The following is a 55,307-nucleotide window of genomic DNA, read 5'->3' on the forward strand; positions in this document are numbered from 1 at the left end:
TTAGTGCGAAACGGAGTCGTTTCTCGGTTCGACCGTAGAACGGCCCCTCCGTAGAGAAACGAAGTAGAACCGACAGAAGACCGCCGATAGAAACCGACTCAGATACGGGGACTGACGTAGATTCGTCCGTCGCTATGGACGGAGACGGTGTACTGCTCGACGGTCAGTTCCAGATGCCAGTCCTGGTCGGGCGAGGCGTTCTGGAAAAGCGCGTCGACGGCGTCGACGTCGATCTGCTCGTAGAGGTTCACGTCGAGTTCGGTGATGTCGACGCCCTCAACGTCGGCGAGGGCCTCGCAGATCTTGACGCTCACTTCGTCGGTCTGGGCGGGGTCGTAGCGCGAGCGGTGCTCGGCCGAGATCGAGGAGTGTTTTGCAGTGGTGGGCACAGTTACAAGTAGTCGGTGGCGTGCATTAAACTCCCATCAGACGACCGTCTGACGTCCGTCTCATCGAGAGTCACTCGGAGCTTTCGAGGTGGTCGCGCGCGAACTCCGACAGCGACTCCCAGCCGAGTTCGTCGCCGAGTCGCTCGACGGCCGCGCCAAACGATTCGCCCGCTGAAACCGTGCGTTCCTCGCCGGAAGGAGTTAACCGTCGGTTCGCGTGGTCGACGTCGGTTTCGAACAGCGCGTCGTCGTCCTCGTTGTAGAACCACGCGCCGCCGCCCTTGACCTGCGAGACGCCGACGAACTGCGCTTCGTCGTGGCGGTCGCCCTCCATGGGCCAGTCCTCGTACTTCCGGTTCGCGGCCGCGTCGTCTTCGGACATGGGCCCGAACGTAGGACCGCGAGACGGTTAATCCCGGTGGCGCACGCGGGGCGTTCCGGCTCCCGGTCCTGAACTGGCATGCGAGTCAATCACCCTCGGTCCTCGCGTCCTCGCTCGGCGCGACCGTCCGGCGCAGTCCCGCGAGGACCCGCCGTCGTTCGGTCAGCGCGAAGCCGACCGCGACGATCGCGAAGCCGACGACGGTTCGCAGCGTCACAGCCTCGTCGACGAGCAACCAGCCAAGCAGCGCCGCGACGACCGGCACGACGTAGGAAACCAGCGCAGTACGGACCGCGCCGACGCGGTCGATGAGGTCGAAGTACGCCGAGTACGCGCCGGCGGTCGAGACAACGCCGAGGTACGCGAGCGCGACGACCACTGCGAACGGCACCGCTCCGGACGCCGACTCGCCGAGGCCGAGGCTGACGAGGTGGAGGAGCAGTGCGCCGACGAGCAGTCCCCACCCGGTCGTCGCCAGCGTCGGAATCCGAGGGGAGAACCGCCGGGAGAGGACGCTCCCGAGCGCGAGCGACGCCGCGCCGCAGAGGACGATCCACGTCCCGGCGTTCGCGGGGTCGAACAGATGCCGGGGGTCGGGACTGGCCACGATACCGACGCCGACGATGCCCAACAGAACACCCAGGAGCTCGAGCAGGCCGAGTCGCTCGTCGGTGACCAGCACCCAGGCGAACGCGGTCGCGAGCACGGGGTTGAGCGCGAACACGACCGCGGCGGCCGCGCTCGTCGTGAACTGCTGGCCGACGAAGAGGAAGCCGTTCGCCGCGGCGATGGCGAACACCCCCGAGGCGAGGACGGCCAGCCAGTCGTCGCGGGTCTTCGGCAGCCACTCGTCGTACCGGAGCGCGACGACCGGGAGGACGACCGCGGCGGCGGTGTCGAGTCGGCCGGCCGCGAACAGCACCGGCGGGACGTGACGGAGGCCGACGGTGATGGCGACGTACGACCCGCCCCACGCGAGCGCGACGAAGGCGAACAGGCCGACCGCAATTCCCCGGGGTCCGACCCGCTCGCGAGCGGTGAAGTCCACGTCCGAGGAAAGCGCGCGAGCGTGAAAGCCCTTGGTCCTGCGGCAGTTGTCTGGGGGTTCGTGGCCGGGACTCATCAACTCGCTATCCAATATCAGAAAACTCATAACTGTGAACCGAACGCTTCCGAACGATGCAACGAACCTCCGTGCAGGAAATGTCCGAGGACCTCCTCGGCGTACTCGTCGGCGACGAGTGTCGATGGTGCGCGACGGGAACGCTGGCCCGCGAGGAGTTCAAGAGCGACGACGCGGTCGTCTGCGAGAACTGCGGGACGCCCGCGGTTCGCGTCTGGTAACCTCAACACCTCTTTCTCACTTCGCGTCGCGCACGAACGGAGCGTAGCGGACGCCGCGCTCAACGACGAACCAGGGAACGACCAGACACGCCCCCAGAAGATTCGCCAGCACGTCCGCCAGACCGAAGTACCGCGCCGGAAGCGCTCCTTGGACGAGTTCTATCGAGACGCCGAACGCGAAGGCGGCGAGGAGTACGAAGCCGTCTCGTTTCGTTCGTGTCCATCCCCGGTCGGCGGTCGCATACGCCAGGACGTAGGCGAATCCGGCGTACGCGGTGAAGTGGAGTTTCTTGTCCCAAATCGAAACCCGGCCGTCGGGCGGTTGCGGAACTGCGTCGAATAGCGAGAAGTACGCGATAACGCCCGTAACCAGTGCGACCGCACTCCACCGAACCAACCGCGGAGCCAACGGAACACGAATTCGAGACACGTCCAGAGACGGTCGGCACCGCAACATAAATTCAGCCGGAACCGCCGAACGAGTCGTTCGCGTCGGAGTGGCTACGAGACGCCGCGCTCCTCGTCTGCCGCAAACTCTCGTCGTACGCCCGAACCACAAGGAGTACGCACTCCGCCGTTCAGGTCGTCAGGCGCACGCCCGACGGATACGCTCGTCGACTATCTCCATCGGTTCGCGCCGGCCGTCGGCGGTGATCCGGCCGCCGACGAAGTCGAGCAGGTCGAGGTCCCGGAGGAGGCCTCTGGCCTTCGAGCGGTCGATGCGTAACTCGCGCTGTACCTCGTAGAGGGTCGTCGACTTCACCACCGCCGACTTGAGCTCGTCGAGCGTCACGTGCGTCGGAAGGTCGACGCCCGGCGGGAGGTCGGTTTCGTCGACCGCGTCTGCGAGTCGGTCGTCCGACGGGGACGACCGACTCGCGTCCGCCGCTGCCGGTTCGGTCGAACCGGTGTCGGCGGTAGCGTCGGATTCAGAACGGGGACCGCCGGCCGAGTCCGACGTCTCGACTTCGGCTCGCCCCGATTCCGACTCCGTCTCGGGATCGGCGACCTCGGTTTCCGCGCCGGACTCCGAATCGATGCGCGCGTTCGGCCGGTGGATACCGTGTTTGATCATGTGGTGGCGGACGGTCTGGGGCGTCACGCTCGCGCCGAGCGCCTCGGTCATCTCGGCGAACGTCTCGTGGGCCTCGTAGGCCTCGCGGAGGCGCTCGGGGTCGCGGTAGGACGGCGACGCCGATTCAGAAGTCGGTTCGTCGTCCGCAGTCCGGTCGACGTCGGAAGCGTCCACCTCTCGCTCTTCGGTTTCCCCGTCCTGCGCGACCGTCACCGTCTCCGATTCGGCGGTACCCGCGTTCGCCTCGCTCGACTCGGGCGGGAGCGCGACCCCGCCGTCGGTCACCTGCGGTTTCGCGATGTCGGGCGACGGGTCGGCTTCCGGCGTCGCGTCGGCCGTCGGGGACTCGTCGGTGGCGGTCCCCGGTTCCTCGGCGAGAGTCTCCGGGGACGGCCCATCCTCGACGGTTTCTCCGGTGGCACCGATTTCGACCTGCAACGGAATCTCCAGCGTCGCCGCGTCGCCGTCGATGGGAAGTTTGGTTCCGTCCGGGAGCGTGACCGACACGTCTCCGGCAAGTGCGTCGAGGGACGCGCACTCGATTCGGGCCGGAAGCGTGACGGTGACGGTTTCGCCGTCAACCAGGGTTCGTCCGGGCGTCTGTACGTCGCCGACGGAGACGCCGGCACCGTCGACGCCCTCAATGAGCGTCGCGAGGTCGCGGAGTGCGTGAGGAGCAGTCATAGGTTCGGGGAGTTACCCGAGGCAGGTCACGCATCTAACAAAAAGATATTGTAAGGGTTCAAATCTATGCGCCATTATTTATACCGCGTTTCCGGGGACGCGAAGCTCGGAACGTCGGGGTGGATAACTCGGAACGTACAAGTAGGGCGTTCGACGGTGAGCATCGACTCCCGGCGATAAGTATGTCGGTGACATCCTCCCCGCCGTAAACGGCGAGGCTTCCCACAAGGACAGCCCTTGCTGAGTTGGGAACCTCGGGTTTGCATCCCGTCGTGATACTGGGAGTGCCACGCACCCGTTATCCCTATCCTCGGTGGATTCGGGAGTACCTTGCTTGTTTTCTGACGGTATCCACAGCAGGCGACTCGACGGGGATACCGTCGAACGACCGAGTGGAACTCCCGATACTGTCTCATTCCATCGGGCGGATGGACCGCCTCGGTTGGCATCAAAAACAGGTTATACCCCCGTAAATCTCCCGATAACGGCGCTGTATCCGCGTGCTAAAGCACGGAGTGTTAGCTGAAAGTAGCGCTAAGCCCCCACCCTCAACGGAGCGACCGAAGGGAGCGGAGTAGGGTGGGGATACAGCGCCGTCATCACCTGTTCGTATAGCAATACGGTTGCAGGCCCACAGACCCACGTAGTCGCAACGTTTTTGCATTGAGGTACCGTACAAATTTGCGAACCCAATGGAATACGACCTCGATTCGGGAGCGCATTCGACGTATTCCCTGCACTACCACCTGATACTCACCACGAAGTATCGGCGCGGAGTGTTAACCGAGGAGCGAACCCAATTCATTCGCGGGGTCATCAGCGGGTTCACGGACAAGTACGGCGTCGAACTGACGAACCTTGACGGAGAGGACGACCACGTTCACATCCTGTTCCGAGCGAAACCCACCACGGACCTCGTGAAGTTCATCAACACGGTCAAGGGCGCGACCGCCCGCCGTATCCGAAACGAGTACGCGGACGAACTGAAGACTGAACTGTGGGGCGACTCGTTCTGGAACGACTCGTACTGTCTCATCTCGACGGGGCAGGTGTCGCTGGACGTGCTGAAGAAATACGTCGAGAATCAGCGGGAGAGTTGATGTACTACGCCTACAAGTACCGTCTCAAGCCGTCCGACGCCCACCGCGAGGAGTTGGACCGCCACCGCGACATTTGTAGGCAACTGTACAACCACACGCTCTACCGCCTCAACGAGTACCAAGACGAACACGGCGAACTACCGTCCATGACCACCCTGCGGTCGGAACTACCCAACCTCAAGAAGTGGTGGGACGGCCTCTCGGACGTGTACTCGAAGGTTCTCCAGACCGTCGTGGAACGGCTGTTCGACAACCTCAAAGGACTCTCCGCGCTCAAGGAGAACGGCTACGGCGTCGGTCAACTCAAGTGGAAGCCACTACGCGAGTTCCGAAGTTTCACATACAGCCAGTCTGGCTTCAAGCTCGACAAGAAGGGCGGTCAGACCGTGCTGTCCCTCTCGAAACTCGCGGATGTGCCGATACGGCTCCACCGCGCCATCCCCGACGACGCCGACGTGAAACAGGTCACGGTGAAGAAGGAACCGACGGGCAAGTGGTTCGCCACGTTCGGTATCGAAGTTAACCGCGAACCGCCCGAACCGCCTGCGAATCCCGAGCGGTGCGTCGGTATCGACGTGGGAATACTCAAGTACGCCCACGACACCGACGGTACGGCGGTCGGGTCGCTCGACCTCTCCGCCGAACGGGAGCGGCTGGAACGCGAACAGCGGTCACTCTCGCAGAAGGAACACGGGTCGAACAACTGGGAGGCGCAACGGCGTCGGGTTGCGGAGTGTCACGCCGACCTCCGACGGAAGCGCCGTGACTTCCTCCACAAACTCTCTGCCTACTACGCGCGGGAGTACGACCTTGTGGCGGTCGAAGACCTGAACGTGAAGGGGATGATGGAATCACCGTCGAACAGTCGCAACACGGCGTCAGCGGCGTGGCGGACGTTCCTCTCGTTGCTCGAATACAAATGCGACCGCGAAGGGACGCACTTCGTGGCGGTCAACCCGAGAGGGACGACGAAAGAGTGCGCGACGTGCGTCGTCTCGACGGAGAAGCCGCTATGGGTCCGTGAACATTCCTGTCCTGCCTGCGGGTTTGAGGCGGACAGGGATGCGAACGCGGCGTGGAACATCCTTTCTCGCGGTCTACAAGATGTAGGAGTGGGACACTCCGAAGGAACGCCTGTGGAGACTGCGCTCCCTGTAGATACGCCTGTATCTGCAAAGCGCGTCGTTGAATCAGGAAGCCCTACCCTCAAGGATCGAACGGCGAAGCCGTGAGCGAGTAGGGTAGGGTAGTTCACACGCCGATTTTATCTAATTGATAGGCGCTAACGCGCCGCCGGACCCGGCCGAGTCGGCCCCAACCAAACCATGAAAGCAAAGCCGACCCGGCCGACCGAATCCGACCGAAACTCGCAAATATCGAGGTTTAGAACAGCGCCTCCAACTCGCCCGCGTCGTCCTTCACGAGGTTGTTCAGGTTCTGCTGGCTCTCCTCGCGGATGTCCTCGATGTTGTCCTGGGTTTCGATGGCGATGCCCTGGAGCTGTTTGATGCGCGGGACGTCGGTGACGCCCGAGAGCAGGGTCACCGCCGCGACGTGTTCCGAGTCCTCGACGGGGTAGTCGCCGCCCCGGACCTCCATGCTCGCGGTCTCGTTCTCCAGCCACTTGCGCCCGCGCTCGATGCCTTTGCGGTTGAGGTAGTCGGAGGGACCGCTCATCACGACCAGCGAGCGGTCGGTGCTCCTGACCTCGCAGGGGAGGGTGAGACGGCCGAGCGCCGCCTTCCGGACGAGGCTGGTCAGGCGGTTCGTGGTTTCGGTGGCGTCGAGTTCGCTGTCGCGGAAGCGCCCGAGGAGCCCGCCGTTGGGGTTCTCGACCTGCTCGGTCGCGTAGCCGATGGTCGAGACGCCGCCGCACGAGAGCGTGTTGATGATTTCGCTGGAGTCGACGACGCTCTCGCCGACCTTCTGGCCGGGCTGGACCTCGCCCGCGGCGAAGAGCACGCCGAACCGCCGAACGATCTCCTCGTTGATGCGGTCGTAGCCCCCGCGCATCGACTCGCCGGTTTCGCGCCAGGCGTCGTTGTCGAACACCAGCAGGTTGTCCACCTGGTCGACGAACGTCTTGAACGACCGCGCGGCGTTCAGCGTGTAGATGCCGCCCTCGTCCTGGGCGGGGAGCACGCCCAGACCGTACACCGGCTCGGTGTAGATGCGCTTCAGGTGCCCCGAGAGGACGGGCGCGCCGCCGGAGCCGGTGCCGCCGCCCATCCCCGCGACCACGAGGAAGGCGTCGATTTCGTGGACCGGCACCTGGTCGACGGCGCCCTGAATCTCGTCTAAGTCCTCCTCGGCGATGTCGGCGCCGAGTTCGTTGTCGGCCCCGACGCCGTGGCCCTTCACGCGGGCCTGACCGATGAGCACGCGGTTGCGCTCGGGGACGTTTTGGAGTCCGGCGAGGTCGGCCTTCGCGGTGTTGACCGCGATGGCAGACCGGACGACGTCCGCGCCGATGCGCCGGTCGTACTCGACGAACTTGTCAACTATCTTGCCGCCAGCTTGACCGAAGCCGATCATTGCGAGCTTCATGTTTTGTGCCTCCTAACGCCGACGAGAGGGAGTTACCCCGCCGCTTACCGAAGTTAGCGTCCCTCTTATCGGCCTTCAGGACTACAGGTCGCCGGATAATCACATAGTTATACGCGAGCAAACGGCGTTTCAGGCCGTTCCACACGACGATTCCACGTCGGCGGAGTTGTTTTCGAACGCTGATAATCTCGGCCTGAAACGGAACCGAGGTTCCTCGCCGAACCGTCGTGGTCACGACCGATTTCTGATGCGTCAGTAGTGAGTAAATTTGACCAAATCGTATCATCTTCCGGCGATTTCCCGGCGCGACGAGCGGGATTCGTTCGGCGGCAAGCGACGCGTAACGGACGACGCGAACACCGTTTCGTCCTCCTCGAAGCGACATATTTTCCGTTTCGTCGTCCGAAGGAGGACACGATTCCGGCCTTCGACCTCGGACGGGCGACGAATTGCATCGGTGGCTTCGACGGGGCTATCAGGCTCCCGGCGGAACGGGGCATATGCGACAGTTCATCGTCCTCGGCCACGACGCGCCGACGACTCCGGAGTTCTCGCTCGACGACCTCGCGGGCGGCGCGGGCCGACTCGACGTGCTGTGTCGGTGCGTCAACTCGGCGTTCTTCCTCTCGCACGCGATTCGGGAGGACGTCCGGACCAACCTCGTGCTCGGCGACGAACTGACGATTCGCTTCGAGGGGTCGGAACTGCGGCGGCTCAACCCCGACGAGCGCAGCACCGCGGCGCTGATTCGCAACGCCCTGGGGAAGAAAGACGAGGCCATCGGTCACATGGAGGCCGAGAGTTCGCCGGGCGTCTACCTCTCGAAGCGCGGATTCGAACCGGTGCTGGAGGCGGCCGCCAGCGACGGCACCGTCGTGCAACTCCACGAGGACGGCGACCCGGTGGTGGACGTCGAACCGCCGGAGAATCCCGTGTTCGTCCTCTCGGACCACAACGACTTCGAGGAGAGCGAGGAGGCCTCGCTGGCTGACGCGGCCGACCAGCGCGTGCGCCTCGGCCCGGAATTGCTCCACGCCGACCACGCCATCACGGTTGCCCACAACTACCTCGACACCGAAGGGTACGAGGTGTACTGAGATGCCCGGGACGAATCGATGCGCGTGAGCGTGGTCGGCGGCGGAACCGTCACCGAAGAGCAGGCGGCGGCCGCCGAAGCGGTCGGACGCCACCTCGCCGAGCGCGGCCACACCATCGTCTGCGGGGGCCTCGGCGGCGTCATGGAGGCCGCCTGTCGCGGCGCGAGCGAGGCCGGCGGGACGACCATCGGCATCCTCCCCGGCGAGGATCGCGCGGCCGCGAATCCCTACGTGGACGTGGCGGTCGCCACGGGACTCGGCCACGCCAGGAATCCGCTGGTGGTGATGAACGGCGACGCCGTAATCGCCGTCGACGGCGGACCGGGGACCCTCTCGGAGATCGGCTTCGCGGGAGTGTTCGAGAGGCCAATTGCGGGCCTCGGGACCCACGACGCGCCGGGGGTCGAACCGGTCGAGACGCCCGAGGCGGCGGTGAGGTTCGTCGAGAGCGCGGTCGGCGAGACGACGGACCGCGAGGAGTGACCGCCGCGGCGGTCACTCCTCGCGCCGAGCGCACGCTGGAGCGGCGCCCTCGCGAGTGCGCTAGCGCGGCGACCAGACTGAAGGGGGTCCGTCTGCTAGTTGGTCGGATGCCACTCGACGATTCCCAGTGGAATCAGGCCGACCCCGACGAGAGCGTCGTCTCGCTAGTCCGGGGATTCCTCGAATCGGAGCGCCCGACCGCCTACTCCATCGAGGAGATATTCCAGCAGGCCGAGTCGAACGTCCATGCCGAGTCGTCGTCGACGTGGGAGGACGTCGGCGCGCTCCTCGGCGAGCAGTCGGCGGAAGACCGGTACCGGTGGGCGTTCGAGTACCTCGTCTACGAGGGCGTCCTCGAGAAGCGAGTCGCGGTGAGCGGCGGCGAGCGCGTCGAGTACTATCGCGCGACGGGGGACCGATAGACGGGAGAATCCGGAAGGGTTAAAGTCGTGACGCGCATCGTTCGACGTGCGGGCCGGTGGGGTAGCTTGGTATCCTTCGGCCTTCGGGTGGCCGTAACCGCAGTTCGAATCTGCGCCGGCCCACTGGGTATATATACCTTTTCCCGCATTCTTTGATAGTTAGCCACCGCTTCGGGAGGTGGCTCTGATGGCGGTTCCGCTCCACAACACCGACAGCGACCGCCACACCTGCGACTACTGCCAGGCCCACGTCAGCCGGAGTTTCCGGCGAACCTACGGAACCGAGAGCGGACGCGCGAAGCGATGTCCCGAATGCGACTCCTGGCCGCGCATCGAACACGGTTCGGCGCGCGGCAAGGACGTTGACCATCCCGATCCCCAGGACCACGCCAATCGAAACGGTGGCCAGGAACTCCGCCGGCCGCGCGTGGCCGACGGAGGTGAGACGTCGTGGTAGCGTTCGTCCGCGCGAGCGAACTCTACGACGTGGCGGCCGGCGTCTCGTTCACTCATCCTGCCGAGCAGGAGGGCCACGACGTAACCGGTAGCCGGGAGTGGTGAAGGTGGCCGCTCCTGCTCGCTACGGACCTCGTAGCAACGGCTACCGTCGGCGGGATGGCCCGGGCTCCGTCGCTAGTCGGCTCAATCGTTCGAAGTCCGGCCAACGGAGGCATTCGGCGTGAATCCGCGCGGTGAGACTCCCGCGTGGCAACGCCGGCTCAAGCGGAAACTCGGCGAGAATCCAGCGCGGTTTCTCGACCACGATCTCGTCGAGCATGGGTCGGGTCACACCGACCATACGCTCCAGCGACTCGTCTTCGCCCGCATTCGCGGCATCGATAGACTCGAAGTCGTGAACGCGTGGATTGCAGTCGAGCGGAAACTCGACCGCGGTCCGCGGAGCCGCGTCATCGACTTGCTCGAAGAACGGAGGGCATACCTCGAAGAGTACGGTGAGCGTGACCTCCCGAATCTGAGCGCCGAGGAGCGCCGTGAACGCGCCCTGTCGCTCTACAAACAGTCACCGAAGTCTGACACCGAGTCCGGCGAGGAAGCGCTCTCGGCCGCCCAGAAGCTTCAGAGGATGCGGTCCGAGCGAGGTGAGACGGCGTGACCGTCTACGTCGACCTCGCGCCCCACGAGTTCGCCGCGAACTACATCTTCGACGAAGACGGGCTCAGCCCGTTCTTCGGGTGTGACTACGTCGTCAAAGCCAACGGCGGAAGCCACGTCGCCGAGTTCCAGTTCGAGGGAAAAACGTGGGTCACGAAGCTCTACTACCAGGATTCCGGAATCATGAATCCTGGCGCAACGACTCCTCAGGGGACTGATTCTCGTTAAACGAAGTGCGAGAGTTCCGGATACACGTCTTCCGCCATCCGCGCGAAGACCCGGTGAAACAGCAGAAAGCGAACTTCCACATCTCTCCGCGTTGGCAAGGGATGCGCGTTGAGAACAGCGACGGCGATGTGAGCGAGCTCTCCGTTCCTGACGATTTGACCGAAGGCATCAACGTGCGTGCCGTAGGGGCAAACATCGAGTTCGACCACTACCGATACCTGCTCCAGCGTGCTGCCTCAGCACACGACGTCAATCCGGGGTACTTCGCGAATCCTCACGAACACAGTAACGTCCAAGACGCCGAGCGCTACGTCCGACTTCACAAGGCTCGAAGCGGTCCGATTCACGCTCGCGATGGGCCGATTGCGAAGATGGCACATCTCCTGGAGAATGATCGCGACGGCTACCGGAAGCTCGTACAGAACGAGCGCGACGAACACGGCCGCCACCTCCCGGGATACTACCACACAGTCACGCTCGGTCCGCGACGCACCGAGGCTGCGTTCCCATCGCACTCACTTCCGAAGGAAGTGAAGCACTACTACTCGCGAGAGGCCGCCGGGATGCCCGAGTCGGAAGCGCTTGCTCATCCGAAACTCGGAGCCTCGTATCAAGTGAGTCGATGGGACCAGAGACTCGGTGTCACCGACGACGATCTCGCCCAGCTGACTGAGGAACTCGAAGAGACTGTGTTGGCAGTCCTCGCCGAGGCAGGTCTCCCGGTGCGCCCGGGCGACCGTGACATGAAAGGCGAAATTGAGACCCGAGGACCGTACGTTCCCGACGCCTATTTCGAAGCGAGCGAGAGCAATCGCGACCGGAATCTCGTCTCACTCAATCTGACCAGAATCGAGCAGCGCCAAGAGAGTGTGGTCATCAAGCATCTCTCGGACGGGTTCTCTCCGGTCGAGTGGGAGTCACTTGAGAAACTGGTGACTGATGGCGGCACGGTTTCGCCCGCGGATATCGCCGACGACTACGGCCGACACGTTGACTCCGTTCGCCGGGCGCTCAAGCGTCTCCCCGACTTAATCGAACACGACTACGGATGCGTGAAGCTCCGGAGCGACTACATCGCCGAGTACGTTCACGAGGCAGTCGAACAGGCCCGAGACGCGACTCAGCGGGCGGTTGAAGCGACCGCGAAGGCAGCAGAAGCAGCGGAGCGTGGCGTCGACGAGACGACGAGTGCGTTCATTGCGTTCTGTGCGAGACACGGTATCGAAGTCGACGACCGTCACGAGGCGCGCCTCACCCTTCGGATGGGTGGAGTGCGTGACGCCCAACGACGAGTCCAGCAAGCGTACCGACTCTGGGTGAACGCCGGCAAGGACCCAGCACGGTTCCGAGAGGCGCAGCTCCATCTCGGTGAGCGAGGCTACGGGGTCGCCTGGCAGTTCCTGTAGCCGGCGACGGCTGAGAGGCATCACTATCGATTCCCGCCCTTTTCCGAAACCCCAGTTTGTCTAACTCCGATACCTATGCAACCCGATTTGTACTTCTCCGAGCGACCCGACGACGATCTCAACCCGTCGGCCACCGGAACTCGACCGGGGCGGTCGAGATTCCGGTTAGGGGTGTGGCTAAGGCCACAATTTCAAAACACCACCGCCGGCGGTTGGCGGCGTCGCTGCGACACTGCCCCGAAGGGGCGCGCGAAAATTTAGACCGGATGATCCAGCAGTACGGGCGCGCGCGTAGTAAGGAAACTGAAGTCAACCCCTCCCCCTCAGCCCTCGGCAACTATTTTATACTGAGTCACCGCTCTCAGGCGTGTTAGGGTCATTAATTTCTTGGACTTACCAATTACAGCCATAATCATTATTATTGATTATGTAGTTGTGCTCTTGGAGTGGGAAACAATGCCAGACGAACACCCGTTAGTTCAATTTCAAGAGGGGGGAGAAGCTGCGATACTGAACTACGACGTTCCAGATTCTACATCCTATTCCATCAACTCGATCATTGAACTCGATTATCCAGAGAACTGCTTCAGTGAGTACGCTAAACGGGTCCCTCCAGACACGTTAGAAACTGTGAAAGGGACTGAACCAGAGAAGCTGGCCGAAGACGTCAAAGACGGGTTAGAGAAAGGAGAAATCAACCCAGCCCTGTTCAAAACAACATTCTCGAAAGCTGTCCCGAACGTCTTCTTTAAAGAAGCGATTCTACGGCCGAGTCGGTTACTTAATCCCAACGTTGTAGACAGGCCAGCTATACCAGATGGCGGTGATACTCAAACAATAGACGCGACAGATGATGTAGATGTTCGGCGGAAGCGACTCCTCAACGACTACGAGACTCGCGATCATCTGTCGACAGACAGCCGCTTCTCTCGGCTGCGAGCCATTAGTCCAGAGATTATCGCGAACATGGCATTGAAGGGATATACGTTCACATGTGGGACGAACGCCTTTGGCGAGTACGAGCCAGCATTCATCCCAGAACCTGAGAAACCAAAACCCCAGTTAGCGCTCGTTGAGGAGTACCGACTCTCGAATTTCTTCGGTGATTATGGTGCTGGCCGAACAGTGAAGACGCACTCCCTTTTTCCGGGAGAAGAATCGAAGATTTCGATTAAGACGTTCAAAAGCAATGAGCGAGAGCGACAAGAGACCTCAAGCATCCTTGAGTCACTCACTCGAGAGTCAGCAGAGGAGTTCGAGCGAACTCTCCAAGAAGAGCACTCTACTAAGGTAGCGAAGGACAAGAGCAACGAGTTCACTTGGAACTTAAGCCGTGAAGCTTCCGCTACTGTTCCGATACCGATTCCGCAAGCCAAAACGGTTGCTACAATCACCGATAAGATAACTGGCGCATTCGGAGGTACAAAAAAGGCGAAGTCATCGCGAGAACAGACGGCCAAAACCGTCAAATCAGCCGTCAACAAGCACGCCCTCAATAAATCCTCCAAAAGGGACCTCAATGTAAATACCTCAACGACAGCCAAAGAGCAGGTAACCGAGGAGCAGTCGATTGAGCGGACAATTGAGAACATCAACATGAGCCGGACACTGAACCTAGTCTTCCGGCAGATGAACCAAGAGTTCATCAGCGTCTATCATCTCGTCGATGCTCGAATCGCGTTCTGGAACGGCTATCCCGATACCTATGAAGAAGTTCCCCTGCACAAGTTAGATAGCCTGTTGGATCGCGTCTTAGTAGATGGAGACGTCGAAGTGGAAGTCGACGGCGAAGTACATGCTCTAAATGTCCGAAGTGAAATCGACGACCAACTGAAGTCAGAACTCCGGCAAATCTACGACCATGTCGGAGAGATTCACGAGAACTTCATCGAAGAGGTGGAGCGTGGCGATCTTCGATACTGGCGGGTGAACCCCAACCTAATCGATCAATATCGAGAACGAGAAGTTGACGGCATCATCCTTTCAACCACAGAAACGACGCTTCGCACGGACGGGGTTATCGTTGAAGCACTCTTAGGTCAGGGAGAGGCTCTTGATGAGTATTCTGAGCAGATGCAAGAAGAATCCGTCGAAGCAACTGAACAAAACAACGAGCTCTTGGACGCTCACGTACAGCGTGAAACCCTCGCTCGAACCATCGTCGACAAGAAGGATAAGGAGGCGGCGGAAATCTATGAGATGGTGTTCCCACCAGAGGAGGATGAAGCGGGCGCGGAAGAATGACTGGCCCCCTCAGGAACCGCGAAGCGGTTACTCCCGATGATGTAGTCAGCAACACAGACCGAGTTTTGTCAACCGATGCAGTCGTCGAGTTCTCACCTATGTTTCGGTCAGTATCGGGTACGCCCCAGCAATTTGTTATCTCTTACATACTGGGCGAGCAGAACACTGACCGATATCGAGTGGACAAGCAATTTCAGGCAGTCGTTGACGAACTGGTACGAATATTGACTGAGCCTCCGTTGGAAACCTCAGTAGCGGCTCCAGTTATTCAGGATGCAGACGAACGAAAAAGAAGTATCCTCTCGGACTCGCCGGCGTGGTTTCGAGTCGCACCAAATCCAGACGCATCGGATGCATCAACGTTTTACGAACTTCCTCAGATGAGTTTGGTGCGAAAGTACTGGGAGGACGTCGATACCATAGCAGAACGAGTGGGCGTAGGTCCAGAATTGGTGAGGGCTGTCATGTATATAGAGACGACTCGGGGGTGGTACGACGAGATACCCAACTGGTTCGATGCAAACAAGTCAATTCTCCCAATGAACGTGCATGTTGACTATTGGGATGACACGGGGATCACGCGAGAGTATTTCGAACAACCACATGTGAACATCCTCTTCGGTACGTATCTTCTACGGGAACTACTCGAACGAGTCGAGAACCCGACCGTCGAAAAAGTTGGTACACTCTATAACAATCTAGCGGCCGAGAAAGTTTCGAACTACGGCGCACGAGTTGCCCGTCTCATCGGTACCCAGCCTTGGTACAGAACTACAAGGACGAGCGCTGCCGCTCAACCAGTATCACTTGCGCACGGAGCAGACATCTTGGGCGACAGCGTTGGGGTTAATGGGAAGAATAATCCAGAGGATATCCGCGGGCTGAAAAACCGGTTCATTGAACTCGGGTTCGACTGGTTGGGGTCGAACTCGACGCTTGATGCCGCAACTCTTGATACGATTAAGCTGTTTCAATCCATTGTACGGGGGCAACGATCTGTCAGTGGTGATGGGCGAGTCGATGTCCCCGGGCCGACATACAATTGGGTGATATCATCCAAAGCCCCCCGCTGGCAGCGAATGCCAGCGGGGGCAATGGATGGGACGACAGGATTCTACAATTTCGAGCTCATGGAGGAGACCAACGAACACTTCGACTACGGAACGAACTGGATGGCCGATACAATTCGAAGTGCAGGAGTGTACTACCGTGAAACCTATCTTCGAGTTCATCCTGATGCGGCTCTGCTCACCATCAACGACGTAAGTTTGCCTAGAGGGGGGCCAGCGCCGCCCCATAACGGACATCAAACCGGACTAGATTGCGACATCCGTTTGCCACGAATCGATGGGACGGCACCAGGACAAACAACGCACGAACACGCGGAGTACGACCGTGAAACGACGCGAGGGCTCCTTCACGCTCTGACGGTGCAGCCTCTGGTTACGAGGATTCTTTTCAATGACCCTGTCCTCGCTAGTGAAGGACTCTGTACTCCTCACGCTGGACATGATGATCACATCCATTTCGAGATTCGACCACCGTGAATGGCTTGCCCCATTCCACTCAAAATCTCTCGGCGAACTCAATTCCGACCGATTACGCGCCCGCGCGTAGTTAAGGAAATAGAGTCAACCCCCCGCCCCATCACCAATTGTCAATAGGTAATACCACTGTCCGAAAATGGCAGTCGAGTCTAGGTCGATACTGCGCAGAATTGGCGGAACGCGAAGTACCGAAAAATCGCCACGGAGTACGCGCCCGCGCGTAGGCACGTAACGGAAGTCAACCCCCCGGGGGAGGGTACCGCCCACAGAATATCAGCGGTAGAGGCTCTGTCGCTGATTTGGCGAGGACGAAACTATCTCGAGACAAACGGACACCGATCTCAGTCCGCGATGGTGCGTTCGACAGTATCTGACGGTGACTCTGAAGCAGTAGTAGAAGGACGAGCGATGGTGAGTCGGCCGAAACAGTGATCGTGAGAACACAGCGAGAACCGGCGAGATTCAGCGGCTAACGCAAGCCGGACGCGCATGTAATCACCGAGATTCCTCGACATCGCTCCGCCATCGGCTGCGGTCGCACATGCCGGAACCGGCGAATCCTCCGCGTACCGATGGATTGCGTAGGCACCGGTCGAGCGAGTTCGCAATCCGTACTCTGGGAGGTCTGCGAGCGCGACCGTGAACAGGTCGGTCATCAGTCGCCTTCCATGGAGCTGGCGGTCGCCTGATCGCCGAGAACATCGCGCTCACCCGGCGAGAGCTTACGCTCTCGCTCACGTTCGACGAGCGCTTCTTCTGAGGAGTTCGCCGTCCGGTTGTCGCCAACGTTGGGGATAGGTACCTTCAGGACACCTTCTTCGTGGTCGTAGGAGACGAAGACGTGATAGTCATCGGTGAGTTCGCCTCCGTCGACGAGGCCGTTGTGTTCGAGAATTGCCTTCGGAATGGTGATACCGGCGGTGAGATGGTCTTTGGTTCCACTGAGACGGCGGATTTTGACACGATGCATGGCACGGCGATATACCGTCTCGTATAAAATGCTATGGGTCGGATAGATTCTGCCTATGGACGCGAGTGAGATGATTCTGTCCTTGTTTAAATATTTATATTTTTATAGGATTGAATCGGCTGCGCGCAATGTAGAGCGTGAATGTATCATGTCCGGTATTGACCCCCCACGGCTGGTAGAAACTGTGTACTGAATACAGGGCGCGTATCGGTCACACGGCTTTTCTGAGCTTGATGGTACGGACAAGAAAACATGTAAAAAATATCTGAAGATACGGGCTTTGGTAGCGGGTGTCGCCCAGACCGTCCGGAATCAGTACACTTTTTATCGACCGAGCAGATTTTTCCGACGATTCGTTCTATGACCAGCCGGCTCGCGGTTCGTCCGGTGTTCGACCCCCTCTCGCCCCCCGCCGCGCGACGGGCCCGATAGCCGCAGCACTCGGGTTCGTTTCGCTACCTCCTCGGTAGTCGCACTCCCTCTCGATCAGATACGCATATGCCGACACCCACGGAGTCACCGGCCAATTGCCGGGGCTCGAACGATCACGTACCGACACGCGAACCGAAGTCAAACCGCTCACTCGAACCACTCGGCGGTGCGCTAACACCCCGCGGGGGTGGTCTTCGATGATTGCTGCCAAGCGCTTGCTGTGGCGTAACCGGGACTTCCGGCGCTTCTTTGCCGGGCAGTTCACTACGAACGCCGGAGATAGCCTCTACACGGTCGCGGTACTCTGGCTCGCCTTCGAGCTGAGCGGGTCGACCCTCATCACCGGCGCCCTGAACGCGATACTGCTACTCCCGTGGCTGCTACAAGTGTTCGCCGGGCCACTCGTCGACCGCCTGCCGCTTAGATCCATCCTCGTCGGGTCACAGGTGGTTCAGGGCGTTGTTGTGCTCGTCCTGCCGCTCGCAGCGGTGACTGGACATCTAAGCGTCGGCGTCCTGTTCGTCGTCGCCCCGGTTCTAATGCTTGCCACGCTCGTAATGGCGCCGATGGAGACCGCGCTACTCCCTCGTATCGTTGATGACGAGCGACTCTCCGAGGCCAATTCCGCCATGGCGACGGTGACACTCGGGCTGGATATGGTGTTCGATGCAATCGGGGGCGGTTTCATCGCCGTCTTCGGAGCGACGATGCTGTTCTTCGCTGACTCAGTCACCTTCGCCGTCGCCGCGCTGCTATTCGCCGGTATCTCGCTGGGACCTCCCGGAAGTCCGGAAGAAACAGAGGAGACTGACGAATCCGAACCGACCGTCGAGTCAGTGCTCCGGTCGTACGTATCGGATCTACGGGCAGGTGTCGAGGTCCTTCATGGGACCCTCTTCATGGAATTGATGATGACGACCGCGGTGGCGAACTTCACGGCCGGGGTCACGCTGGCGATTCTACCGGCGTTCAGCGCCGGCATTGGCGGTCCTGCGATTTACGGCTTGCTGTTGGGAGCCCTCGGCATCGGTCGGCTCGTCGGGTCCATCGTCGGCCCATATGTAGAGGGTGTTCCCTACGGGATGGTTCTAATCTCGCAGGGGTTCGGCGCGGGTTGCTGGGTCGCGGCGGTGTTGGCGCCGTCGCCGGCGCTCACGATCGTTCTGTTCGGCCTCGCGTGGGTGCCTGCCGGCACATCGGGCGTGCTTACGGCGACGCTGAACCAGCGAGTGTTCCCGGCCGACATGCTCGGCCGGGTCTCCGCGACTAAGGGCACTGCCACGGGGGCGACGCTCCCACTGGGCTCACTCGTCGGCGGTATCGTCGCTGAAACGCTCGGAACGACGACGACTCTGGCGCTGGCCGCGAGCGGCTTCGGCTTCACGGCCGTCTACGTCCTTCTGCGGCCGCGGCTCCGACAACTCCCTGCTGTCACGGCCGCCGAGCCGGACGACTTTGACCTACAGACCGAGACGGAGCAACCGGCGGAGTAGCGGGACCGCCCCGGTCTCAACCCGTCCCGTCTGCACATCCTTCGATAAGTCCGTACACCTACTGAACAACGGATTTACTCCAAATCAGGCGTAAGAGATGGGTCGAATCTACGGCATACATGCTCTGTATTCAGCACGGCCAGTTCCAAGTTACTTCGATCTGGTAGGAGCCACGTGGTGCATTCGCACCACATATTCCTCACACCACCGACTCTCAGTCCCGAAGAGTTTCAACAGGGCCACGATTCTGAGTCTGTCGCACTATTCACTCCCAACAGACCAGCTGGTTTCTGCCTCTACCCGTAATTCCTCGGAGTCCAGGACGTCAGCGATCTCCTCCGGTGTCACAGACCCTTGTCGAACTGCGAGATCCATCAGCTCCTCGACCGCGCCAGTCGGGACTGCAGTCGTCCCGCCGCACATCTTCAGATAGTAGTCCGCCGCGGTGTCGAGTGCCGTCGACTTATGCCCCTTCCCGGTAGCCTCTTTCAGATTCTCCCATTTACGCTTTCGTGCATCGGTCGCTTCGATACGCATATTCGTTGCACAACCTCCCCCGGAACCTAGTATTCTGCGGTCACTCAAACCGGGAGAGTATATAAGGAGTGTACGCGATTGAATCCAATTGCTTCGAGATTCGGGGGATCCTCGCTACTGTATGTTCCTCGTTGCACAATCAGATTCAGCGAAGTTGTGCAACGAGCGAGATTCGATTCTGTCGACGTACGACCCCTGGGCGGAAGACTGGGTGAGACACCTAATCGAGTTACAACCAAATACCGGCATTATCAGAATATGGCAAATTCTAAACTAGTCCAATACCGTACAGAATCAAGATTATCCCGACTGTTTGAAGACTGAGAGAAATAGCAACGATAAGCAAGAGGTAATTAACCGAATCTCGGAGCGTATTTCCCACTATGCAGGCTTGTTTAAGAAGAGTCACAAGAACATCTTTTTGAGTTGTGATTCCTTCTGCAGGTTCATCAGGTACTGCAAGTTTGAAGTAATCGCGGTATATTCTTTGAGGAGTTCTTTCGGTGAGACCACCGATAATAATGGGTCCAACAGTTCCACATACAGCGGATACAACCAGTAGTGTTGTTCCCGTAATCGTATACACATTTAGAAGATTCCCAATATTGTTTAGTTGTTGATTCAAGAGTATCGCAGCGAGAGAAATTAGAATACTTAGTGAAACTACCGTTGTTCGACCGAGACGAAAGCCAGCAGATTGGTAAAATCGACGTTGTTCTAGCAGATTGCTAATCTTCTCATTTGCTTCTGTTCTCAGCAATTTTAGGGAGCTTTCGTCAAGGTGTTCTGCTAAATCTTGAATGTCGGCTGTACTGTCAAATAGGTCCATGTCCTCAATTTGGCGTTTGAATTCTGGACGAGAAAATACAGAAAGAAATTGCTCGAATTGATTTCTAGACTCAAGTTCTTCTGGATTGGATATATCGGACTCGTAGATTTCCTGAATGACCGGATTCAAATCTACTTCAAAATATGATTTTACGGAAAATGAATCTCCCTTGGCGTCAACAACGTAAATCTGCCAGAAAACGCCATCAGTTAAGATTCCCATCTCTTCTGCGTCGCCATGGACAAGATATTCATGAAGCTGTCTCTTCCCCGATTCGTAACTCTGCGGTGTTTTAGCCTCCCCGATTACGGTAATTGGTAGATTCGTAATGGTAAAATCAGGCCGTCTATAGGGATGTCCTGAGAGAATTGGTTCGCTCTTGAATTCAAGTCCTAATGCGTCTAACAGTGGGTATATAATAATCCGTATTCTGTCGACTTCATACATATCTTCATTTGGGATATCGTTGGAGATATCCTTGAGAGCTCTAAATACTTGTTCCCTATACCTACTATTCATATTACAGGTAGATATACCCTCTATTAGTTATTTTCGCATCAGTTGAGAATCCGTACTCTCTACTTTCACTTCCGCTCTGTCCGTGGCAGACCTTCTTATCGCTACTCTCCGCACAACGCTACGTCGAAGCAACCACCACGATCTCCACAACAGACCTACCATGCCCAAATTCAACACCAACTGGCCCATAGACGGTATCCTGACCGACGAAACACGCTCGAAGATTCAGAGCGCCTACCGCCACAACCTCTCAACATCCGGTCCGGGCATCGAAGAGACGGAACTCACCGACGGGCTACCGCTCGACGTCGACGCTTTCCTCCTTAGCCGCTTCGAGGATAACTTCGTTCATGCGGAGGTCCACATCGTGTGCAAGGACCATCCGGAGCTGGTCGTCGACGTCGTGGAGGACTGTCCATACCACGTCGACGGAGATCGACTTTCGACGCTGGCCGATTTGGGCGAGGAGTACGCCGACCTGGAGCAGGACCTCCTGGAGGTCTCGGCACTGATGTGTAATCTGCCGGAGTTCGAGGAGGAACTTCAGCAGTACGTCGTCGACCGCGTGGCGTTCCAGAGTCTGACGTGCTACGAGGGGCTGCTCACGTTCTCGTTCGGCTTCTGGGTCGCGGACGTGATCGTCCAGTCGTATCAGGACTTCGAGCACGAGCTGGGCGAACGAGTTGGGATTCCGATTGAGCCGTCGGTGGAGGAGTTGGTGGATGCCAGAGAAGTTGAATAACTATCTTTTTTGTTCGCTTCAAAATACCAGAGATATTGAGTTAGACTATTGGCTAATTTGGTCGTTGTTGGTTTTGGATATGCCCAGATGTCCTCACTGTTCCCACGAAGATGACATCGAGAACTTCACGTACACACTTACAAACGACGGTAAACGAGGCCATGATATCGAGATGAGCAGTGTGACCTCTGCAACTCAATACCTCGTTTGTCCGGACTGCGATTCAATAATCGGTGGGGGTCATGTAATCGGATAAAGATAACACGGTCAACGATTTTGCCGACAAATTTTCATCCATTCCTTCACATTTAAGTACACCTGAGCGGTGAGTCGAGAACTTCTCCTGGAGGAACAAATTCCGATTGCGTCGAGTAGTAACGGCTACTACATCCTTGAAACCGAAGACGAGCTGAAGGAGTACGTGGACAACCTCGAAGGTCGGATGATGAAGATCGCCGACCTGAAGTACGCGATTCGTCGAGCGGCTCAGGACTGGGACGACGATATCGAACCGTCTGAAGATGCGGATTTACTCTAACTAAATTTGAGAATCGGTGAAAGTAAGCCTCAGTGATTAATTTCTTCTCTATGAGCGATAAACAAGGGTCAGCTGATAATGAAGTCCTTCGCTATGAATACGAAAGCGCAGTGGATACAATTGAAGCCCAAATTGAGGAAGCTAACGAAGTTCGGGATCAATCACTAGGACTACTTCGCATTATATTCATTTTACTTGGGATTATTGGGACTGCGACGACATATGGTGTTAGTGAGGTTCTTTATCAGGTCCTTGTAGTCCGTCCGTACTGCGCCCTCCATTTTCCGGTTTGTATCGGCACAGATCTCCTCGCCTACTGGTCGGTCTTTCTGCTATTTTTGGGTCTGATATTTATTCTCTTCTCCTCAATTGGGGGAGTAAGGAAATTCGGTGCAGCAACTCATAACGATATCTACGATACACTTTCTCAGGAATATACAGAACGTGAATTCTTCGCCCGGCGGCTTTCAGCCCACCGAAACCGAATTGCTCACCTCGCAAACGAAATAAAAACGTCTCAAACAGCTCTTGCTACTGGGTCGAGTTTGCTTGGATGTAGTCTTTCGCTGCTGGTTCTTCTTGGTCTCACAATTGCGACCAGGGTGCAGTTAGAAGATGGATTGCGACCTCTTTGTTAGGGGTTTCTCTTCTTCTGCTTCTTTTTAGTGTTCGGACGATTCGTCAGATGAGCCGAGCCATCTCCCGGGAAACCTAACAGTCGGTTTGCTTGTGTCAAAATACCTCAATAGGTCACTTTCGGTGCCCTTTGCTCGCTTTTATCTAAATCCTGTTAGTACCAAGCAAACAGATGATTACGGACGCTCGCGCCCTTCGCAAGTCCTACGTCCCACAGGAACTCCATCACCGCGAAGGCCAAATTGATTATCTCTCTTCGGCTCTCCGGCCGATTACCGACGGCGATACCGGCGAGGATGCTTTCATCTTCGGACCTACTGGCACAGGGAAGACTACCATCGCCAAGTTCGTCCTCCGCCAGCTCGAACGCGAAGCCCTCGACGTTCGCTGGGGCTACGTCAACTGTATCTCTGACGCCTCGAAAGCAGCAGTCCTCCACCGACTCGTCCGAAAAGCCGGATGCGGAGCGGACCTTCGCAAAGAGGGTACTGCCACGTCGACGTTCCTCGACCGTCTCCGCGACCTCGATAGCCAGTTCGTCGCCATCGTCGACGAGGTCCACGTCCTCGACGATATGGACACCTTGCTCGCGCTCTACGAGCTGGAGAACGTCTCGATGGTCATGGTGACCCTCGATGAAAAGAGCCTCTTCGCAGAATTCGGCTCACAGCTCGAAAGCCGCCTTCGAAGTTCCCCGAAGGTCGATCTCGACAAATACGGGCAGGACGAGATGGTGGACATTCTCCAGGGGCGCGTTGAGGCGGGCCTGTCGCCCGGGTCAATCACCGACGAAGCAGTCGACTACATTGCGGACCTCGCTGCTGGAGATGCACGCCAAGCGATTGCTCTCCTCCGACGCTCAGCAAAGTACGCCATCAAGCACGGCGACGGCCCGATCTCCCCGGCGGTCGTCAGTCAGATTCGAAAGGACGCCCAGCGAGACATCCGGTCGTCTCGCATCGCTGAGCTGAGTACGCACCAACGATTGCTGTTCGACATTCTGAGGGAGGCAGGCGAGCTGTCGGCTGGGGAGTTGCATTCTCGGTACGAGGAGCAGGCGAACAATCCGAAGACGCGGAGTGCGCGACGGCGGTATCTCGGGAGTCTGGAGGACTACGAATTGATTACGTCGCGAGGAGCAGGGCGTGGGACGCGGTACGAATTCAGGACCAAATAGTCACCAAGAGATATAATAATCTCCTTTACATTGATAGAGTATGGAAAATGATGCCCGAAACCATAAATTGGTGATGTACGCTTCATCTGGATTAGTCGACCAGTATTTCAGACGGTACTCCGAGGATATATCGAAAATCATCGAGCGTGAAAGCGAAACTTCGTGGAAGGAGCTTAGCGGGGGTATCAATGGGGTGCTTGCCTCCCTGAAGGGAGCGATGAGAAAGAAGTCGGGCAAAGAGTTGGTCAAAGAAATCAATTTAAATGACGACTATCGCCAGGTACGGGCTCTCATGAACGTATTTTCGAATAGTGGTCTTGTTTACCCCGTTGAGGCTTTGATGCAGGGTAAAGAGTCACCGACTGGTCTGTACCGATTCGACACAAACCTCCAATTGGTACAAACGGAGGACGCAGGGGAGAAGATGATTCGGGTGAGGGGAATTGAGAAAGAGGTCGACTTCACCGGACTTACCTCGGAAGAGAATTGGTCATCACGTAGTTTTGTCACCACCGCACGAGGTACTATCGACCCCTTTCCGTTCGAAGGCGTGTTCATGCCGGTAGAGGCAAGCGAGAAGATGTATCGAGAGACTGAAAATGGGTTTGAACTTGAAACGCTAGAGCTTACTGTACAGTTTTTGTATATCCTCGCACCAGATACGGAAGACTACCTTAATTGGTCGAACTACCAGAAGCTAGTGCGGGATCACCCCCGCGATGTTGGCGAATCTGGAATGGAGAAATAGGTTCTGAGTCCCTGATGTACACCATGACCAGATGGTCCTTCTATGTCTCTACTCCGTTCCGTGAATTTCTGTGAATCTCCTTTCACGGTTTGATTTCCCTAATTCCAGGCCTCTCATCGCTTTCCGGTTACTTACCGTGAATCTCCGCTGTAGACTTTAGCGGTAGTCGTGAGCCACCTCCGAATATGCGAAAGCACAGTAGGAGGCGACGATATGTCGCATAATCGGTCAATTACGATTCAACAACCAGAGTGGGTCGAACCCCTTCTCCAGCAATTCGGCCTGCGGGGGTTGAAGCGATGACCGACGCCACGCCCGCGGATTCATACCCGTGGCGGTACCGGTGTCCGAACGGCCATAGTTCGTGGCGACCAGCAGGACCAGAGAAGTACGAGTGCAAGGCCTGTGGTGTTCGGTTCAGCAAGGAGGAGCGCCTCGATATGCTGGAGGATGATGTCGGTCCCGGAAATTTCGGAGAGGAGCAGTGAAGATGGGAAGTAGAGGCGTCGGCTATCCTAACTCACTCACTTTCTTCGTCAAGAGTGAGTTCGCCTTCCAGGTAAGCACGGCCTCGCCATGTGATGGAGTAGTAGCCGGGATCCTCACGCTCAACCAATTCAGCATCCCGAAGCTCACGACAGATTTGCCCGATGTAGTTACTATCCTTGTACCCTGCACTTCGGGCGAGACACTCTGGGGAGAGTCGCAACAGGTCAGAGCGAGAACTCGGGGGTGTTTCCAGCCCGAGCAGTTCGAGGACCGCCCTATGAGCGTCTGTCGGGCCGTCCTCCTCCAATGCCATGGTCGCTCGTTTCAACTGTCAGGGTTTAATTTGCCCGATTCATCTAGCGGACAATGTAGGTGCAATTCTAACAACGTAGCTACGTGGATAGATTTAAGTTGTGTCGGTTATCACGGGGGAAGTAACGGAAGCAATGCGCGGACCCGTCGCTCCCCGATGGGTCCCTCTCAAAAGCGGACCAGTGGTGAGGCACTGGGTCCGCGGCTTGCTTCCGTATCAGGCTACGGAAGCATGATGGAAGATGACTCACGGGGTCTTGAAGGCCCCGACAGACCAGTGGAAACGACGGACGACTACGCGGACTGCCCCAACTGCGGAGCGCAGATACTGGCGCTCGTAGCGCGCGGACCGTCTCGGCACTTCCTCGAACCCTGTGGATGCCGAGTGACGGCGATGACCGCACACGACCTCGTTGGCGATACCAAACAGTCGCGGGTGGCGACGGACGGCGGCATTCAGTTCACCGACCTTCACGCCTTCGAGCGCGATCTCCTCTATGCAGTCCGAACCCTCGAACGCGAGGATGAACCTCCGAAGGGCCTCGCAGTCAAGGAACACCTCGAACCCGACTACCGTGACCGGATTCACCACTCGCGGCTCTACCAGAATCTGAACGGACTCGTCGACCGTGGCCTGCTCGCGAAGGGCGAGAAGGACGGCCGGACCAGCGAGTACGAGACGACCGACGAAGGCCGGCACCTGGTCGACCGCCGCGCGAAGCGCCTCGCCGAACGGGCCGGGTTCGCGGTCGAAGGCGGTGATGACCGATGACCGGCTCGGTCCCCGTGGAATCGGTTGAAGCGGACACTGCAACGCCCGCCAGCGTCGACGCGCTCCCGGACGGCGGTGTTGCCGAACCGCCGGAGCTGTACCCGATGTCCGTCCGGGTCAAAGTCTCTGAGAAGGAAGTCACCTGGCACGCCAGCCACGCCACCTACGAACAACTGCACAACCACCCGAGCGGGAACCTCGTCGACGATATCGAAGATGAGGCGATGGACCGCGACGGGTCGCTCTTCGACGTGATGGTGGCGAAGTCCGGCGCCTACTGGCTTCTGGAGGTGGATGACTGATGGATGACGAAGTTGGCGTCCCGACGTACACGGAAATCGTTCGGACCAGTGCGGCTGAACGCTTCGACGCCACTGCGAACCTGCTCTACCACCGCGCTCTGTACGCGCAAACCGGCTATCGGCAGAACATATATCTCAAACTCGCCCGGACCGCGGGCCGAATCGCCGAGCGACTTGACCCGGAGATGGACCTGCGAGGTGTTCGAGCGTGACGCAGGAACTCGACTGGCCGGCCGGCTTCGACCGCACCAACCCGGCCGACCGGACGCGGAACAACCGCTACGAAGCGACGCTCCGGGACTCCATCGACGACCTCGAAGCGGAGCTCGGACGCGTCGGCGTCGACGATTGGCGACTCTCGACGGCCGCACGCCACCAGAAGCGGAATCCGAAGTACCCCTACGCCGACGCGAATCCGAGTGACCCGAGTGCGGTCGTTCGGTGGTCCATGGACGGCGCGCAGTACGCGGTCGCCTGTGACGCCTACTCCCGACTTCGGGACAACGTCCGGACGCTCTACCTCTACGTCCGCGAGAAGCGCAAGATGGAGCAGCGCCCAGTGGTCACCGGGGAGAGCGAGTTCGCCAACGCGCGACTCCCGCCAGGCGACTCGGAAGCCGACGCGGTGGTGGCCCGCCGACCGCCCCACGAACTTCTCGACGTCGCACCGGACGCCGCAGAGGACGTCGTGAAGGCGGCAGCGCGGCAGAAGCTGAAGGAACACCACCCAGACCGCGGCGGCGACCGGGAGGCGTTCCAGCGCGTCCAGGAGGCGAGAGAGGCCATGCTCTCCGATGGGGACCGATGAACCGGGACGGTAGACCGGACCCCGCGGACATCCCGCCGCGCGAGGCCGTCCAGCGATACCTTCGACGTCGACGGTCCGACGCGACGGAAGCCAGCGTCGATTCGTGGGCTTACCGGCTGAAAATCTTCGTCGAGTGGTGCGAGGGCATCGGCATCGAGCGCGTCGGCGATCTCCGGCCGTTCGACCTCGACGAGTACTACGACATCCGGAGCGGGACGGTCGAACCGTCGACCCTCGAAGGCGAGATGTGGACGCTCAAGAAGTTCGCCGAGTACGTCGACCAGCTCGGCGCTGCCGACAACTTGGCGGACGCCGTCCGCATTCCCGACGTCGACCCGGAAGACCGCTCGGACGAGACGCTCCTGGAGGAGTCGCCGGCGCTCAAGCTAATCGACCACTTCCGGCAGAGCGACCGCCTTCGGGGAACGCGCCGGCACGCGTTTCTCGAAATCGCCTGGCACACCGGCGCGCGGATGGGCGGCATCCGAGCATTGGACATCCGGGACGCCCATCTCGATGAGGATTATGTCGAATTCAAGCATCGGCCTGAGACGGACACGCCGCTGAAGAACAAGCAGAGCGGCGAGAGGCCGGTCGCGATTCCGAGCGAGGTTTCGGACGTCCTTCGGGAATATCTCCGCGAGCACCGCTACGACGTCCACGACGGACACGGTAGGCAGCCCTTACTCGCCAGCAATCGGGGTCGCCCCGGAACGAACACGATTCGGGTCTGGTCGTACCTCGCGACCCACCCGTGTCTCTACTGTCCGTGTCCGCACGGCAAGGAGCGAGAGACGTGCGAGATGACGGAGTTCGCCCATGCCAGTAAGTGCCCGTCGAGTCGGTCTCCCCACCAGATTCGGACGGGCTCGATCACGTGGCAGCTGAACATCGGTATCCCGCCGGAAATCGTCGCGGAGCGGGTCAACGCCACCATCGAAGTCATCGAACAGCACTACGACAAGGAGTCGCCGCTGGAGCGCATGGAGCGCCGGCGACGGCAGTACGTTGAGCGAATGGAGAAACACGAATGACGCAAACCCCCAGCAGTGAGTCGTATCGCCCGACAATAGTTTCCGGCAGAGTTTTTCCCGGAATTAGATGTACCCTGCGCCGGCCCACTTCTCCCGCATTCTACTTCGGCGAGCAGTGCGTATCCCGTGAGTCACTACTGATTCGCCAACGACCTTTCCTGGGAACGCGTTCGAGAAACGAGACGCGTTTCGCCAGAATCCACAAGAGGGCCGACGACATACTCGGCCCAATGCGGGTGCGCCAGCACCTCTCCCAGCACGAGGCGGTCGAGGACCTGCCCTTACTCACCGAGTCGGCGGTCGTGACCGACGTCACGGCGATGGACCGCAACCGGACCGACGAGGTCCTCGCCGAACTCCGGGCGACGCTCGACGAGCACGGCACGCCGGAGTGGCACCGCGAGCGCCCGCCGGACGACGAAGCCTGTGATGACTGGCTTGCCGAGCGACTCGCGCCGGTCGATCACCAAAAGGGCGCGACGCCGCTGGGCCGGTTCCTCCCCGAGGACCGGCGGACGGACGACGTCGGCGGGAAACTCGCCGCGCTCCAGGGCCGGTTTCTCGAACCGTACCCGTCGCTCCTGCGCGTCACCGTCGAGGCCGACGAACCGGTCGAGTTCCAACCCGGCCAGTACCTTTCGGTTCGCTACCGGGGCGTCAGCCGGGTGTACTCGATAGCGAGTTCGCCGACTCGCGACGAGATCGAGTTCTGCGTCCGGCGCGTTCCCGGCGGGCGGATGACCTCCGAGCTGGCGGTCAACCTCCGGGCGGGCGAAAGGGTGACCCTCCGGGGACCCTACGGCGACTTCCTGCTCGAAGAGCCCTCGCGCCGGGACCTCGTCTTCCTCGCGACCGGCACGGGCGTCGCCCCGCTCAAGAGCATGATCGACTACGCCTTCGAAACGGGGTTGGACCGCTACGAGGGCCGACCGCGGGACGTCTGGCTCGTCCTCGGCGGAGCCTGGGAGGACTCGCTACCCTACCACGAGACGTTCCGGTCGTACGCGAGCGAGCGGGCGAACTTCCACTACGTGCCGACGCTGAGCCGTGAGGTCTACCTGACCGACTGGGACGGCGAAACCGACTACGTGCAGTTCTCGCTGATGAAGTACGTCGACGACGACGCGGTCGACCGGCGACGCCTGCCCTGGCGGTTCGAGTCCCACCTGCGCGACCCGCCGGCGTACTCGATTCCGGCCCGCCTCGACCCGTCGAACCTCGAGGTCTACGCATGCGGGGTCAACGCGATGGTGTACAGCCTGGTCGACGCGGTCGAGCACCTGGGCGTTCCGCCCGAGCACACGCAGTTCGAGGGGTTCGGGTGAGCGAAACGAGAGCGGGCCGAAAGGCGTATGCGGCGAACCGCCGGAACAGAGGGAACCGCATGGACCGCCGTACGTACCTGCAACGTCTCGGGGCGAGCGTCGCCGTCGGCGGTACCGGGGTCGGAACGTCTTCCGGGGCCGGGTCCGACACCGTCGCCGAGGGCGGACCGGCGAATCGCGCCGACTGGACGCTCGCGTTCGAAGACCGATTCGACGACGGGTCGCTCGACACCGACGAGTGGTCCATCGGCTTCGGGTGGGGTCGAGAAACCGCGTCGTCGTACGAGCGAATCGTCGACCGGAACGTGCGGGTCGAAGACGGGCGCCTGAAACTGACCGCGACCCACGACGGCGGGCCGGAGTCGGTGTACGCCGGCGGCGTCAACACCCGGAACAAACGTTACTTCGGCCCCGGTTCCTACTGGGAGGCCAAACTCCGGGCTCCGGACCGACGCGGCTGGCTGCCCGCGTTCTGGAGCGAGCCGAACAGCGGCGTGTGGCCCCCGGAGATCGACTTCTTCGAACTGCTCGGGAACGACCCCGGCATCTCGCACCACAACGTCCACTACGACGCCAGCGGCGAGCAGGGCGGAGCCCACGCCGAACTCGAACTGTCGTACCCCGGCGTCGTCTCGACCACCGACCCCCACGTCTACGGGTGCGTGTGGCGCGACGACCGGGTCGAGATGTACGTCGACGGCCGGCGGGTCGGCGTCCACGACGACCCGACGGCGATGGCGTCGCTCCGAACCGGCGCGCCGTTCTACATGATGCTCAACATCCACGTCGGGAAGACGGGCGAACCGGACTTCGGCGAACCGTGGGGCGAGGAGATGGCCGTGGACTGGGTGCGCGTCTGGGAACGGAAGTAGCGGGCGGCGACCCCGACGGCGGAACCGGCCGTGCGAGTTTCAAGCGGGACTCCCGAACGCACCGCATGGTCACGGTATCGAAGCTAGAGGACACCGCGAGGCGCGTCTACTCGGACTTCTCGGAGAAGAACGTGACGTTCATGGCGGCGGGCATCGCGTACAACGCCTTCGTCTCGCTCGCGCCGACGCTCCTGTTGCTCCTGTTGGTCATCTCGGTCTTCGGCGGCGGCCTCGAAGTGCGCATCGTCGAGGTCGCGGGGAGTTGGCTCCCCCGCCCGATAGCGAACGTCGTCGAGCAGATATTTCAGGGCGAGTCGTCGGCCGCGAGCGTCTCGTTCGTCGGCCTCGTCGTGCTCGTCTGGGGGACGCTCAAGATATTCCGCGGCCTCGACACCGCCTTCTCCGAGATCTACGAAACCGAGGGCAAGAACTCCTTCGTCGACCAACTCAAGGACGGCGTGGTCGTCCTGGTCGCGCTCGTGGTCGCCGTCCTCGCGACGGTGGGCGTCACCGTCGTCTTCGCGCGGTTCTCCGATACGATTCCGTTCGTCGGGTTGCTGACGCCGCTGGTGCTGGTCGTCGGCCTCGTCGTCGCGCTCGCGCCGATGTACTACCGGTTCCCCGACACGGACCTCGGATGGCGCGACGTGCTTCCCGGAACCGTCTTCGCCGCGCTCGGCTGGGCGGCGCTCCAGGGACTGTTCCAGGTGTACCTCACGTTCCAGGACCCCAAGTCGGGCAGTTTCTTCGGCAGCGTCATCGTCGTCGTCACCTACCTCTACTTCTCGGGGCTGGTCCTGTTGCTGGGCGCGGTGGTCAACGCGGTCGTCGGCGGGCACTCCTCCGGCGCGCCGGGCGGCGTGGGCCGCGGCGCGACCGGGTACGAGACAGAGCGAGAAGAGCGGATGGACCGAGACGAGATCGCGGCGTACCTCCAGACCCTCCGCGAGGATCTCGGCGGTCGCTACCCGGGGATGCGGTCGGCCGACGCCGCGGCCGCGGACGAACCGGAGTACCCCCGGCCGACCGGCGACGTCGAGGTCGTCGAGCACACGTCGGTCGAAGACGGCCGGCGGCGACGGGCGGTCACGCTCCGCTGGGACGTGCCGACCGACGCCGACGACCGCGAGGGTTCGGGCGCCGACTGACCGCCGGATTTAATCTGTCCGTCTACGGCCCTGCGCCGGCGTCCTCGGGCGTCTCCTCCAACAGCGTTTCTGCTCGCTCCCGTAGCGACTCGGGGAGTTCGCGATCCTCGACGAGCGCTTCGAGCCGGGTTCGACACTGGGGGTGCGCCAGACTCGACAACGCTTGTTCTCGGTACCGTTCGCCGATGTCGTCCATTCGGGCGAGTTCGACGAGCCTCGCACAGTCGTTCGCGGTCCCGAGTTCGTTTATCGCTCGTTCTCGCGTCTCCGGGTCGTTCGACGAGTCGCTGGCGGTCTCGAGTTTCTCGGTTGGTGCGTTCATCGAATCACCGCGAATTCGCCGTCCAGCAGGATACTCCTGTCGGCCGACGGGGACCCGGCCGAGTCGGGCACCCCGGCCGCAAGAGCGACGCACCCGGCGCGCTTACGCGACCCGTGCCCGACTTCCCGCTCGTTCACGTCAGCCGACCGCCCGCCGAACCCGCAGAACCCGCCGAGCGCGCCCCCGCGGTCGTCCTGCTCCACGGCCGCGGCGGCGACGAGTACAACATGATCGGCCTCGCCGACAACCTTCCCGACGACCTGCACGCGTTCGGTGTGCGCGCGCCGTACGAGGTCGGTTCGGGGTCCGGCTACGCGTGGTTCCCCGAATCGCCGCGGAGCCGCGGCGGATTCCGAAAGGCGGTCGACCGACTGGCGGCGTTCGTCCGGGGAGTCCCGGAGGCGTACAACGTCGACCCACAGCGCGTCGGCCTGTTCGGCTTCAGCCAGGGCGCGATAGCGGCGCTCGCCGCGCTCGTCGACTACCCCGACCGACTCCGCTGGGCGGCGGCGATGAACGGCTACCTCCCGGAGAGTCACGACGACCCCGAAGAGGTCGCCGACGCTCGCGGCAAGGCCGTCTTCGTGGCGGTCGGCGAGGACGACACCGTCATCCCTCCCCGGTACGGCGAGGCGTCGGCCGAACTGCTGGCCGAGGCGGGCCTCGACGTGACGTTCCGGGCGTATCCGACCGGCCACCGGATGATTCCCCGCGAGATTCGGGACCTCTCGGCGTGGCTCGACTCGCGGCGCTGAGCGGAGCGACCGACGGCGCACGGCCGACGGTGACCGACGGTGACTGACGACGGGCGAGGGCGACCGGCGATGCACGGCCGACGGCGGACGACCGAGTCGGGCCCGCCGACTGCCGGACGTGTTGACAGACTGATGAACTACCGCCGCGGGCGCATCGTCCGCCGCCGAGAGCCCGGAGACACCGGAATCAACGCGTTCGGAAAACGCGCGCCGGCCGAGTTGTTTTGTCTCCGAATATTCGGCCCTATTCCCGAATGACTGGTCGAGTATCGGCCACACAGAGGTTTAATCTACGAACCCGGCGAACAGCGGGCATGTCCTCATCGGGGAGCGAACGCGAGTCTGTACTGATACCGACGGGCTACGACCCGGGGTGTTACCCCTGCGTGTACTCGCTGGGCAAGCGCGGGGTCCACACTGTCGTCGCGTCCGAGAACGACGCCGTCCCGTCGTTCGCCTCGCGGTTCTGCGGGGAGACGGCCGTCCTCCCAGACCCGGACGACGACCTGCTCGCCTACAGGGACGCGCTGGTCGGCCTCGCCGCCCGGCCGGACGTGAAGACGGTGATACCGGTTCGAGAGCAGGACATCTACCTGTTCGCGAAGTACCGCGAGCGGTTCGAGCGCTACGTCTCGCTGGTCGCGCCCGACCTCGCCACGCTGGGGCGAGTCCACGACCGCAAGGAACTGTTCAAGGCCGCCGCGGCGGCGGGCGTGCCCGCCCCGGAAACCCGCCTGCTCTCGGCGGTCGACGACTGGTCGCCCAGACTGCTCGTGAAGTCGCGGTACAACCTCCTGGCCGACGAGTGGGTCGACGCCTACGCCCCCGAGGCGGCGTCGATAGCCGACGACATCACCCACCTCGAACCGGGCGAGACGCCCGACCTCGACGCCATCCGCGAGCGGATGGGCCACGACCCCATCGTCCAGGAGTTCGTGCCCAAGGCCGGCGAATACATGTTCGCGGCCATCTACGACCGCGGCGAACCGCTGGCGACGTTCCAGCACCGCCAGATTCGGGGTAACTCCTACCGCGGCGGCGGCGGCGTGTATCGAAAGTCCATCTACGACCCCGAACTGGAGGAGGTGGCGCGGGCACTCCTCTCGGAACTCGACTGGCACGGACTGGCCTGCATCGAGTACATGCAAGACGCCGAGACGGGCGAGTACAAACTCGCCGAAATTAACCCCCGGATGTGGCAATCGCTGCCGGCGACCGTCCGTGCCGGCGCCGACTTCCCGCACTACTACTGGTTGCAGGCGACCGGACGGGCCGGCGAAATCGACACCGGACCGCACCCCGGCTACGACCTCGGCGTCGGCAGCCACCTGCTGTACGGGGAGGTCGGCCACCTCCGGAGCATCCGCGGGCGGGACTCGCCCCTCGTCGAGCGCCCGTCGCTGGCCGGCACCGCCTGGGAGATACTCGTCTCCTGCTACGACCAGCCCCGCTTCGATTACCTCCACCTCGACGACCCCGGTCCCTTCCTGAGCGGGGTTCGACACGTGCTCCCGGTCGGAGAGTAGGCCGCCGCTTCAAAGCGGTTATCCCCTTCGCATCCCTGGAACCACCAATGAGCGAACCGACCGAGATGGACGTGGCCGACGCCGCCGACGCCGCCGAGCGACGCAACGAGCAAGTCGCGCGGGTCAAGGAACACGCCGGGCAGATCGCCCGCGAACTCGCGCTGTTGCAGGGCGGCGACTACGGCCAGCGGTCGTTCGACACCGACGGCGGCGAGTGGACGCTGAAGTACGAGGCCGGGGCGCTCCAGTACCTCCGGTTCGCCCCGAAGTCGGGCCGGGAGGTCTACGTCGTCTCGACCAAACAGCCGCCGGACCCCGAGGAACTCGCGTCGGCGATGGAGGACTACGGCGCGTTCGTCCGGTCGTACAACGAGTACGTCGCGTCGCTCGACGGCGTCTTCGACGACGTGACGGTCGAGTTCCCCGAGGTGGCGTCGACCGACTCGGTCGTCGCCGAGCGCGACCGCATCCTCGGCCGCGTCGAGGACGCCGCGGACAGGATGGCCCTCGAACTCTCGCGGTACGACGGCGACGACTACGGGACGTTCGCGGCCCGGGTGTCGGGCACGCGCTGGGAACTCAAGTGGGACGGCGACGGCGCGTCGTACGTCCGGGTCGGCGGGCAGGGCGGCACCTACCTCGTCTCGCAGTACGAACCGCCGTCGGCGCCCGACGTCTGCAAGCACGCCGAGGCGTTCGGCGGATTCGTCGAGGCGTTCAACGACCACGTCGCGGACCTCGACGCCGACCTCGCGCAGGTCGAGTTCGGCGGCGACTGACGCGGAACCGTTCGAGCGACGACCGACCCGAGGTGACCGGGAGGTGACCATCTCGGGAACCGCGGTTCTCGGCCGGAGGCGGCCAGTAGGTCGCGCCTACTTCCGGCGAGCGATAGTATCAGGACCGTATATTAATGACCGTCCGAGAAGTACGTCGGCGTATGGCTGGGAAGGCTGGGGAACGAGAATCGGTCCTCATACCGACAGGGTACGACCCGGCGGCGTATTCGTGTCTGCGGTCGCTCGCCGAGCGGGGCATCTACACCATCGTCGCGTCGGAGAACGACGACGCGCCGGAGTTCGCTTCGCGGTTCTGCGACGAGACGGCGGTGCTCCCCTCTCCGCACGACGACCTGCTCGCTTACAAGGACGCGCTGGTCGGTCTCACCGCCCGGCCGGACGTGAAGACGGTGATACCGATTCGGGAGGAGGACGCCTACGTCTTTGCGAAGTACCGCGAGGCGTTCGAAGAACACGCCTCGCTGGTCACGCCGGACCTCGAAACCCTGGAGCGGGTCCACGACCGCAAGCAGTTGTTCGAGGCCGCCGACCGGGCCGGCGCGCCGATTCCCGAGACGCGCCTGCTCTCGGGGGTCGACGACTGGACGCCCGAACTCATCATCAAGTCGCGGTACAACCTCCTGACCGACGAGTGGGGCGGGTCGGGGTCGCCCCGGCGCGCCGAGGAGGTCAAGACCGTAAAGCACCTCGAACCGGGCGAGACGCCCGACCTCGACGCCGTCCGCGAGGAGATGAAACACGAACCCATCGTTCAGGAGTTCGTGCCCAAGGACGGCGAGTACATGTTCGGCGGCATCTACGACCACGGCGAACCGCTCGCGACGTTCCAGCACCGCCAGATACGGGGCAACTCCTACACCGGCGGCGGCGGCGTCTACCGCGAGGCGATGTACGACCCGGAACTGGAGCAGGTCGCCCGCGACCTGCTTTCGGAACTCGACTGGCACGGACTGGCCTGCATCGAGTACATGCGAGACGCCGAGACGGGCGAGTACAAACTCACCGAGATCAACCCCCGGATGTGGCAGTCGCTGCCCGCCGCGGTGCGGGCGGGCGCCGACTTCCCCCACTACTACTGGTTGCAGGCGACCGGACAGGCCGACGAAATCGACGCCGGCCCGCATCCGGGCTACGAAGTCGGGAGTTCGAGCCACCTGCTGTACGGCGAGGTCGGCCACCTGCTCTCCGTTCTGCGCGACGAGTCGCCCCACGTCGAGCGCCCGTCGCTGGTCGGGACCGCCTGGGAGATTCTCTCGTCGTGCTACCACCGGCCGAACTTCGACTACCTCCGGGCCGACGACCCCGGGCCGTTCGTCCAGGGGGTCGGGCACATGTTCTCGAAGCGCTGACCAGGCGGTGACGACGCGAGCGGAAAACCGGATACCGCGCGGCGGTTCGTGTGATGCAACGTGTTCGATTCACCTGGGGACGTAATCGACAGCGAATCAGGGGTCGTTCTCTCGGCGATTCAGTTTTTCCACGACCCTGGAGCGAACGCCGCGGACCACATCCGTCCCCCAGAAAACTACGACAGCGACGCCGCCGAAGGCAAACAGGGAGAAGACGACGCGAGACAGGTATTCGAGTAGCGTAAGCTCGAAGCCGACGCCGCCGTGGAAGACGACGGCGGACGTCGGTGCTGCCCGTCGGACGAGCGGGCGTTCACCACCGTCACGTCGCATGCAATCCACGGTAGGCCATCACGACGCCGACGATGAAGACGACCGTCGCCAGGTAGATGGGGCCGAGATGGGTCACCCAATTGTGGGCGAACGCGTCCGAGGTGTAATGCATCGGCAGCGCGAGCGCGAGGCCGACGACGGCAGCGACGACCGCCGTCGCCCACGCCCAGGTGAGCCGCTGGCGGACGCCGTACCACGAGAGGGCGGTGACCGCGATCCCCGTCGAGATGATGAAGGCGGCGGTCGCGACGTGCAGGTGGCTGATGTAGTACGCGACCGTCGGATTCAGGTCGGCCTTCGACATCCCGTCGAGGGTACTCACCCCGAGTTCGAAGCCGCTCCCCACGAAGTTCAACGCGAGGAAGACGATCCCGTATCCGACGAACGCGACCCCGGCCAGCGCCATCAGCAGGGAGCCGTTGCGTAACTGTGAGTCGATCTCGATTCGTTGCTGTTGTTCACGTGCGACTGGTTGTTCGGTTGCCATGGTGGTTCACTGGTCTTTCAGCACGAATCCATACGACTCCGAATAGCAGATAGGTAACTCGTGACACGTCGGCAACTGCTGTCGCCGTGGTCACGGAGTGACGATCCGGCAGCGACTGCCGGCCGCGCAGCCGATGAGTAGGCGTCACCGACTGCACGGGAGAACGACGACCCCTCCGGGCGTTCCTCCGACGCGTCCGTCTCGTCACTCTACGACCGTTTCGAGCGGCACCGTCGGCGCCCGACGCCGATAGAGCGAGTACGTCGATTCCGCCCACCTGCGTGCGTCCCGCGAGTCGGTGTCGAGCAACACGCGGACCGTGACGCTGTCGAAGTCGTGGCCGCAGATCGCGATCCGGTGGTCGAAGATGCCGACACCGTACGGCGGGAGATCGTCGTACAGTTCGACGGTGAGATTGCCGCTCTCCAGGGTTCGGGAGGACAGCTCCGGATACGTCGAGCGGATGTACCGGGCCACGTTCGGCGAGTCGACGAGTTCCGCTCGCATGCCGTCGATGATCTGGCCGCAGAACTCCTCGCGACACGGTTCGAGGAGTGCCAGCGACGACCCGACGAACCGGAACGTGTCGGTTTCCCTGAGCAGGGTGAGGAATCGATTGATGGGAGCGTAGGGATTGTCGGCTTCGGCGACCGTCACGACCGCATCTACACACATCTCGATCGTGAATCCGCTGTCTTCGTCCGGGAGCCACTGCCAGACGTCGCGGACCTTCCGCTCGGTTTCGACTCGCTCGATCAGGTCCGCCATCGCGGACGCGACGTACGCACCCAGCGGTGTCGCCTCGTACCGGTGTCCGACTCTGCGAATCCAGTTGCGGTCTTCGAACTCGCTCAGCGTCCGACGAATCGTCGACGACGAGACGCCGGCCGTCTCCTTGAGCTCGAATCGGTGACGGGGACGGACGGTCAGGGCGACGAGCGTCGGGGCGCGGTGTTCCGACCGCGCCAGATACGCGATGTCGTCGATCGGTGAACCCCTGCTCGAAGCCATGCGAACCGTACGCACGATTTCGTATTAACGCTTCTCTGTGCGCCCGGACCACCGTCGAGTCGCGCCGGACTCGGGAGATTGAGAGAAATCGCGTGATGTGCTCGCCCACGAGTTCCGCATCGAAGTGACCGGCGGGACGAACGAGTCCCGACGACGCCGCCTCGAATCGCTTCCCCGACAGCATCTCGCGTGCCGCCTCATCGATGTCCAACGCCGAGCGCAGCGCGTCTCGGGTCGTCTCACGGTTCACGTACGCCCACCGTTCCTCGCATCCAGAGAACGTGCAGGAGACACAGGTACGGGTACTCTCCGGGAGTCTCGAAGGTGTGGACGAACGGTTCGTCGGGGAGAACGTCCCCTTCCCGCGCCCTTCTCCAGCCGTCCAGTGCGGCCTCCGCGGAGTCGAAGCCCCCGCTCGCGAAGTACTCCCCGTCTTCCGGGAACTCCCTGTTTGGGCCTTCGGGTACAACGTCGCCGCCGCTCTCGCCGGTGACCGAGTGGGCGATTCCCGTGCCGTTCACCCAACCGACGCTGTCGCCCGCGCGGATTCGCAGCGACTCCGGATAGTACTCGTGCACGCCCATCCTGACGACGTGGTCCGTATCGGGCTGGACCACCTCCGGTGGCGACGGAATCTCGCCGGACTCCGTCCGGACGACGATGGTTCCAGCCATGGTGTCCAAGTCCTCGTGTGGAAGACAGCAATAGTGGTAGTGTCCCGGCGTAGTGAACCCGTGTTCGAACCGGTCGCCCGATTCGAGAAGCCCCGCCCGCAGCTCCTCGCCCCGCGAGGCGGTTTCGGAGTCGAACCCGCCGCTCGCGAAGTAGTCCGCCTCGTCCGGAATCCGTTCTTCGTATGCGGTGACGGTGTGTCTAACGGATTCGTTGTTCCACCACGTTACCGTCTCACCCGGGTCGACGGCGAGGCGGACGGGGTCGAACGAGCGGTGTTTCAATTCGACACGTGGCTTCGGTGGTGGTAGGCGAAAGCGGGACGTCGAGCATCCTGCGACCCCGCCGAGTCCGATCGCGGCGGCGGCCCGGAGAACGGAACGTCTCGTCGACCGCCGTCTCATGCGTAACGTGTAGCAGTACTGAATTAAATCCGTTGGGGTGACTCGACCGAAACCGTCCTGTTCAGCGGCGACCGAGCGCGCTACTCCCCCGACAGAATCTCCCGCACTCCTTGTGTCAGTATCTCGCGGCCCAGCGCGGCGTCGTCGAGGTCGACGTGTTCGTCGGTCGTGTGCGCCTGCGAGAGACTGCCCGGTCCCCACACTATCGCGGGCGTGCCGTCGGCGACGAACTCCCGGGCGTCGGTCGCGGCCTCCATCCCCCACGGTTCGTCGGGAGCGTCGGCGCGCTCGGCGGAGAGACGCCGGAACCGCGCGGCTAGCGGGTGGTCGTCGGCGATGGCGGCCGAGGCGTAGTGCATCACGAGCGAACGGTCGGTGGCGACGCCCGCCTCGCGCTCGACCGACTCGAAGAGGTCGTCGAGTTCGCGTTCGACGTCCTTGTACTCCTCGTCGGGGAGGATGCGCCGGTCGAGCAGGAACTCCGCGCGTTCGGGGAGCACCGCCATGTTCGAGTTGGTACCCGCCTCGAACTCCGTGACGGTCGCGTAGGCCCGGCCGCAGAGGTCGTCCTCGCGTTCGCGGAGTCGGACGTCGTAGTCGTCTATCGCGTCGAGGACCGGCCGGGCCTCGTCTATCGCGTTCGTCCCCTGGTCGGGGTGGCTGGCGTGGGAGGCGTCGCCCGCGACGCCGACCCGGTAGGTGGCGACGCCCTTCGCCCGGGTCGCCACCCGGAAGTCGGTGGGTTCCAGGACGACCGCCATATCGCCGCCGTACCCCGCCTCGACGAGCGTCCGGGTGCCGGGGTCGCCGGTCTCCTCGCCCATCGCGGCGTGGACGACCAGCGACCCTTCCAGGTCGCCCGACTCGATTTCGGGCGCGAGGTCGCGGGCGGTCAGCATGGCGAGCGCGAGGCCGGTCTTCATGTCGGCGCTCCCCCGGCCGTACAGCGTTCCGTCCTCGATAGCGCCCTCGTAGGGGTCGTGGGTCCACTGGTCGGGGTCGCCGGCGGGCACCACGTCGAGGTGGCCGTTCAGCACGAGCGTCGGGCCTCCGGAGTCTCCCGAAGCGCGCTCCTCGTCGGCGCGGTCGCCGACGACGGCGACCGCGCTGGGCCGGTCGGAACCGGGCGTCTCGACCAGTCGGGCGTCGACGCCCTCGCCGTCGAACCACTCCACGACGAACTCCGCGCCCGGCCGTTCGTCGCCGGGCGGGTTCTCGGTGGGGATTCGAACGAGGTCGGCCGCGAGGTCGGCGAGTTCGTCGCGTCGGGTCGTCATCGTGACGGGCGTTGGACGCCGGCCGTGTTAGTTCCCCTCGGTCCGACCGAACAGTCGGTCGACCGCCGCCGCGCCCGGCCGGCCGAACGCCGATCCCAGACACATCGCGGCGTGGTACGCCAGGTCGTCGGGCGTGTGGTAGGCCGCCCGGGCGTGGGCCAGCGTCGCGCGGGGCGACCACCACCGCTCGTGGAGGTGCTTCCTGCCGATCTGGTAGTACGTCTCCCGGAGCGCCCGGTCCCGGACCTGGTCGGGGTACGCCTCGTACAACTGGGCGTACGTCTCCAGTATCTCCATCCGGCCGTCGAGGTAGCCCCAGGAGTCCGACAGCGACTCACCGGTCCGGCCCCGGACCACCAGCGGTTCGTCGACGTAGTCGAACTCAGTCTGGAGCGCGAGGTCGACCTTCATCCCGGTGTCGTCGGCCCCGTGGCGGTGCCGAAGCGGGAGCACTCGGTCCAGTGCTTCGCGGTCGATTAGCATCGTCGAGTTGATGCAGGGGAACGTCCGCATCTCCAGGGCCCTCTCGATGACGTCGCCGCGGACGGCCGGATTCGGGCGGAACTCCCCGCGGGCCTCGTCGACCATCCCGCAGTAGACGACCCCGACGTTGTCGTCGGCTTCGAGTTTCGCCACCTGCGTTCGCAGTTTCGCCGGTTCAAGTCGGTCGTCGTCGTCGAGGAACTGGACGTACCGCCCGGAGCATCGGCGCGCGCCGATGCTTCGGGCGGCCTGGGGTCCCTCGTCGCGGCGCTGGTCGACGTAGGTCGCGCCGAACGCCTCGACCACCGGCCGGGCGTGCCCGTCGTCGGAACCGTCCACGACGAGGACCTCTATCGGTTCGTACTCCTGGGCGTAGACGCTTTCGAGCGCCCTGCGGAGTCGGTCGTTCCGGTAGTGGGTCGGCACGACGACCGACACCAGTCCGCCGGAGTCGGAGTCGGAGTCGGAGTTCGAGAGCATTGGTGGGCGGTGGGCGTACGCCGTGAGTGGGGAAAGTCGCGCTGGCAGCCACCACGGACTTCGGCGTCTTAGAACATCGACGACCTCATTTTGCGTTTCCACATCTTGTTGACATCCTCCCCGCCCCGAAGGGTGAGGATTTCTGAGGGTTGAGATATTACGGTTTGCAACCCGCCAGTTCGCTCGGTGCGAAACGCCCCGAGGTTTGGTTGAACAGGTAGGCTACTGGCCGTGCCAAACGACCGTTACTCATATCCTCCGTCGGAGGATTCTGAGTTATCTTTTTGCGAATATTCACCGCACCGTTCACGTCCGCGTTCATTGTCGCACCGCATGACTCACAGACGTACAACCCACGCTCCACACGATTCGCGTCACACTTCCGACCACAGCACGAACACGTCTTACTCGTATCTCGCTCGCTCTTACGGTCAACGAGAATGCCGTGTTCCTCGGCCTTGTATTCGAGCAGGTTCGTGAAGCGGTCGAACTCCCACCCGTGGAGTTTTTTGTTCCCCCTCCGACCCCAGTTCCGAGAGTCACCGTTCTCGTCCTCTCGAATCTTGCTCAAGTCACCAATAGCGATGCGACCGACTTCACGGTCAATGCACTGCTCCACGATGTGTCTGGCAAGGGCGTGCAAAAAGTGGTCTTTCCGCCGAGATAGCTTTTGTCGCACGCGAAGGGCACGACGAGACGGGCCGTATTTGCCTTCGGTATCGTACTCGTCGCGGGTGAAGTAGTGTTTATCCTGTTTTAGAGTGTTCCCCGGATACAACTCGGTATCACCATCGTCGTAGGCGATGGCAAGGTAGTTCTTGATACCGAGGTCGATACCTGCTGTCTTATCGCCGGAAGTGTCCTCGGAAGGGATTTCAACGTTACATACCAGGTGGAGTTCCCAATGGTCGCCGTTCCAGACGGCTCTGACTTGCGGGATATTCTCCACGTTAACATCCGGTCGCATCTTGTACTCTGCGAGGATGAAGTCCGAACGATGCTGTTTGAGGTTGAATCCTTTGCTCAGGCGGATTCGGTTGTGCTTGGGATCGTGTTTGATACCGTTCTGTTTCCACGTCACGGTGGAGCGCGGGTGGTTGTCGCCTCGCTTGCGGTAGCCAGGTGGGTTCGCGTCGGTGTCGCCGTTGTTGCGCTTTTTGAACCAGCTAGTGAACGCCTCAGCGAGTTCTTCAAGAACTCGCTGACTTGACTGAGAATGCAGGTCATTGTAGCGTTCGTGGTTTTTTAATTCACGCTTGAGGTCGGCTTCGGACGGAATCTCGCCGGTGTCGTCCCATTCTTGTTGGGCATGGTAGCGGGCGACATTCCACAGTTTCGACGCCGAAAACCCGCACTCATCAAGTTCGTCGCTCACCTGTTGGTGGTTAACAATTTTCGCTCGATAGGTGCGGGTTGTCTTCAGCATCGGACTGTGTCCATAATCACCTATGGTGTGGTGTGCGTTAAATTTTAACACTCGGTTTGGAGTATCCGGCTTTGCTGTCGAACGTGGTTAATGGTAGAGTTGTCGGCTGTATCCCCGCCCTTCAGGGCAGGAGGTTAGCCTCGTAACTTCTATAAGACGGTAGTGTCGTAAGTACGACAATCGAGATGACCGACACCGACACCGCCGACGCCCGGACGCCGACCGCGGTCGTGGTCTGCGGCCTGCCGGGCGTGGGCAAGACCACCGTCGCGGAGGCCGTCGCCGACCGGGTCGGCGGGCGACTCCTCCGGACCGACGTGGTCCGCAAGGAGATACTCGCGGACCCCGAGTACACCGACGAGGAGTCCCGGATTGTGTACGACGCGGTGTTCGAGCGGGCCGAGGCGACGCTCGAATCCGGGCGGTCGGCGGTGCTCGACGGGACGTTCAAGGCGGCCGACCTCCGCGAACGAGCGCGAACGCTCGCCGACGCGACCGGCGCGGCGTTCCGCCTCGTCAGGGTCGAGTGCGATAAGTCGGACGTGCGCGAGCGCATCGCCGCCCGCGAGGACGACGCGAGCGACGCCGACTTCGCGGTCCACGCCCAGTTCCGCGAGGAGTTCGAACCGCTCGCGCGCGACCACGTCACGGTGGACAACTCCCGCGGCATCGCCGAAACCAGGCGGCAGGTCGCCGACCACTTCCCCGAGTAGCGGTCGGGAGGGCGGGGGTTCGCCCGCGACGAGGTCCAGGGGCAAGGTTCGCCCGCGGCGGTAGGCTGCCGCGGGCGAACCCCCGCCCTTTTTGATGCAGAACTGAGCACCGGCCAAAGAGAATGGTGGTCGAGAAACTCAACGCGCCCGGACCCGAGGCGGTCGTGGACGCCGCAAAAGCGGCCGCCCGGGACGGCGCGATGCTGACGGTGGAGGCGCACTGCGAGGTGGAGTACGAGGGCCGCACCAGCGGCTACCTCGGGCCAGGCGACCGCGTGCTGGTTGCCAAGCCCGACGGCACCTTCCTCGTCCACCAGCCCACCGGCCATAAGCCCGTCAACTGGATGCCCGGCGGCGGCCGCGTGTCGGCGCGCGTCAGCGAAGGTGAGGCGGTCCTGCTGGCCCGCCGTACGAACCCGAGCGAACGCGTGGAGGCCCGTATCCGAGAGACGTACGGCCTGACGCGGTTCGACGCCACCGACGGAGCGACCTACGAGGAGTCGGGCACCGAGGCCGAGATGCACGAGTACATCGAGGCCAACCCGGAGGTGCTGGAGGAGGGCCTGCGAATCGTCGAACACGAGCGCGAGAGCAAGTACGGCTTCATCGACTTCTACGCGGTCGACTCGGCGGGGACGCCGGTCGTCGTGGAGGTAAAGCGCATCCAGGCGACGCTGAACCACTTCGACCAACTCCAGCGGTACGTGTCGTTGTACGAAGAAACGAACGACGACGTGCGGGGGATGCTCGTGGCGCCGTCCGCGTCCGAGCGCGTCAAGCGGGCCTGCCGGGACAACGGTCTGGAGTTCGTGGCGCTCTCGGAGTTCGCGACGGACGCGAAAGGTGCCACGGAAGCGAAGCTGACCGATTTCTAGTCGCTGGTTCTTCTGTGGCGGTCAGTCGGTCGGGCTTCGACGCGAAGGTATCGAATACGGCAGGGCAACCGAATCGAACAGCACAACCAGCGACGGGGTACACGGGAAGAAGCGCTAGCTACTCCCAACTCCTCTAAGGAACCGCAGCCACACCTCCCCAGCCGATTCGCTCGTTCGCTCCGCTCACTCGCTCATCCACCGTCGGAGCGAAGCTCCGACGAGCCTGCACTCGCTTTGCTCGTGCAGACCTCGCGCGAATTGTCGCGGCATGAAGCCGCGACTGCGCGCGCCACGACCTGGACGAGGCTTTCGCGCATCTCCACACAACCGGCATGGCGCGCGCGGCGGGCGGTGCGGTCACTCAGTTGGGTCGTGCGAGTGGCGGTCTGCGTTTCGGTTGCGGTCGCTGTCACGGTCGCGTTTGCAATCCGGTTACTTGTTCGTAGGTTTCCCCGCCAACTAGCCCCGCGCGCTTTTCCCGCTGACCGTCGAACCCGTACCACATGCCAGACGACCTCCTGATCTACGGGGCGTACGGCTACACGGGGGAACTGATTACGGAACGAGCGCTCGACGAGGGACTCCGCCCCGTCGTCGCGGGGCGGGACGCCGAGAAGGTCGAGGGGTTGGCGACCGACCTCGGCCTCGACCACCAGGTGTTCAGCCTCGAACACCCCGACATCGTCGAGGCCGAGGTCGGCGACTTCGCGGCGGTGTTGAACTGCGCGGGACCGTTCTCGAAGACCGCCCGACCGCTCTACTCGGCGTGCCTCGACGCCGAGACGGACTACCTCGACATCGCCGGCGAAATCGACGTGTTGGAGGGTATCGCCGGGCGCGACAGGGAGGCCGAAGCCCAGGACGTCACCCTGTTGCCGGGGGTCGGGTTCGACGTGGTGCCGACCGACTGCCTGGCGGCCCACCTCCACGGGCGACTGGAAGGCGCGACCCGACTCTCGCTGGCCATCGACGGCCTCGGGACGTACTCGCCGGGCACCGTCAAGTCGATAATCGAGGGGATGGGCCGGCCCGGCGCGGTTCGAGAGGACGGCCGGATTCGTACCGTCTCGGCCGCCTGGAAGACCCACCAACTGGACTTCGGACAGGGGCCCAAGCCCGCAGTGACGATTCCCTGGGGCGACGTCTCCTCGGCGTACTACACCACCGGCATCCCGAACATCGAAACCTACGCCACGGTGCCCGAGTACGCCGCGAAGGTGATGGCGAAGACCGGGCCGCTGTCGGCGGTGCTGGGCCTCGGCCCGGTCCAGACGGGACTGAAGAAACTGGCCGACGCGGTGGTTTCGGGACCGAGCGCCCAGGAGCGCGCGAAGAGCGTGACGCGGGTGTGGGGCGAAGTCGTCGACGACGCGGGTAATCAGGTCGCCGCGCGTCTGAAGACGCCCGACACCTACAGCCTGACCGCCGAAACCGCGGTCGCGTGCGCCCGGCGCGTCCTCGACGGCGAGGTCGGCGCGGGCTTCCAGACACCCGCCTCGGCGTTCGGGCCGGACTTCGTCCTGGAGTTCGAGAGCGTCGAGCGCGAGGACGTGAGCGCCGACGCGGCCGTGGCCGCGAGTCAGCGATAGCATCCGGTGGAACGACTCTTCGGTTCGGACGACGGTCGAGGAAAGTGGTATCTTGATACACGGCGAAGCGTCGAACATGGGTTTCCTCACCGACGCCGAGTCGGGTCGACGGTGGTTCTCGCTCGTCGCACCGACGTACGACCAGGTCGTCTCGCCGGTGTTCTGGCCCGAGCGACTCCAGCGGGAGGGTCTCGACCGACTCGCCCTCGAACCCGATGACCGCGTCCTCGACATCGGTTGCGGAACGGGAGAGACGCTCGCAGGCGTCGACGATGGCGAAACGCCGTCCCACGGACTCGACGTGAGTCGACCGCAACTCAAAACGGCCTCGAAGAAGAGCGACCTGCGCGGCGCGCAGTTCGTGCAGGGGGACGCCCATCGGCTACCCTACGTCGACGGCGTCTTCGACGCGGTCGTGTCCGTCGGCTCGATTCTCTACTGGTCGGACCCGGCCGCAGTGCTCCGAGAGGCCCGCCGGGTCACGACCCCGGGCGGTCGAATCCTGGTGATGGGATTCAACCGTCGGCCGCCCTCGATGTGGAACCCGGTGGAGAACGTCCAGGACGCCATCAACGAGACGCTCTTCTTCCGGTACGGTCCCGAGGAAGCGAGCGCGCTCTTCCGGGACGCCGGATGGACGAGCGTCGAGAACAGCATCACCGGTCCGAGTTGGAGCCCGACCCTGGTCATCAGTACGACCGCGAAGAAGCCCGACGACGGCGAGACGTGACGTCCGGCGGGCCGGGAGACTCAGCCGTCGGCGTGTTCGTCGAAGAACTCGACCAGCGACTCGTTGACCGTCTCGAACTCCTCGAAGAAGACGAAGTGCGAGCCCCCGTCGACGGGCGTGTATCGAGCGTTCGGTAGCCGGTCGGCCAGGATGCGCCCGTTCTCGACCGGGACGACCGTATCCGCCGTCCCGTGCAACACGTGGACCGGAATCCGGACCTCGTCGAGTCGACGCCCGACGTCGAACCCGCTCGCCGCGACCGCCTGGAGGAACCGTCCCGCCGGCGTCGCGTCGCACTCCTCTCGCCAGTCGACGATGCGCTCGACCAGCGCGGGACGCGACGCGACGAACTCGTCCGACATCGCGACGCGCGTCCGTTCGCGCACCGCCGCCCGGCTCAGCCGCCGACCGGCCCCGGAAACCGCCAGCCGGCGGACGCGGGCCGGCGGGTCGGCGGCCGCCGACCCGCCGGGCGTCGAACCGAGGAGCGACAGCGTCTTCGCCCGGTCGTACTCGATGGCGTACCGGAGCGCGATCATGCCGCCCATGCTGGCGCCGACCACGTGGGCCTCCCGGACGTCCTGAGCGGCCAGGACGGCCTCCAGGTCGCCCGCCATGTCCGAGATGGTGTACGGCTTGTCGACGGGCACAGCCCACTGCATCCACGGGGCGACCGCGGGCGGCCACCAGAGCGACAGACAGTTCGCCCACCACCTGCCGGTGCGCTCGGCGAACAGTTCGGGGAGGTTCCGCGGGCCGGCCGGCGTGTCGGACCGACCCGTCCCGCGGTTGTCGGGGAAGATCGTCCGAAAGCGGTCCGGAAGCGCGCGGCGTTGGCGCCGCCACATCCAACGTCCGGTGCCCCACCCCTCGACGAAGACGACCGGGACGCCGTCGGGGTCGCCCGCGGTTTCGTAGTAGATGGACAGACCGTCGTTCTCGACCTGTCCGGATTCGCCCGCTCTCGGCGGAAGCGTTCGCACACCCTGGTCGGCCGAGTCCGTGAGTGCGTCCGACCGCTCGCTCGCCTGACTCATTACGCCAGAGACGATTCATATGCGTATTGTTATACGGCACCTAAGTGAACGACCCCCACAATCCGGGGGAGCGCCGGGCGTGCCCGGCGCTCCCCGTCTACGGAACGCCGGAGCGAAACGGTCGCAACGGTCGGCGGAAGGGCGGCGGAAAAAGGACGCCGCGTTCGGCGGGTCCGACGGGACCGAGAGAAACGACAGGGGTTCGACGGAACCGAGAAAAACGGCGACGGCGCCGCCGAAACCGCGACGGCCGACGCCTCAGTCGTCGGAGTGCGCTCTCCCGGTGTCTGACCCGGCCTCGGCGTCGACCTCGAAGTCGCGTTCGCTCATCTCCTCGACCGAGAGGTGACACGAGATTTCGTGGCCGGTGCCGGCCCGCTTCTCTTCGAGTTCCGGGACCTCGCGCTCGCACACCTCGCCGATCTTCTTCGGACAGCGCGTGTGGAACCGACAGCCCGACGGCGGGTTTATCGGACTCGGCACCGACCCTTCCAGCAGGATGCGGTCGGTCTCCCGCTCGGGGTCCGCGTGGGGCACCGCCGACAGCAGGCTCTCGGTGTAGGGGTGATACGGCGGGCCGAACACCTGCTCGACCGTGCCGATCTCCGCGATGGTGCCGAGGTACATCACCGCGACCCGGTCGCAGATGTGGCGGACCACCCCGATGTTGTGCGAGATGAACAGGAACGAGATGCCCCGCTCGGCCTGGATGTCGTTGAGCAGGTTGAGAATCTGGGCCTGCACCGACACGTCGAGCGCCGAGACGGGTTCGTCGCAGACGATGAGCTTCGGTTCGACCGCCAGCGCGTGGGCGATGGCGACCCGCTGTTGCTGGCCGCCCGAGAACTCGTGGGGGTACTTCTCTGCCGCGTCGCGCGAGAGGCCCACCCGCTCCAGCAGGTCGCGCACCCGTTCGTCCTTCTCCTCGCCGGAGGCGATGCCGTGCTTCTTCATCGCCCGGCCGACGATCTGGCCCACCGTCTTGCGCGGATTCAGCGAACTCTGGGGGTCCTGGAAGATCATCTGCATCTCTCGACGCAGGCTCCGGACGTCCGAACTCCCCATCTCGTGGACCGGTTCGCCCTCGAAGTACACCTCGCCGTCGGTGGGTTCGAGCAGTCGGAGCGCGGTCCGGGCGACCGTCGACTTCCCGCAACCGGACTCGCCGACCAACCCGAGCGTCTCGCCCGGGTAGATGTCGAAGCTCACGCCGTCGACCGCCTTGACGTACCGGCGCTCGAGGCTGGGCACCCCGTCGTCGAACGAGAGGCTGAGGTTGCCGAGGACGCCGTCGCCCGCGCTGAAGTACTTCTTCAGGTTCCGGACCTCGAACACCGGGTCGCCGGACCGGTCGACGTCGGAGCGTCCCGCGCCGGTTTCGGGGATATCGCTCTCCGAGAGGTCGAGTTCCTCGGCGTGGATGCAGGCCGCCCGCGAGTCGGTGCCGGCCACCGGTTCGAGCGGCGGGTCGCCGCCTTCGGTGCACGCCTCGGTGGAGTACGGACACCGCGGGGCGAAGTTACAGCCCTCGGGGAGGTCGGCCAGGTCGGGCATCGCCCCGTCGAGGGTGGGCAGTTCGTCGTAGTCGGCGTCGACCTCGGGAATCGAGTCGATGAGCGCCCGGGTGTAGGGGTGCTGGGGTTCGGCGAACAACTGGTCGAGTTCGGCGGTTTCGACGAGGTTGCCGGCGTACATCACGCCGACGTGGTCGCACGTCTGGGCGACCACCCCGAGGTTGTGGGTGATCATCAGCACCGCCATCCCCATCTCCTCCTGGAGGTCGTTCAGCAGGTCGAGTATCTTCGCCTGCGTGGTCACGTCGAGCGCGGTGGTCGGTTCGTCGGCGATGATGAGGTCGGGTTCGCAGGACAGGCCGATGGCCAACAGGACGCGCTGGCGCATCCCGCCCGAGAACTCGTGGGGGTAGTCGTCGATGCGGGTTTCGGCGTCCGGAATGCCGACCTCCCGCATCGCCTCGATGGCGCGCTCGCGGGCGGCGTCCTCGCCGACGCCCTGGTGGTGCTCGATGGTTTCGGTTATCTGGGACCCCACCGTCAGCACGGGGTTGAGCGACGACATCGGGTCCTGGGGGATGAGCGCGATGTCCTTGCCCCGGACCCCCTGCATCTCAGCCTCGGTGTACTCCAGCAGGTCCTCGCCGTCGAACAGCACCCGCCCGCCGGTTATCTCGCCGGGCGAGTCGATGAGTCGCATGATCGACCGGGCGGTGACGCTCTTTCCGGCCCCCGACTCGCCGACGAGACCCATCGTCTCGCCGCGGTCGAGCGTGAACGACACCCGGTCGCTGGCGACGATGCGCCCCTGTCCGGTCCGGAACTCCGTGCGAAGGTCGCGGACGTCTAGCAGGGGTTCGTTCTCGGCCGACGACGACGCGACCGCGGTCGCATCGTCGTCTGGTGGCGTGTGCGTACTCATGGTTTCAGTGTTCCTCCGTGTCGACCTTCGGGTCGAGGACGTCGCGCAGGCCGTCGCCGAGCATGTTGAACCCGATGACGGTGATGCCGATGGCCAGCCCCGGGAAGACGATCATCCACGGGGCGGTTTCGATGAAGCCCCGGCCGGTGTCTATCATCAGCCCCCACGACGGCGTCGGCGGCTGTGCGCCCAGGCCGAGGAACGAGAGGCTGGCCTCGGCCAGGATGGCGAACGAGATGTTGAGCGACCCCTGGACGAGCAACGGCGCCGTGCAGTTGGGCAGCACCTCGCTGAAGACGATGCGGGTGTTCGACTCGCCGCGCGCGACGGCGGCCTCGACGTACGCCTCGTTGCGCTCGGTCAGCGCCGCGCTCCGGGCGACCCTGGCGATGTAGGGCGTGTAGACGAACGCCAGCGCCAGGATGACGTTCCGGAGTTCGGGGCCGAGGACGACCAGCAGCGTCAGCGCGAGCAGCACCGGCGGGAACGCCATCGCGGCGTCCATCACCCGCATCAGTATCTCGTCGGTGAGGCCGCCGGAGTAACCCGCGATGACCCCGATGAGCGTCCCGGCCGCGAGCGCCGCGCCGATGGCCTGAAGACCGACCTCCAGCGAGATGCGAGTCCCCATCACGACCCGGCTGAAGATGTCGCGGCCGAGTTCGTCGGTCCCGAACGGGTGTTCGAGCGACGGCGCCTCGGTCCGCTCGCTGATGTTCGTCTCCGAGATGGAGTAGGGCGCGATGAGCGGCGCGAAGATGGCGACCACCACCAGCGTGAGGACGATGGCGAGGCCGACCTTCGCCTTGGTGTTGTTGCGGAACTTCCGGACGAACGTCGAGATGCGCTCGCGCTGGGAGTCCGAGATGGTGAGGCGGGCCCGGAGCGTGTTGCCGGGTTCGGCGGACATCACTCCTCACCCCCGTAGCGGATGCGCGGGTCGAAGTAGGCGTACAGCAGGTCGGCGGCGAAGTTCGAGAGCATGTATATCATGGCGACCACGATGATGCACCCCTGAATCAGGGGGATGTCGCGGCTCTGGATGGCGGTCAGCGTCAACTGGCCGATGCCGGGCCACGAGAACACCTCCTCCAGGACGACCACGCCGCCGAAGGCGTAGCTGAACTGGAACGCCACGACCGTGATGACCGGGATGATGGCGTTGCGGAGCGCGTGGCGCAGGACGACGACCCGCTGGGTCATCCCCTTCGCGCGAGCGAGTTTGATGTACTCCTCGCTCAGCACTTCGAGCATCGACGACCGGGTCATCCGCATGATGTAGGCCGTCAGCGCGAATCCCATCGACGCCGCGGGCAACACGAGGTGTTTGAGCGCGCCGATGGGCGACTCCATCGGCGAGACGTAGCCGCCGGTCGGGAAGAGGTTCAGCCAGACGGCGAACACCAGGATGAATATCAGCCCCCACAGGAAGATGGGGACCGAGATGCCGACGAACGCGAACAGCGAGGACGCCACGTCCGAGGGTTCGTTCTGGTGGACCGCCGAGTAGACCCCGAGCGGAATCGACAGCGAAACCGCGACGAACGTCGCGGCGAACGCCAGCAGTAGCGACCGGGGCAGTTTCTCCATGATGAGCGCGGCCACGGGTTCGTCGAAGCGGAGCGACGTGCCCATGTCGCCCTGGAGCAGTCCGACCACCCAGTCGACGTACTGGAGGTACAGCGGTTGGTTGAGACCCATCTGTGCTTTCAGCGCCTGAATCGACTCGGCGGAGGCGTTCGGCCCCAGGATGACCAGCGCGACGTTCCCGGGGAGGACGTTGGTGACGCCGAAGGCGATGACCGTCACCAGAAACAGCGTCACCGCGATGAACGCCGCCCGCCGAGCCACGTAGTTGTACATCGACATTGGTTGGAAAGAGAGCGCCGTCTATCAGCGGTCGAGCCAGTTGTTCTGGAAGCGGAGCGTCGAACCGTCGGGCGCACCCATGTCCCCCTTGTACGCGTTGACTCCGGCGTAGAGGTTGGCCTGCCACCAGAGGAAGAGGTGACCCGCCCGCTCCCGGTGGAGGATCTCGGTCGCCTTGTGGTACTTCTCGGCGCGCTTCTTCTCGTCGTACATGTGGCGGGCCTCCTCGACCAGCTTGTTGTACTTCTCGTTCGTCCACCCGGTGAAGAAGAACGCGCCCTCGGGGTGGAGGAACTTGTAGAACGAGACGTCCGGGTACCACAGCGCGAGGTACGAACTCGTCGTCGCCTGGAAGTTCCGCTTCGAGTAGACGTTCGAGAGCCAGCTATTCCAGGTAATCTTCTGGATTTTCAGGTTGATGCCGACGTCGCTGGCCTGGTCGGAGATGACCTTCGCGGCCTGGACCTGGGTCGGGTACGACTGGGGAATCTTGAACGTCGCGGAGTAGCCGTCGGGCATGCCCGCCTTCTTCAGGTGTTCCTTGGCCTTCTGCTTGTTCCGCGGCCGGGGTTTCACGTCGGGGTTGACCCACGGACTGCCGGGCGTCGCGGGCGTCGCCGTGGGCTTGCCGGTGCCGTACAGCGCCGCCTCGGCGATCTGCTTCTTGTCGAGCGCGAAGTCGAGGGCGAGGCGGGCGTGCTTGTTGTCGAACGGTTTGCGCTTGCAGTTCAACCCGAGATAGACCAGCGACTTCGGGAACTGCTTCTCGAACCGGGCGCTGTTCATCTGCTTGACCGTCTGGACGTCCTTGGGCGCGACGCCGTTGATGAAGTCGTACTCGCCCGCCTGGAACGACTGGAGCCGGACGCTCGGGTCGGTGATCTCGCTCTTGACGATCTTGTCGATGTACGGCCCGTCGCTGCCGCCCCCGTCCCAGTAGTCGTCGAACTTCGTCATGGTGAACGAGGTGTCGATCTCGCGGCTCTCGAACTGGTAGGGACCGGTGCCGACCGGCTTGCCGACCTCCTTCTTCTGGGCTTTCTTCTTCGGCATGATGGCGAGTTCCGCGGTCGCCATCTTCGCGATGAACGGCGCGAACGGCTTCTTGAGTTTGACCTCGAAGGTGTGCTTGTCGGGCGCGTTCAGGCTCTCGACGAACTTGAAGAAGCCGGTGGCGAGGTAGTCGCCGTTCTCGACCCGCTTGTAGCTCGCCATCACGTCCTCGGAGGTCATCTCGGTGCCGTCGTGGAACTTCACGCCCTCCCGGAGCTTCATCGAGAGCAGCGTGTCGTTCTCCTTCTTCTCCAGCGTCTTCGCGAGATGGGGTTTCAGCGAGTAGTCGGGCTGGAGCTGGACCAGTTCCTCGTAGATGTTCTCGAGCACGCGCTTGGACGCGGCCGAACTGTCGAGGTGCGGGTCGAGTCCCTGCACGGGGACGGCGCCGCCCCACTTGAGGGTGCCGCCGGACTTGGCCGACCCGCCGCTTCCGCCCTGGGTGGTCCCCTGGCCGCCGCTTCCGCCGCCTCCGCCGTTCCCGTCGCCGCTACTCGTACACCCCGCGAGCGCGAGCGGCACCGACGTCCCGACCGCGCCGACGAACTGCCGCCTGTTGAGCGGCAACCCGGTGCCGGAGTCGCTCCCGTCGCTTCTCTTGCTATCTTTTGGCATAGTCACTGGTTCAGGTTTCCAGGTCATAAAACTTCTGGAGATGAACTTATTCGCCAGTTAATCCTACTTGTGTGACCGAAACCCTAACTTGGACCTACATTTGTCGAAATGAGAACGGCGAATCGAGAGGGAACCACCGGTCCCCGGCTGTAAGAAAGGCCACAGTATATAAATAAGAGAAATCGGAGAACCGAAACCGACGAATTCGGCCGTCTCCGGCGCTCGTCGAGAATGAAAATCCCGTTAGTGAGTAACAATCAAGTACCGTTCCGTGAAACGAGGCGTATCGAACATGGACGTACAGCAAACGCGACTCCGCGACGACCTCGAAGCCAACGCCGAGTTCGGGGCCGTCGCGGTCGAGGAGGGCCGGGGTCGGACGGTGCTGACCGGGACGGCGGCCGACCGCGAGGCCCGCGAGTACCTGATGGAGCGACTCCGAGATGCCGGCCTCGACGTTCGGGTCGACGCGGTGGGCAACGTCGCGGGGCGGTGGACGCCCGAGAGCGCCGACCCCGACGCCGCCCCGGTCGCCGCCGGGAGCCACCTCGACTCGGTGCCGGAGGGCGGCATCTTCGACGGTCCGCTGGGCGTCTACGCCGCCCTCGAAGCGGTCCGGGCGATGCAGGACGCCGACTTCGCGCCCGCTCGGCCGGTCGAGGTCGTCTCGTTCACCGAGGAGGAGGGCCAGCGGTTCGCCGGCGGCCTCGTCGGGTCGAGCGTCGCGTCGGGCGACGTGGGCGTCGAGGAGGCCCTGGCGTTCGAGGACGACGACGGCGTCTCGCTCGAAACCGCGCTCGACGGCATCGACGCCCGGGGCGAGGGTCGCATCGACGCCGCCGACTGGCGCGCCTGGTTCGAACTCCACGTCGAGCAGGCCGAGCGACTCGAACGGGCGGGGGTCCCGGCGGGCGTCGTGACCACCATCACCGGCCTCTCACGGTGTCGCGTCGAGATTCGCGGCGAGGCCAACCACGCCGGGTCGACCGCGATGGACGAGCGCACCGACGCGCTCGCGGCCGCCTCCGAGTTCGTCCTCGACGTCGAGTCGGCCGCCGACGAGGTGGTCGCCGACGAGAGCGACACCGCGGTCGCCACGGTCGGAAAGTTGGACGTCCGACCGAACGCGCCCAACGTCATCGCCGACGCGGTGGAGTTGACCGTCGACGTGCGGGACGTGCGTCACGGGTCGGTCGACCGGATCGCCGAGCGGGCCCGCGCCAGCCTCGACCGACTCGAAGCCGAGCGCGGCGTCGAGACGACCCTCGAACGACCGTGGGACCGCGAACCCGTCCCGATGAGCGAGCGGTGCCGCGAGGCG

At 62.9% G+C, this 55,307-nt stretch carries 59 protein-coding genes and 1 tRNA gene (1 of these 60 cut by a window edge); 37 read left to right on the top strand and 23 right to left on the bottom strand.

What is annotated here, in order from left to right:
• Positions 1–98 precede the first annotated feature (98 nt).
• The 3 genes from NGM07_RS08775 to NGM07_RS08785 form a co-directional block, all read right to left on the bottom strand.
• Positions 99–389 (bottom strand): HalOD1 output domain-containing protein, encoded by a 291-nt coding sequence (locus NGM07_RS08775; protein ID WP_253519569.1) that lies wholly within the window; start codon positions 387–389, stop codon positions 99–101.
• A gap of 70 nt (positions 390–459) precedes the next feature.
• The gene (locus NGM07_RS08780) at positions 460–771 is read right to left on the bottom strand and encodes a hypothetical protein (protein WP_253519571.1); all 312 of its coding nucleotides are present in this window, start codon (positions 769–771) and stop codon (positions 460–462) included.
• An 85-nt stretch (positions 772–856) separates the two neighbouring features.
• Positions 857–1,894 carry a DMT family transporter gene (locus NGM07_RS08785; RefSeq protein WP_253519572.1) on the bottom strand — a complete coding sequence of 346 codons (1,038 nt, stop codon included), beginning with the start codon at positions 1,892–1,894 and terminating at the stop codon, positions 857–859.
• A 56-nt stretch (positions 1,895–1,950) separates the two neighbouring features.
• Here NGM07_RS08785 and NGM07_RS08790 point away from each other — a divergent pair, with 56 nt between their 5' ends.
• Positions 1,951–2,115, top strand: a complete 165-nt coding sequence (locus NGM07_RS08790) for an HVO_A0556 family zinc finger protein (protein WP_253519575.1) — start codon at positions 1,951–1,953, stop codon at positions 2,113–2,115.
• Between the two features lie 16 nt (positions 2,116–2,131).
• Here NGM07_RS08790 and NGM07_RS08795 read toward each other — a convergent pair whose 3' ends face one another.
• Together NGM07_RS08795 and NGM07_RS08800 are read right to left on the bottom strand one after the other, a co-directional pair.
• Entirely contained in the window at positions 2,132–2,545 is a 414-nt protein-coding gene (locus tag NGM07_RS08795; protein ID WP_253519578.1) for a VanZ family protein, read from the bottom strand.
• A 156-nt stretch (positions 2,546–2,701) separates the two neighbouring features.
• Positions 2,702–3,874, bottom strand: a complete 1,173-nt coding sequence (locus NGM07_RS08800) for a DUF8073 domain-containing protein (protein WP_253519580.1) — start codon at positions 3,872–3,874, stop codon at positions 2,702–2,704.
• A 692-nt stretch (positions 3,875–4,566) separates the two neighbouring features.
• Between NGM07_RS08800 and tnpA the strand changes: the two genes are divergently transcribed.
• Positions 4,567–4,974, top strand: coding sequence for an IS200/IS605 family transposase (gene tnpA, locus NGM07_RS08805; RefSeq protein WP_253519583.1), 408 nt, complete (start codon positions 4,567–4,569; stop codon positions 4,972–4,974).
• Positions 4,974–6,206, top strand: coding sequence for an RNA-guided endonuclease InsQ/TnpB family protein (locus tag NGM07_RS08810; protein ID WP_253520169.1), 1,233 nt, complete (start codon positions 4,974–4,976; stop codon positions 6,204–6,206). Before tnpA ends, NGM07_RS08810 begins: the two co-directional genes overlap by 1 nt.
• A gap of 151 nt (positions 6,207–6,357) precedes the next feature.
• Here NGM07_RS08810 and NGM07_RS08815 read toward each other — a convergent pair whose 3' ends face one another.
• Positions 6,358–7,521, bottom strand: coding sequence for a tubulin/FtsZ family protein (locus tag NGM07_RS08815; protein WP_253519586.1), 1,164 nt, complete (start codon positions 7,519–7,521; stop codon positions 6,358–6,360).
• 500 nt (positions 7,522–8,021) lie between these two features.
• Here NGM07_RS08815 and trmY point away from each other — a divergent pair, with 500 nt between their 5' ends.
• From trmY to NGM07_RS08865, 10 genes are all read left to right on the top strand, one after another.
• Entirely contained in the window at positions 8,022–8,618 is a 597-nt protein-coding gene (gene trmY, locus NGM07_RS08820) for a tRNA (pseudouridine(54)-N(1))-methyltransferase TrmY (RefSeq protein WP_253519589.1), read from the top strand.
• An 18-nt stretch (positions 8,619–8,636) separates the two neighbouring features.
• On the top strand, positions 8,637–9,101 hold the full coding sequence (locus NGM07_RS08825) for a TIGR00725 family protein (protein ID WP_253519592.1): 465 nt from the start codon (positions 8,637–8,639) through the stop codon (positions 9,099–9,101).
• Between the two features lie 107 nt (positions 9,102–9,208).
• Positions 9,209–9,523: a hypothetical protein gene (locus tag NGM07_RS08830; RefSeq protein ID WP_253519594.1), complete on the top strand. Its 315-nt coding sequence runs from the start codon at positions 9,209–9,211 to the stop codon at positions 9,521–9,523.
• Between the two features lie 50 nt (positions 9,524–9,573).
• A tRNA-Pro gene (locus tag NGM07_RS08835) sits at positions 9,574–9,646 on the top strand.
• A 64-nt stretch (positions 9,647–9,710) separates the two neighbouring features.
• A complete protein-coding gene (locus NGM07_RS08840) occupies positions 9,711–9,980 on the top strand; it encodes a DUF7563 family protein (protein WP_253519597.1) in 270 nt (89 codons plus the stop codon).
• A 222-nt stretch (positions 9,981–10,202) separates the two neighbouring features.
• Positions 10,203–10,637 carry a DUF8129 domain-containing protein gene (locus NGM07_RS08845; RefSeq protein ID WP_253519600.1) on the top strand — a complete coding sequence of 145 codons (435 nt, stop codon included), beginning with the start codon at positions 10,203–10,205 and terminating at the stop codon, positions 10,635–10,637.
• On the top strand, positions 10,634–10,864 hold the full coding sequence (locus NGM07_RS08850) for a DUF7845 domain-containing protein (RefSeq protein WP_253519601.1): 231 nt from the start codon (positions 10,634–10,636) through the stop codon (positions 10,862–10,864). Before NGM07_RS08845 ends, NGM07_RS08850 begins: the two co-directional genes overlap by 4 nt.
• A gap of 53 nt (positions 10,865–10,917) precedes the next feature.
• Positions 10,918–12,270, top strand: coding sequence for a DUF7845 domain-containing protein (locus NGM07_RS08855; RefSeq protein ID WP_438267715.1), 1,353 nt, complete (start codon positions 10,918–10,920; stop codon positions 12,268–12,270).
• A 456-nt stretch (positions 12,271–12,726) separates the two neighbouring features.
• Entirely contained in the window at positions 12,727–14,514 is a 1,788-nt protein-coding gene (locus tag NGM07_RS08860) for a hypothetical protein (protein WP_253519605.1), read from the top strand.
• Positions 14,511–16,061 carry a M74 family metallopeptidase gene (locus NGM07_RS08865; RefSeq protein WP_253519607.1) on the top strand — a complete coding sequence of 517 codons (1,551 nt, stop codon included), beginning with the start codon at positions 14,511–14,513 and terminating at the stop codon, positions 16,059–16,061. Before NGM07_RS08860 ends, NGM07_RS08865 begins: the two co-directional genes overlap by 4 nt.
• Positions 16,062–16,716: 655 nt before the next feature.
• Here the strand turns inward: NGM07_RS08865 and NGM07_RS08870 are convergent.
• A complete protein-coding gene (locus tag NGM07_RS08870) occupies positions 16,717–17,031 on the bottom strand; it encodes a DUF8053 family protein (protein WP_253519609.1) in 315 nt (104 codons plus the stop codon).
• A 629-nt stretch (positions 17,032–17,660) separates the two neighbouring features.
• Between NGM07_RS08870 and NGM07_RS08875 the strand changes: the two genes are divergently transcribed.
• Positions 17,661–18,956 carry an MFS transporter gene (locus NGM07_RS08875; protein WP_253519611.1) on the top strand — a complete coding sequence of 432 codons (1,296 nt, stop codon included), beginning with the start codon at positions 17,661–17,663 and terminating at the stop codon, positions 18,954–18,956.
• 261 nt (positions 18,957–19,217) lie between these two features.
• Here the strand turns inward: NGM07_RS08875 and NGM07_RS08880 are convergent, their stop codons facing one another.
• Both NGM07_RS08880 and NGM07_RS08885 read right to left on the bottom strand, forming a co-directional pair.
• Complete coding sequence (locus NGM07_RS08880) at positions 19,218–19,493, bottom strand: hypothetical protein (RefSeq protein ID WP_253519613.1); 276 nt, start codon at positions 19,491–19,493, stop codon at positions 19,218–19,220.
• 268 nt (positions 19,494–19,761) lie between these two features.
• Complete coding sequence (locus NGM07_RS08885; RefSeq protein ID WP_253519615.1) at positions 19,762–20,769, bottom strand: hypothetical protein; 1,008 nt, start codon at positions 20,767–20,769, stop codon at positions 19,762–19,764.
• 232 nt (positions 20,770–21,001) lie between these two features.
• Between NGM07_RS08885 and NGM07_RS08890 the strand changes: the two genes are divergently transcribed.
• The 6 genes from NGM07_RS08890 to NGM07_RS08915 all read left to right on the top strand — a co-directional run bounded on the left by NGM07_RS08890 (position 21,002) and on the right by NGM07_RS08915 (position 25,170).
• A complete protein-coding gene (locus tag NGM07_RS08890; RefSeq protein WP_253519616.1) occupies positions 21,002–21,583 on the top strand; it encodes a hypothetical protein in 582 nt (193 codons plus the stop codon).
• A 325-nt stretch (positions 21,584–21,908) separates the two neighbouring features.
• Positions 21,909–22,121: a hypothetical protein gene (locus tag NGM07_RS08895; RefSeq protein ID WP_253519618.1), complete on the top strand. Its 213-nt coding sequence runs from the start codon at positions 21,909–21,911 to the stop codon at positions 22,119–22,121.
• 50 nt (positions 22,122–22,171) lie between these two features.
• On the top strand, positions 22,172–22,759 hold the full coding sequence (locus tag NGM07_RS08900; RefSeq protein WP_253519621.1) for a hypothetical protein: 588 nt from the start codon (positions 22,172–22,174) through the stop codon (positions 22,757–22,759).
• A gap of 170 nt (positions 22,760–22,929) precedes the next feature.
• Complete coding sequence (locus NGM07_RS08905) at positions 22,930–23,934, top strand: Cdc6/Cdc18 family protein (RefSeq protein WP_253519623.1); 1,005 nt, start codon at positions 22,930–22,932, stop codon at positions 23,932–23,934.
• Between the two features lie 40 nt (positions 23,935–23,974).
• Positions 23,975–24,682 (top strand): hypothetical protein, encoded by a 708-nt coding sequence (locus tag NGM07_RS08910; RefSeq protein ID WP_253519626.1) that lies wholly within the window; start codon positions 23,975–23,977, stop codon positions 24,680–24,682.
• Between the two features lie 299 nt (positions 24,683–24,981).
• Entirely contained in the window at positions 24,982–25,170 is a 189-nt protein-coding gene (locus NGM07_RS08915) for a hypothetical protein (protein WP_253519628.1), read from the top strand.
• Positions 25,171–25,202: 32 nt separating this feature from the next.
• Here NGM07_RS08915 and NGM07_RS25600 read toward each other — a convergent pair whose 3' ends face one another.
• A complete protein-coding gene (locus NGM07_RS25600) occupies positions 25,203–25,484 on the bottom strand; it encodes a winged helix-turn-helix domain-containing protein (protein ID WP_497007268.1) in 282 nt (93 codons plus the stop codon).
• Positions 25,485–25,877: 393 nt separating this feature from the next.
• Here NGM07_RS25600 and NGM07_RS08920 point away from each other — a divergent pair, with 393 nt between their 5' ends.
• The 8 genes from NGM07_RS08920 to NGM07_RS08955 all read left to right on the top strand — a co-directional run bounded on the left by NGM07_RS08920 (position 25,878) and on the right by NGM07_RS08955 (position 31,744).
• Positions 25,878–26,255, top strand: coding sequence for a helix-turn-helix transcriptional regulator (locus NGM07_RS08920; protein ID WP_253519631.1), 378 nt, complete (start codon positions 25,878–25,880; stop codon positions 26,253–26,255).
• A complete protein-coding gene (locus NGM07_RS08925; RefSeq protein ID WP_253519634.1) occupies positions 26,252–26,557 on the top strand; it encodes a hypothetical protein in 306 nt (101 codons plus the stop codon). The genes NGM07_RS08920 and NGM07_RS08925 overlap by 4 nt, the downstream gene beginning before the upstream one ends.
• A complete protein-coding gene (locus NGM07_RS08930; protein ID WP_253519637.1) occupies positions 26,557–26,769 on the top strand; it encodes a hypothetical protein in 213 nt (70 codons plus the stop codon). Before NGM07_RS08925 ends, NGM07_RS08930 begins: the two co-directional genes overlap by 1 nt.
• Positions 26,766–27,365 carry a J domain-containing protein gene (locus NGM07_RS08935; protein ID WP_253519640.1) on the top strand — a complete coding sequence of 200 codons (600 nt, stop codon included), beginning with the start codon at positions 26,766–26,768 and terminating at the stop codon, positions 27,363–27,365. The genes NGM07_RS08930 and NGM07_RS08935 overlap by 4 nt, the downstream gene beginning before the upstream one ends.
• Positions 27,362–28,399 (top strand): tyrosine-type recombinase/integrase, encoded by a 1,038-nt coding sequence (locus tag NGM07_RS08940; RefSeq protein ID WP_253519642.1) that lies wholly within the window; start codon positions 27,362–27,364, stop codon positions 28,397–28,399. Before NGM07_RS08935 ends, NGM07_RS08940 begins: the two co-directional genes overlap by 4 nt.
• A 230-nt stretch (positions 28,400–28,629) precedes the next feature.
• Entirely contained in the window at positions 28,630–29,724 is a 1,095-nt protein-coding gene (locus NGM07_RS08945; RefSeq protein WP_253519645.1) for an FAD-binding oxidoreductase, read from the top strand.
• A 59-nt stretch (positions 29,725–29,783) separates the two neighbouring features.
• Positions 29,784–30,596, top strand: coding sequence for a glycoside hydrolase family 16 protein (locus tag NGM07_RS08950; protein WP_253519647.1), 813 nt, complete (start codon positions 29,784–29,786; stop codon positions 30,594–30,596).
• A gap of 65 nt (positions 30,597–30,661) precedes the next feature.
• A complete protein-coding gene (locus tag NGM07_RS08955; RefSeq protein ID WP_253519649.1) occupies positions 30,662–31,744 on the top strand; it encodes a YhjD/YihY/BrkB family envelope integrity protein in 1,083 nt (360 codons plus the stop codon).
• Between the two features lie 22 nt (positions 31,745–31,766).
• On the opposite strand, the gene NGM07_RS08960 is transcribed toward NGM07_RS08955, so the two are convergent.
• Entirely contained in the window at positions 31,767–32,066 is a 300-nt protein-coding gene (locus NGM07_RS08960; RefSeq protein ID WP_253519651.1) for a hypothetical protein, read from the bottom strand.
• A 113-nt stretch (positions 32,067–32,179) separates the two neighbouring features.
• Between NGM07_RS08960 and NGM07_RS08965 the strand changes: the two genes are divergently transcribed.
• The 4 genes from NGM07_RS08965 (at position 32,180) to NGM07_RS08980 (ending at position 36,496) form a co-directional block, all read left to right on the top strand.
• A complete protein-coding gene (locus tag NGM07_RS08965; protein WP_253519653.1) occupies positions 32,180–32,821 on the top strand; it encodes an alpha/beta hydrolase in 642 nt (213 codons plus the stop codon).
• Between the two features lie 314 nt (positions 32,822–33,135).
• On the top strand, positions 33,136–34,347 hold the full coding sequence (locus tag NGM07_RS08970; RefSeq protein WP_253519655.1) for a carboxylate--amine ligase: 1,212 nt from the start codon (positions 33,136–33,138) through the stop codon (positions 34,345–34,347).
• 47 nt (positions 34,348–34,394) lie between these two features.
• On the top strand, positions 34,395–35,126 hold the full coding sequence (locus NGM07_RS08975) for a profilin-fold protein (protein WP_253519657.1): 732 nt from the start codon (positions 34,395–34,397) through the stop codon (positions 35,124–35,126).
• A 161-nt stretch (positions 35,127–35,287) separates the two neighbouring features.
• The gene (locus tag NGM07_RS08980; protein ID WP_253519658.1) at positions 35,288–36,496 is read left to right on the top strand and encodes a carboxylate--amine ligase; all 1,209 of its coding nucleotides are present in this window, start codon (positions 35,288–35,290) and stop codon (positions 36,494–36,496) included.
• Positions 36,497–36,592: 96 nt separating this feature from the next.
• On the opposite strand, the gene NGM07_RS08985 is transcribed toward NGM07_RS08980, so the two are convergent.
• The 7 genes from NGM07_RS08985 to NGM07_RS09015 form a co-directional block, all read right to left on the bottom strand.
• Positions 36,593–36,829 carry a hypothetical protein gene (locus NGM07_RS08985; protein WP_253519660.1) on the bottom strand — a complete coding sequence of 79 codons (237 nt, stop codon included), beginning with the start codon at positions 36,827–36,829 and terminating at the stop codon, positions 36,593–36,595.
• Positions 36,819–37,316: a hypothetical protein gene (locus NGM07_RS08990; protein ID WP_253519662.1), complete on the bottom strand. Its 498-nt coding sequence runs from the start codon at positions 37,314–37,316 to the stop codon at positions 36,819–36,821. Before NGM07_RS08990 ends, NGM07_RS08985 begins: the two co-directional genes overlap by 11 nt.
• A gap of 204 nt (positions 37,317–37,520) precedes the next feature.
• Positions 37,521–38,327 (bottom strand): helix-turn-helix transcriptional regulator, encoded by an 807-nt coding sequence (locus NGM07_RS08995; protein WP_253519663.1) that lies wholly within the window; start codon positions 38,325–38,327, stop codon positions 37,521–37,523.
• A 239-nt stretch (positions 38,328–38,566) separates the two neighbouring features.
• Positions 38,567–39,283, bottom strand: a complete 717-nt coding sequence (locus NGM07_RS09000; RefSeq protein WP_253519665.1) for a cupredoxin domain-containing protein — start codon at positions 39,281–39,283, stop codon at positions 38,567–38,569.
• A 200-nt stretch (positions 39,284–39,483) separates the two neighbouring features.
• The gene (locus NGM07_RS09005) at positions 39,484–40,680 is read right to left on the bottom strand and encodes a M20 family metallopeptidase (protein WP_253519667.1); all 1,197 of its coding nucleotides are present in this window, start codon (positions 40,678–40,680) and stop codon (positions 39,484–39,486) included.
• Positions 40,681–40,707: 27 nt separating this feature from the next.
• Entirely contained in the window at positions 40,708–41,643 is a 936-nt protein-coding gene (locus NGM07_RS09010; protein ID WP_253519669.1) for a glycosyltransferase family 2 protein, read from the bottom strand.
• 157 nt (positions 41,644–41,800) lie between these two features.
• The gene (locus NGM07_RS09015; protein WP_253519671.1) at positions 41,801–43,069 is read right to left on the bottom strand and encodes an RNA-guided endonuclease InsQ/TnpB family protein; all 1,269 of its coding nucleotides are present in this window, start codon (positions 43,067–43,069) and stop codon (positions 41,801–41,803) included.
• Positions 43,070–43,254: 185 nt separating this feature from the next.
• Here NGM07_RS09015 and NGM07_RS09020 point away from each other — a divergent pair, with 185 nt between their 5' ends.
• From NGM07_RS09020 to NGM07_RS09035, 4 genes are all read left to right on the top strand, one after another.
• Positions 43,255–43,782: a P-loop nucleotide/nucleoside kinase family protein gene (locus tag NGM07_RS09020; protein ID WP_253519672.1), complete on the top strand. Its 528-nt coding sequence runs from the start codon at positions 43,255–43,257 to the stop codon at positions 43,780–43,782.
• Between the two features lie 122 nt (positions 43,783–43,904).
• Positions 43,905–44,657 (top strand): endonuclease NucS, encoded by a 753-nt coding sequence (nucS, locus tag NGM07_RS09025; RefSeq protein WP_253519673.1) that lies wholly within the window; start codon positions 43,905–43,907, stop codon positions 44,655–44,657.
• 503 nt (positions 44,658–45,160) lie between these two features.
• On the top strand, positions 45,161–46,246 hold the full coding sequence (locus tag NGM07_RS09030; RefSeq protein ID WP_253519675.1) for a saccharopine dehydrogenase family protein: 1,086 nt from the start codon (positions 45,161–45,163) through the stop codon (positions 46,244–46,246).
• A gap of 76 nt (positions 46,247–46,322) precedes the next feature.
• A complete protein-coding gene (locus NGM07_RS09035; RefSeq protein WP_253519677.1) occupies positions 46,323–46,976 on the top strand; it encodes a class I SAM-dependent methyltransferase in 654 nt (217 codons plus the stop codon).
• A gap of 20 nt (positions 46,977–46,996) precedes the next feature.
• On the opposite strand, the gene NGM07_RS09040 is transcribed toward NGM07_RS09035, so the two are convergent.
• The 5 genes from NGM07_RS09040 to NGM07_RS09060 all read right to left on the bottom strand — a co-directional run bounded on the left by NGM07_RS09040 (position 46,997) and on the right by NGM07_RS09060 (position 53,986).
• Complete coding sequence (locus tag NGM07_RS09040) at positions 46,997–48,013, bottom strand: alpha/beta fold hydrolase (RefSeq protein WP_253519679.1); 1,017 nt, start codon at positions 48,011–48,013, stop codon at positions 46,997–46,999.
• Positions 48,014–48,271: 258 nt separating this feature from the next.
• Positions 48,272–50,449, bottom strand: a complete 2,178-nt coding sequence (locus tag NGM07_RS09045) for a dipeptide ABC transporter ATP-binding protein (RefSeq protein ID WP_253519682.1) — start codon at positions 50,447–50,449, stop codon at positions 48,272–48,274.
• Between the two features lie 4 nt (positions 50,450–50,453).
• Complete coding sequence (locus NGM07_RS09050) at positions 50,454–51,359, bottom strand: ABC transporter permease (RefSeq protein WP_253519684.1); 906 nt, start codon at positions 51,357–51,359, stop codon at positions 50,454–50,456.
• On the bottom strand, positions 51,359–52,318 hold the full coding sequence (locus NGM07_RS09055) for an ABC transporter permease (protein WP_253519687.1): 960 nt from the start codon (positions 52,316–52,318) through the stop codon (positions 51,359–51,361). Before NGM07_RS09055 ends, NGM07_RS09050 begins: the two co-directional genes overlap by 1 nt.
• Before the next feature lie 24 nt (positions 52,319–52,342).
• Complete coding sequence (locus tag NGM07_RS09060; protein ID WP_253519690.1) at positions 52,343–53,986, bottom strand: ABC transporter substrate-binding protein; 1,644 nt, start codon at positions 53,984–53,986, stop codon at positions 52,343–52,345.
• A 292-nt stretch (positions 53,987–54,278) separates the two neighbouring features.
• Between NGM07_RS09060 and NGM07_RS09065 the strand changes: the two genes are divergently transcribed.
• Positions 54,279–55,307, top strand: the 5' portion of a protein-coding gene (locus tag NGM07_RS09065; RefSeq protein WP_253519693.1) for a M20 family metallo-hydrolase. The gene runs 222 nt beyond the window's last position; only the first 1,029 of its 1,251 coding nucleotides appear in the window; it begins with the start codon at positions 54,279–54,281; its stop codon lies off the right edge, out of view.

It is taken from the genome of Halorussus vallis, from assembly GCF_024138165.1.
Classification (GTDB): Archaea; Halobacteriota; Halobacteria; order Halobacteriales; family Haladaptataceae; genus Halorussus; species Halorussus vallis.

Bases quoted from the DNA above. Each gene is read 5' to 3' on its own strand.
- NGM07_RS08780 (WP_253519571.1), bottom strand. From the start codon at position 771: ATGTCCGAAGACGACGCGGCCGCGAACCGGAAGTACGAGGACTGGCCC.
- NGM07_RS08785 (WP_253519572.1), bottom strand. From the start codon at position 1,894: ATGAGTCCCGGCCACGAACCCCCAGACAACTGCCGCAGGACCAAGGGC.
- NGM07_RS08790 (WP_253519575.1), top strand. From the start codon at position 1,951: ATGCAACGAACCTCCGTGCAGGAAATGTCCGAGGACCTCCTCGGCGTA.
- NGM07_RS08800 (WP_253519580.1), bottom strand. From the start codon at position 3,874: ATGACTGCTCCTCACGCACTCCGCGACCTCGCGACGCTCATTGAGGGC.
- tnpA (WP_253519583.1), top strand. From the start codon at position 4,567: ATGGAATACGACCTCGATTCGGGAGCGCATTCGACGTATTCCCTGCAC.
- NGM07_RS08810 (WP_253520169.1), top strand. From the start codon at position 4,974: ATGTACTACGCCTACAAGTACCGTCTCAAGCCGTCCGACGCCCACCGC.
- NGM07_RS08815 (WP_253519586.1), bottom strand. From the start codon at position 7,521: ATGAAGCTCGCAATGATCGGCTTCGGTCAAGCTGGCGGCAAGATAGTT.
- trmY (WP_253519589.1), top strand. From the start codon at position 8,022: ATGCGACAGTTCATCGTCCTCGGCCACGACGCGCCGACGACTCCGGAG.
- NGM07_RS08825 (WP_253519592.1), top strand. From the start codon at position 8,637: ATGCGCGTGAGCGTGGTCGGCGGCGGAACCGTCACCGAAGAGCAGGCG.
- NGM07_RS08830 (WP_253519594.1), top strand. From the start codon at position 9,209: ATGCCACTCGACGATTCCCAGTGGAATCAGGCCGACCCCGACGAGAGC.
- NGM07_RS08840 (WP_253519597.1), top strand. From the start codon at position 9,711: ATGGCGGTTCCGCTCCACAACACCGACAGCGACCGCCACACCTGCGAC.
- NGM07_RS08860 (WP_253519605.1), top strand. From the start codon at position 12,727: ATGCCAGACGAACACCCGTTAGTTCAATTTCAAGAGGGGGGAGAAGCT.
- NGM07_RS08865 (WP_253519607.1), top strand. From the start codon at position 14,511: ATGACTGGCCCCCTCAGGAACCGCGAAGCGGTTACTCCCGATGATGTA.
- NGM07_RS08870 (WP_253519609.1), bottom strand. From the start codon at position 17,031: ATGCATCGTGTCAAAATCCGCCGTCTCAGTGGAACCAAAGACCATCTC.
- NGM07_RS08875 (WP_253519611.1), top strand. From the start codon at position 17,661: ATGATTGCTGCCAAGCGCTTGCTGTGGCGTAACCGGGACTTCCGGCGC.
- NGM07_RS08880 (WP_253519613.1), bottom strand. From the start codon at position 19,493: ATGCGTATCGAAGCGACCGATGCACGAAAGCGTAAATGGGAGAATCTG.
- NGM07_RS08885 (WP_253519615.1), bottom strand. From the start codon at position 20,769: ATGTATGAAGTCGACAGAATACGGATTATTATATACCCACTGTTAGAC.
- NGM07_RS08890 (WP_253519616.1), top strand. From the start codon at position 21,002: ATGCCCAAATTCAACACCAACTGGCCCATAGACGGTATCCTGACCGAC.
- NGM07_RS08900 (WP_253519621.1), top strand. From the start codon at position 22,172: ATGAGCGATAAACAAGGGTCAGCTGATAATGAAGTCCTTCGCTATGAA.
- NGM07_RS08905 (WP_253519623.1), top strand. From the start codon at position 22,930: ATGATTACGGACGCTCGCGCCCTTCGCAAGTCCTACGTCCCACAGGAA.
- NGM07_RS08910 (WP_253519626.1), top strand. From the start codon at position 23,975: ATGGAAAATGATGCCCGAAACCATAAATTGGTGATGTACGCTTCATCT.
- NGM07_RS08915 (WP_253519628.1), top strand. From the start codon at position 24,982: ATGACCGACGCCACGCCCGCGGATTCATACCCGTGGCGGTACCGGTGT.
- NGM07_RS25600 (WP_497007268.1), bottom strand. From the start codon at position 25,484: ATGGCATTGGAGGAGGACGGCCCGACAGACGCTCATAGGGCGGTCCTC.
- NGM07_RS08920 (WP_253519631.1), top strand. From the start codon at position 25,878: ATGACCGCACACGACCTCGTTGGCGATACCAAACAGTCGCGGGTGGCG.
- NGM07_RS08925 (WP_253519634.1), top strand. From the start codon at position 26,252: ATGACCGGCTCGGTCCCCGTGGAATCGGTTGAAGCGGACACTGCAACG.
- NGM07_RS08930 (WP_253519637.1), top strand. From the start codon at position 26,557: ATGGATGACGAAGTTGGCGTCCCGACGTACACGGAAATCGTTCGGACC.
- NGM07_RS08940 (WP_253519642.1), top strand. From the start codon at position 27,362: ATGAACCGGGACGGTAGACCGGACCCCGCGGACATCCCGCCGCGCGAG.
- NGM07_RS08945 (WP_253519645.1), top strand. From the start codon at position 28,630: ATGCGGGTGCGCCAGCACCTCTCCCAGCACGAGGCGGTCGAGGACCTG.
- NGM07_RS08950 (WP_253519647.1), top strand. From the start codon at position 29,784: ATGGACCGCCGTACGTACCTGCAACGTCTCGGGGCGAGCGTCGCCGTC.
- NGM07_RS08955 (WP_253519649.1), top strand. From the start codon at position 30,662: ATGGTCACGGTATCGAAGCTAGAGGACACCGCGAGGCGCGTCTACTCG.
- NGM07_RS08960 (WP_253519651.1), bottom strand. From the start codon at position 32,066: ATGAACGCACCAACCGAGAAACTCGAGACCGCCAGCGACTCGTCGAAC.
- NGM07_RS08970 (WP_253519655.1), top strand. From the start codon at position 33,136: ATGTCCTCATCGGGGAGCGAACGCGAGTCTGTACTGATACCGACGGGC.
- NGM07_RS08975 (WP_253519657.1), top strand. From the start codon at position 34,395: ATGAGCGAACCGACCGAGATGGACGTGGCCGACGCCGCCGACGCCGCC.
- NGM07_RS08980 (WP_253519658.1), top strand. From the start codon at position 35,288: ATGGCTGGGAAGGCTGGGGAACGAGAATCGGTCCTCATACCGACAGGG.
- NGM07_RS08985 (WP_253519660.1), bottom strand. From the start codon at position 36,829: ATGCGACGTGACGGTGGTGAACGCCCGCTCGTCCGACGGGCAGCACCG.
- NGM07_RS08990 (WP_253519662.1), bottom strand. From the start codon at position 37,316: ATGGCAACCGAACAACCAGTCGCACGTGAACAACAGCAACGAATCGAG.
- NGM07_RS08995 (WP_253519663.1), bottom strand. From the start codon at position 38,327: ATGGCTTCGAGCAGGGGTTCACCGATCGACGACATCGCGTATCTGGCG.
- NGM07_RS09005 (WP_253519667.1), bottom strand. From the start codon at position 40,680: ATGACGACCCGACGCGACGAACTCGCCGACCTCGCGGCCGACCTCGTT.
- NGM07_RS09010 (WP_253519669.1), bottom strand. From the start codon at position 41,643: ATGCTCTCGAACTCCGACTCCGACTCCGACTCCGGCGGACTGGTGTCG.
- NGM07_RS09015 (WP_253519671.1), bottom strand. From the start codon at position 43,069: ATGCTGAAGACAACCCGCACCTATCGAGCGAAAATTGTTAACCACCAA.
- NGM07_RS09020 (WP_253519672.1), top strand. From the start codon at position 43,255: ATGACCGACACCGACACCGCCGACGCCCGGACGCCGACCGCGGTCGTG.
- nucS (WP_253519673.1), top strand. From the start codon at position 43,905: ATGGTGGTCGAGAAACTCAACGCGCCCGGACCCGAGGCGGTCGTGGAC.
- NGM07_RS09030 (WP_253519675.1), top strand. From the start codon at position 45,161: ATGCCAGACGACCTCCTGATCTACGGGGCGTACGGCTACACGGGGGAA.
- NGM07_RS09035 (WP_253519677.1), top strand. From the start codon at position 46,323: ATGGGTTTCCTCACCGACGCCGAGTCGGGTCGACGGTGGTTCTCGCTC.
- NGM07_RS09040 (WP_253519679.1), bottom strand. From the start codon at position 48,013: ATGAGTCAGGCGAGCGAGCGGTCGGACGCACTCACGGACTCGGCCGAC.
- NGM07_RS09045 (WP_253519682.1), bottom strand. From the start codon at position 50,449: ATGAGTACGCACACGCCACCAGACGACGATGCGACCGCGGTCGCGTCG.
- NGM07_RS09050 (WP_253519684.1), bottom strand. From the start codon at position 51,359: ATGTCCGCCGAACCCGGCAACACGCTCCGGGCCCGCCTCACCATCTCG.
- NGM07_RS09055 (WP_253519687.1), bottom strand. From the start codon at position 52,318: ATGTCGATGTACAACTACGTGGCTCGGCGGGCGGCGTTCATCGCGGTG.
- NGM07_RS09060 (WP_253519690.1), bottom strand. From the start codon at position 53,986: ATGCCAAAAGATAGCAAGAGAAGCGACGGGAGCGACTCCGGCACCGGG.